The organism is Halomonas lysinitropha (assembly GCF_902500215.1).
Classification (GTDB): domain Bacteria; phylum Pseudomonadota; class Gammaproteobacteria; order Pseudomonadales; family Halomonadaceae; genus Halomonas; species Halomonas lysinitropha.
The window spans coordinates 57,672-106,151 of the sequence record NZ_CABVOU010000019.1 but is presented as its reverse complement, the minus strand read 5'-3'; the positions used below and the strand labels follow the sequence as shown (position 1 = coordinate 106,151).

Annotated in this window: 47 protein-coding genes and 1 riboswitch (1 of these 48 cut by a window edge); of the genes, 25 read left to right on the top strand and 22 right to left on the bottom strand. The window is 64.5% G+C overall.

The genetic code is table 11. The annotated features are described in order from the left end of the window. Window positions 1-81: 81 nt before the first annotated feature. Window positions 82-1,086, bottom strand: a complete 1,005-nt coding sequence (locus tag HALO32_RS03160) for a phosphoribosyltransferase-like protein (protein WP_151442335.1) — start codon at window positions 1,084-1,086, stop codon at window positions 82-84. A gap of 794 nt (window positions 1,087-1,880) precedes the next feature. Here HALO32_RS03160 and hsdR point away from each other — a divergent pair. The 5 genes from hsdR (at window position 1,881) to HALO32_RS03135 (ending at window position 9,595) form a co-directional block, all read left to right on the top strand. Continuing rightward, window positions 1,881-4,331 carry an EcoAI/FtnUII family type I restriction enzme subunit R gene (hsdR, locus tag HALO32_RS03155; RefSeq protein ID WP_151442334.1) on the top strand — a complete coding sequence of 817 codons (2,451 nt, stop codon included), beginning with the start codon at window positions 1,881-1,883 and terminating at the stop codon, window positions 4,329-4,331. 90 nt (window positions 4,332-4,421) lie between these two features. Further along, window positions 4,422-5,924: a type I restriction-modification system subunit M gene (locus tag HALO32_RS03150; RefSeq protein ID WP_151442333.1), complete on the top strand. Its 1,503-nt coding sequence runs from the start codon at window positions 4,422-4,424 to the stop codon at window positions 5,922-5,924. Continuing rightward, complete coding sequence (locus HALO32_RS03145) at window positions 5,921-7,549, top strand: restriction endonuclease subunit S (protein WP_151442332.1); 1,629 nt, start codon at window positions 5,921-5,923, stop codon at window positions 7,547-7,549. Before HALO32_RS03150 ends, HALO32_RS03145 begins: the two co-directional genes overlap by 4 nt. 33 nt (window positions 7,550-7,582) lie before the next feature. Further along, window positions 7,583-8,731 (top strand): PDDEXK family nuclease, encoded by a 1,149-nt coding sequence (locus HALO32_RS03140; RefSeq protein ID WP_151442331.1) that lies wholly within the window; start codon window positions 7,583-7,585, stop codon window positions 8,729-8,731. A 99-nt stretch (window positions 8,732-8,830) separates the two neighbouring features. Next, window positions 8,831-9,595, top strand: a complete 765-nt coding sequence (locus HALO32_RS03135) for a transporter substrate-binding domain-containing protein (protein WP_151442330.1) — start codon at window positions 8,831-8,833, stop codon at window positions 9,593-9,595. A gap of 98 nt (window positions 9,596-9,693) precedes the next feature. On the opposite strand, the gene mscL is transcribed toward HALO32_RS03135, so the two are convergent. The 4 genes from mscL to HALO32_RS03115 form a co-directional block, all read right to left on the bottom strand. Then, window positions 9,694-10,125, bottom strand: a complete 432-nt coding sequence (mscL, locus tag HALO32_RS03130; protein WP_151442329.1) for a large conductance mechanosensitive channel protein MscL — start codon at window positions 10,123-10,125, stop codon at window positions 9,694-9,696. A 255-nt stretch (window positions 10,126-10,380) separates the two neighbouring features. Beyond that, the gene (locus tag HALO32_RS03125) at window positions 10,381-11,127 is read right to left on the bottom strand and encodes an HIRAN domain-containing protein (protein ID WP_151442328.1); all 747 of its coding nucleotides are present in this window, start codon (window positions 11,125-11,127) and stop codon (window positions 10,381-10,383) included. A 1-nt stretch (window position 11,128) separates the two neighbouring features. Further along, window positions 11,129-12,121, bottom strand: coding sequence for a HipA domain-containing protein (locus HALO32_RS03120; RefSeq protein WP_151442327.1), 993 nt, complete (start codon window positions 12,119-12,121; stop codon window positions 11,129-11,131). A gap of 106 nt (window positions 12,122-12,227) precedes the next feature. Then, on the bottom strand, window positions 12,228-13,451 hold the full coding sequence (locus HALO32_RS03115; RefSeq protein WP_151442326.1) for a YbfB/YjiJ family MFS transporter: 1,224 nt from the start codon (window positions 13,449-13,451) through the stop codon (window positions 12,228-12,230). Window positions 13,452-13,592: 141 nt separating this feature from the next. Between HALO32_RS03115 and HALO32_RS03110 the strand changes: the two genes are divergently transcribed. Then, on the top strand, window positions 13,593-14,594 hold the full coding sequence (locus HALO32_RS03110) for an aldo/keto reductase (protein ID WP_267902486.1): 1,002 nt from the start codon (window positions 13,593-13,595) through the stop codon (window positions 14,592-14,594). Here the strand turns inward: HALO32_RS03110 and HALO32_RS03105 are convergent. Then, window positions 14,591-15,544 (bottom strand): DUF4349 domain-containing protein, encoded by a 954-nt coding sequence (locus HALO32_RS03105; RefSeq protein ID WP_192576420.1) that lies wholly within the window; start codon window positions 15,542-15,544, stop codon window positions 14,591-14,593. The genes HALO32_RS03110 and HALO32_RS03105 overlap by 4 nt on opposite strands. A 125-nt stretch (window positions 15,545-15,669) precedes the next feature. Between HALO32_RS03105 and HALO32_RS03100 the strand changes: the two genes are divergently transcribed. Next, window positions 15,670-16,269, top strand: coding sequence for an SAM-dependent methyltransferase (locus HALO32_RS03100; protein WP_151442324.1), 600 nt, complete (start codon window positions 15,670-15,672; stop codon window positions 16,267-16,269). 41 nt (window positions 16,270-16,310) lie between these two features. Here the strand turns inward: HALO32_RS03100 and HALO32_RS03095 are convergent, their stop codons facing one another. Next, window positions 16,311-16,784, bottom strand: coding sequence for a TspO/MBR family protein (locus HALO32_RS03095; RefSeq protein WP_151442323.1), 474 nt, complete (start codon window positions 16,782-16,784; stop codon window positions 16,311-16,313). Between the two features lie 80 nt (window positions 16,785-16,864). Here HALO32_RS03095 and HALO32_RS03090 point away from each other — a divergent pair, with 80 nt between their 5' ends. From HALO32_RS03090 to HALO32_RS03040, 12 genes are all read left to right on the top strand, one after another. Beyond that, a complete protein-coding gene (locus HALO32_RS03090; RefSeq protein WP_151442322.1) occupies window positions 16,865-18,043 on the top strand; it encodes a UbiH/UbiF/VisC/COQ6 family ubiquinone biosynthesis hydroxylase in 1,179 nt (392 codons plus the stop codon). A gap of 75 nt (window positions 18,044-18,118) precedes the next feature. Further along, window positions 18,119-18,268: a hypothetical protein gene (locus HALO32_RS17905; RefSeq protein ID WP_192576419.1), complete on the top strand. Its 150-nt coding sequence runs from the start codon at window positions 18,119-18,121 to the stop codon at window positions 18,266-18,268. Next, complete coding sequence (locus HALO32_RS03085) at window positions 18,268-19,002, top strand: metal ABC transporter ATP-binding protein (protein WP_151442321.1); 735 nt, start codon at window positions 18,268-18,270, stop codon at window positions 19,000-19,002. The genes HALO32_RS17905 and HALO32_RS03085 overlap by 1 nt, the downstream gene beginning before the upstream one ends. Continuing rightward, a complete protein-coding gene (locus HALO32_RS03080; RefSeq protein ID WP_151442320.1) occupies window positions 18,986-19,876 on the top strand; it encodes a metal ABC transporter permease in 891 nt (296 codons plus the stop codon). The genes HALO32_RS03085 and HALO32_RS03080 overlap by 17 nt, the downstream gene beginning before the upstream one ends. Before the next feature lie 37 nt (window positions 19,877-19,913). Then, on the top strand, window positions 19,914-20,948 hold the full coding sequence (locus tag HALO32_RS03075; protein ID WP_151442319.1) for a metal ABC transporter solute-binding protein, Zn/Mn family: 1,035 nt from the start codon (window positions 19,914-19,916) through the stop codon (window positions 20,946-20,948). Between the two features lie 141 nt (window positions 20,949-21,089). After that, a complete protein-coding gene (locus HALO32_RS03070) occupies window positions 21,090-21,398 on the top strand; it encodes a nucleotidyltransferase domain-containing protein (RefSeq protein WP_151442318.1) in 309 nt (102 codons plus the stop codon). Next, window positions 21,395-21,922, top strand: coding sequence for a hypothetical protein (locus tag HALO32_RS03065; RefSeq protein WP_151442317.1), 528 nt, complete (start codon window positions 21,395-21,397; stop codon window positions 21,920-21,922). The genes HALO32_RS03070 and HALO32_RS03065 overlap by 4 nt, the downstream gene beginning before the upstream one ends. A gap of 51 nt (window positions 21,923-21,973) precedes the next feature. Beyond that, the gene (locus HALO32_RS03060; RefSeq protein ID WP_151442316.1) at window positions 21,974-22,627 is read left to right on the top strand and encodes an ABC transporter ATP-binding protein; all 654 of its coding nucleotides are present in this window, start codon (window positions 21,974-21,976) and stop codon (window positions 22,625-22,627) included. 26 nt (window positions 22,628-22,653) lie between these two features. Beyond that, entirely contained in the window at window positions 22,654-23,358 is a 705-nt protein-coding gene (locus HALO32_RS03055) for a TVP38/TMEM64 family protein (RefSeq protein WP_225809703.1), read from the top strand. A gap of 150 nt (window positions 23,359-23,508) precedes the next feature. Continuing rightward, complete coding sequence (locus tag HALO32_RS03050) at window positions 23,509-26,058, top strand: ABC transporter permease (protein WP_225809701.1); 2,550 nt, start codon at window positions 23,509-23,511, stop codon at window positions 26,056-26,058. Then, window positions 26,055-27,218 carry a lipocalin-like domain-containing protein gene (locus HALO32_RS03045; protein ID WP_151442315.1) on the top strand — a complete coding sequence of 388 codons (1,164 nt, stop codon included), beginning with the start codon at window positions 26,055-26,057 and terminating at the stop codon, window positions 27,216-27,218. Before HALO32_RS03050 ends, HALO32_RS03045 begins: the two co-directional genes overlap by 4 nt. 81 nt (window positions 27,219-27,299) lie before the next feature. Next, window positions 27,300-28,037, top strand: a complete 738-nt coding sequence (locus tag HALO32_RS03040; protein WP_151442314.1) for a dioxygenase family protein — start codon at window positions 27,300-27,302, stop codon at window positions 28,035-28,037. Between the two features lie 89 nt (window positions 28,038-28,126). On the opposite strand, the gene HALO32_RS03035 is transcribed toward HALO32_RS03040, so the two are convergent. After that, window positions 28,127-29,095 (bottom strand): ABC transporter substrate-binding protein, encoded by a 969-nt coding sequence (locus tag HALO32_RS03035; protein WP_151442313.1) that lies wholly within the window; start codon window positions 29,093-29,095, stop codon window positions 28,127-28,129. A gap of 102 nt (window positions 29,096-29,197) precedes the next feature. Then, complete coding sequence (gloA, locus tag HALO32_RS03030) at window positions 29,198-29,731, bottom strand: lactoylglutathione lyase (protein WP_151442312.1); 534 nt, start codon at window positions 29,729-29,731, stop codon at window positions 29,198-29,200. 262 nt (window positions 29,732-29,993) lie between these two features. Between gloA and HALO32_RS03025 the strand changes: the two genes are divergently transcribed. Next, window positions 29,994-30,338 (top strand): hypothetical protein, encoded by a 345-nt coding sequence (locus tag HALO32_RS03025; RefSeq protein WP_151442311.1) that lies wholly within the window; start codon window positions 29,994-29,996, stop codon window positions 30,336-30,338. Window positions 30,339-30,678: 340 nt separating this feature from the next. On the opposite strand, the gene HALO32_RS03020 is transcribed toward HALO32_RS03025, so the two are convergent. After that, window positions 30,679-30,876, bottom strand: coding sequence for a CopG family transcriptional regulator (locus tag HALO32_RS03020; protein ID WP_151442310.1), 198 nt, complete (start codon window positions 30,874-30,876; stop codon window positions 30,679-30,681). Between the two features lie 188 nt (window positions 30,877-31,064). Between HALO32_RS03020 and dauA the strand changes: the two genes are divergently transcribed. The 4 genes from dauA to thiE all read left to right on the top strand — a co-directional run bounded on the left by dauA (window position 31,065) and on the right by thiE (window position 34,810). Then, the gene (gene dauA / locus HALO32_RS03015) at window positions 31,065-32,819 is read left to right on the top strand and encodes a C4-dicarboxylic acid transporter DauA (RefSeq protein WP_151442309.1); all 1,755 of its coding nucleotides are present in this window, start codon (window positions 31,065-31,067) and stop codon (window positions 32,817-32,819) included. A gap of 118 nt (window positions 32,820-32,937) precedes the next feature. Continuing rightward, complete coding sequence (locus HALO32_RS03010) at window positions 32,938-33,216, top strand: hypothetical protein (RefSeq protein WP_151442308.1); 279 nt, start codon at window positions 32,938-32,940, stop codon at window positions 33,214-33,216. A 40-nt stretch (window positions 33,217-33,256) separates the two neighbouring features. Next, window positions 33,257-33,357, top strand: a riboswitch (TPP riboswitch). 36 nt (window positions 33,358-33,393) lie between these two features. Continuing rightward, complete coding sequence (gene thiM, locus HALO32_RS03005) at window positions 33,394-34,200, top strand: hydroxyethylthiazole kinase (protein ID WP_151442307.1); 807 nt, start codon at window positions 33,394-33,396, stop codon at window positions 34,198-34,200. Beyond that, a complete protein-coding gene (gene thiE / locus HALO32_RS03000; protein ID WP_151442306.1) occupies window positions 34,190-34,810 on the top strand; it encodes a thiamine phosphate synthase in 621 nt (206 codons plus the stop codon). The genes thiM and thiE overlap by 11 nt, the downstream gene beginning before the upstream one ends. Window positions 34,811-34,814: 4 nt before the next feature. Here thiE and HALO32_RS02995 read toward each other — a convergent pair whose 3' ends face one another. From HALO32_RS02995 to HALO32_RS02985, 3 genes are all read right to left on the bottom strand, one after another. Beyond that, the gene (locus HALO32_RS02995; protein WP_225809699.1) at window positions 34,815-35,690 is read right to left on the bottom strand and encodes a DMT family transporter; all 876 of its coding nucleotides are present in this window, start codon (window positions 35,688-35,690) and stop codon (window positions 34,815-34,817) included. Window positions 35,691-35,801: 111 nt separating this feature from the next. Then, window positions 35,802-37,208 carry a D-alanyl-D-alanine carboxypeptidase gene (locus HALO32_RS02990; protein ID WP_151442305.1) on the bottom strand — a complete coding sequence of 469 codons (1,407 nt, stop codon included), beginning with the start codon at window positions 37,206-37,208 and terminating at the stop codon, window positions 35,802-35,804. Window positions 37,209-37,372: 164 nt separating this feature from the next. Then, on the bottom strand, window positions 37,373-38,140 hold the full coding sequence (locus HALO32_RS02985; RefSeq protein WP_151442304.1) for a sulfite exporter TauE/SafE family protein: 768 nt from the start codon (window positions 38,138-38,140) through the stop codon (window positions 37,373-37,375). Between the two features lie 113 nt (window positions 38,141-38,253). Here HALO32_RS02985 and HALO32_RS02980 point away from each other — a divergent pair, with 113 nt between their 5' ends. After that, complete coding sequence (locus HALO32_RS02980; RefSeq protein ID WP_151442303.1) at window positions 38,254-38,730, top strand: thioesterase family protein; 477 nt, start codon at window positions 38,254-38,256, stop codon at window positions 38,728-38,730. Window positions 38,731-38,734: 4 nt separating this feature from the next. On the opposite strand, the gene HALO32_RS02975 is transcribed toward HALO32_RS02980, so the two are convergent. From HALO32_RS02975 to HALO32_RS02940, 9 genes are all read right to left on the bottom strand, one after another. Continuing rightward, entirely contained in the window at window positions 38,735-39,478 is a 744-nt protein-coding gene (locus HALO32_RS02975; RefSeq protein WP_151442302.1) for a Crp/Fnr family transcriptional regulator, read from the bottom strand. A 177-nt stretch (window positions 39,479-39,655) separates the two neighbouring features. Beyond that, a complete protein-coding gene (locus HALO32_RS18210) occupies window positions 39,656-39,778 on the bottom strand; it encodes a hypothetical protein (protein WP_267902485.1) in 123 nt (40 codons plus the stop codon). Next, window positions 39,775-40,368: a molybdenum cofactor biosynthesis protein B gene (gene moaB, locus HALO32_RS02970; RefSeq protein WP_151442301.1), complete on the bottom strand. Its 594-nt coding sequence runs from the start codon at window positions 40,366-40,368 to the stop codon at window positions 39,775-39,777. The genes HALO32_RS18210 and moaB overlap by 4 nt, the downstream gene beginning before the upstream one ends. Window positions 40,369-40,458: 90 nt before the next feature. Continuing rightward, complete coding sequence (locus HALO32_RS02965) at window positions 40,459-41,280, bottom strand: peptidylprolyl isomerase (protein ID WP_151442300.1); 822 nt, start codon at window positions 41,278-41,280, stop codon at window positions 40,459-40,461. A gap of 4 nt (window positions 41,281-41,284) precedes the next feature. Further along, window positions 41,285-41,968 (bottom strand): respiratory nitrate reductase subunit gamma, encoded by a 684-nt coding sequence (gene narI, locus HALO32_RS02960; protein WP_151442299.1) that lies wholly within the window; start codon window positions 41,966-41,968, stop codon window positions 41,285-41,287. 12 nt (window positions 41,969-41,980) lie between these two features. Further along, entirely contained in the window at window positions 41,981-42,766 is a 786-nt protein-coding gene (gene narJ, locus HALO32_RS02955; RefSeq protein ID WP_151442298.1) for a nitrate reductase molybdenum cofactor assembly chaperone, read from the bottom strand. After that, window positions 42,759-44,333 (bottom strand): nitrate reductase subunit beta, encoded by a 1,575-nt coding sequence (gene narH / locus HALO32_RS02950; protein ID WP_151442297.1) that lies wholly within the window; start codon window positions 44,331-44,333, stop codon window positions 42,759-42,761. The genes narJ and narH overlap by 8 nt, the downstream gene beginning before the upstream one ends. Then, window positions 44,330-48,112 (bottom strand): nitrate reductase subunit alpha, encoded by a 3,783-nt coding sequence (locus HALO32_RS02945; protein ID WP_151442296.1) that lies wholly within the window; start codon window positions 48,110-48,112, stop codon window positions 44,330-44,332. Before HALO32_RS02945 ends, narH begins: the two co-directional genes overlap by 4 nt. Window positions 48,113-48,312: 200 nt before the next feature. Beyond that, a protein-coding gene (locus HALO32_RS02940) for an MFS transporter (protein WP_151442295.1) crosses the window boundary here: on the bottom strand, window positions 48,313-48,480 show its 3' portion. It continues 1,164 nt past the right edge of the window; only the last 168 of its 1,332 coding nucleotides appear in the window; its start codon lies beyond the right edge, outside the window; it ends in the stop codon at window positions 48,313-48,315.

The window sequence follows — 48,480 nt, the reverse complement described above, 5'->3', positions numbered from 1 at the left end:
GGGAGCCTATCTCTCGTTTGATCGGCTCTGCGCTGAGGTCCATCGCCTGCTCGGGGACTATGGCACGGGACGCACGATTAATTATGCATAATCACTTAGTAGCGGGTACCAGTGCAGGGCCCCCGAGTTCGCCTCTGGGTCTCCCCACCACATTGCAAGTGGACAATTGTTTGGGCAATTCCGGTAGGTGACGATCATCGAGCCGAAACCCACACCGAACGGACTAAAACCGAGAGGGCGCATAGACTGCTTTGGGTTGTCACTCTTCGCTCTGATCTTAGCACCAGCGATGAGAAACTCGCTCTCCAAGACTTGACGGCCCATTTCAGAGGAGAACGGCTGGATAGCTGCTTCACTCGGCTGTCGAGGCTCAAAGGGGAACTTTACCGGCTGAGCAATGTAACCCTGAACCTCCGCCACATCTGGAACCGCTGTGGGCCAAAGCACTCCTGAACTGTTCTTGAACCACTTCCGATTCTCAATTTCGAGGGCACGCCAATAGGTGACGGAGATGTTCTTGCCCGAATCTGCGATTACATTCTTGAGTCTCTTATTGACCAGATACCACCAGCCTCCCGAGTGAAGAGCAGCGACGATGACATTGACCGTGGCCGATTGAGGCGCGTCATTGATAATCCATGGCTCGAGGTCATTCCCCACGCGGTTACCACTAAACATCACGTCATCAAGATAGATGAAGTCGCCACCATCTTCTCCGCAGTCATATATATCGAGACCACATTCGTCCTCAAGGCACTTCGAGAAGAGCCTCAACATCTCCCTCTGGCTCTGTCCGTTCTGTTGGATGTTCAAGAAGTTCGCAGACGACCAGTACTCCGTGGGGTCAGCCCCAGCCAGCTTTGGATTGGTCACGAGGGCGCGGAGAAAGTCATTTACGTTCTTTCGTGTGAAGAAGGTCTGCTTGATAACGTGCTCAAATTCACGTAGGAATGGCAACTGCTGGGCGGGCGTGAACTGATGAAGCCAACGATCGACGTGCTCCGGTGTCGGCTCGGGGAGGTCCCCTTTTCTATAGGTCTTAATCTCGTTCGCGACGGAGGCGAGCAGGTCATCACGTTCGGTCATCTGGTATCCTCCTGCCAATTGACGAATCTTAAATCTTCTTTGTATTTATTCCCAAGATCCGCACGATCATAGGCGCACTTGGATGTAGTAGGCTTACGCCCTAACATGTATCAGACCGAGCGCTTCATATCCCACTTTAAAAACACGCACGCGCGTTCAATAATGTTATGCTGCGCGGTCGACCACCTTTTATCCTATTGAAAACACCGGGGATTAAGTATAGCTTGGCAATATAACACCGATCGTCGTGCATGCCACATATCCCCGATGAACGTGCCTGCTGCCTTTGCCGGCATGGCCGCTTTGGGTCGAAAGCTGACTGCCACTGCATCACATCCCCCTATAACCTTTTCCATACCACCATGTGGCAGCAGCTGCACACTTTCACGCTCAGCTACAACAATCCATTTCTGCTGTTCCTCCACGGTCTCGGAACAACAAAGGATTTCGAGCAAGGGCGCTTTCAGGTGGACCGGATGGCAAGCGTTGGGCTGACGTTCAGCAACATGATCGTAGAAAAGCCATCGGCTCGGCCACGTAGCCTGCATATCCGGCCGGCAGCTTCCCAATCGAGCCTGGGAGACCCAGCTCTCGCGGGGGGAGTATTGGCGAAGGCTGTCCAGCAGGCTGCTATCCATTGCACGCTCTTCCTGTTCGTATGTACCTACCGGCGGTCTTACTGCCTTTTCTCGATACTGGCTGAGCTCAGCCTAGCACAGGATGCTTAGCCTGCTTGGGTGGCGTAAGCTTGGGTAACCAACGCCCGCCCCGCCATCGAGAAGCAGGATGCTGCCATGGACAAGAAGGCCCTCAGCGAACGGGATATCTGCACCAAGTTCATCACCCCGGCACTGGAGCGTGCCGGCTGGGATATCCAGGTGCAGGTGCGTGAGGAGGTGTCGTTCACCGCCGGGCGTATCATTGTGCGCGGGCGGCTGCACACACGGGGCAAGCGGCGTCGCGCCGACTATCTGCTCAGCTACCAGAAGCACCAGCCCATCGCGGTGATCGAGGCCAAGGACAACAAGCACAGCCTGGGCGACGGCATGCAGCAGGCGCTGGCCTACAGCGATGCCCTGGACGTGCCCTTCGTCTTCTCAAGCAACGGCGATGGCTTCCTGTTTCACGACCGCACCGGCCTGGGCGACCAGACCGAGACCGTGCTCGGCCTTGACGACTTCCCCTCCCCCGATGCGCTCTGGGAGCGCTACTGCCGCTACAAGGGCATTGGCCCGGCCCAGCGCCCGGTGGTGGAGCAGCCCTATTTTGATGACGGCAGCGGCCGCAGCCCGCGCTACTACCAGCGCATCGCCATCAACCGCGCCGTGGAGGCCGTGGCCCGCGGGCAGGACCGCATCCTGCTGGTGATGGCCACCGGCACCGGCAAGACCTTCACTGCCTTCCAGATCATCTGGCGGCTATGGAAGGCCAAGCAGAAGAAACGCATCCTCTTCCTCGCCGACCGCAACATCCTGGTCGACCAGACCAAGAACAACGACTTCAAGCCGTTCGGCCAGGCGATGACCAAGGTCACCAACCGCACGGTGGACAAGTCCTTCGAGATCTACCTCTCACTCTACCAGGCGGTCACCGGCAGCGAGGAGGCGCAGAACATCTACAAGCAGTTCTCGCCGGACTTCTTCGACCTGATCGTCATCGACGAATGCCACCGTAGCAGCGCGGCGGTGGACTCCGCCTGGCGCTCTATCCTCGAATACTTCTCCTCGGCCACCCACATCGGCCTGACCGCCACGCCCAAGGAGACGAAAGAGGTCTCCAACATCGATTACTTCGGCGCGCCGGTCTACACCTACTCGCTCAAGCAGGGCATCGAGGACGGCTTCCTCGCCCCCTACAAGGTGGTGCGGGTGGATATCGACCGCGACCTCCAGGGCTGGCGGCCCAGCAAGGGCCAGGTGGACAAGCTCGGCCAGGAGATCGAGGACCGCATCTACAACCAGAAGGACTTCGACCGACAGCTGGTGATCGAGCCGCGCACCCAACTGGTGGCCCGCCGGATCACCGATTTCCTCGAGGGCAGCGACCCCTACCAGAAGACCATCGTCTTCTGCGAGGACATCGACCATGCCGAGCGCATGCGCCAGGCGCTGGTCAACTTGAATCCCAGGCGCGTGGCCGAAAACCGCAAGTACGTGATGCGCATCACCGGCGACGAAAAGGAAGGCAAGGCCGAGCTCGATAACTTCATCGATCCCGAGGCGCGCTACCCGGTCATCGCCACCACCAGCAAGCTGATGACCACCGGCGTCGACGCCCAGACCTGCAAGCTGATCGTGCTCGACCAGCGCATCCAGTCGATGACCGAGTTCAAGCAGATCATCGGCCGCGGCACACGCATCAACGACGACTACCACAAGCACTGGTTCACCATCCTCGATTTCAAGAAGGCCACCGAGCTGTTCGCGGATCCCGACTTCGACGGCGAACCGGTGAAGGTCTACCAGCCCAGTGGCGACGACCCCATGGTGCCGGATGACGAACTGGCCGAGGACGCGGTGGCCCCCGGCGACAGCGCCGAGGCGCTCACCGACACCCAGGCGGAAGGCATCGAAGACACCTGGGGCGACTACGAGGTCGAGCCCGGCGCCACCTGGCAGTCCGACGACGCCGGTGTCGATATCACCGGGGAGGACGGCCCCGGCAAGCGGGTCAAGTACGTGGTCGATGACGTGGCGGTCAGCGTGGTGGCCGAGCGGGTGCAGTACCTGGGCCCGGACGGCAAGCTGATCACCGAGAGCCTGCGGGACTACACCCGCAAGAAGGTCAAGGAGCAGTTCACCTCCCTGGACGACTTCCTGCGCCGCTGGCAGGACGCCGAGCGCAAGCAGGCGATCCTCGAGGAGCTGGAGGAGAACGGCATCTTCTGGGAAGACCTGATCAAGGACCTGGGCGACAAGCTCGGCGACGAACCCGACCCCTTCGACGTGATCTGTTACATCGCCTTCGACCGACCGCCGCTGACCCGCCGCGAGCGCGCCGAGCAGGTGAGGAAGCGCGACATCTTCAATCGCTACGAGGGCCAGGCGCGCCAGGTGCTGGAATCCCTGGTCGACAAGTACGCCGATGCCGGCATCACGCCCATCGAGGACATCAACGTGCTCAATGTCGCGCCCTTCAGCGAGATCGGCGCCCCCATGGAACTGGTCCAGGCCTTCGGCGGCAAGCCCGGCTACACCCGCGCGGTCCACGAACTGGAAGACGCCCTCTACCAGCCCGCCGGCTGATCGCGGTTAAACTATGCACATCCTGGTGCCGGCCATCCCTTGTGGATACGCCGGCATCATCGCACTAGATACCAAGGAAACTCGAGACTCATGGCCATCAGCACGACCATCAAATCCATCCAGGACATCATGCGCAAGGACGTCGGCGTGGACGGCGATGCCCAGCGTATCGGCCAGTTGGTCTGGATGCTGTTCCTCAAGATCTTCGACGACCGGGAGCAGGAGTGGGAGATGTTCAACGAGGACTACCGTTCGCCGATCCCCGAGCCGCTGCGCTGGCGGCATTGGGCCGCCGACCCCGAAGGCATGACCGGCGACGAGCTAAAGGAGTTCGTCGACACCATGCTCTTCCCCGGCCTGCAGCAGCTGGAGGCTCGCGGCGACGACTATCGCGGCGTGGTGATCCGCAATGTCTTCGAGGACGCCTACAACTACATGAAGTCCGGCCAGCTGATGCGCCAGGTCATCAACAAGCTGCAGGACGGCGTGAACTTCAACAAGGCCAGCGAGCGCCATGAGCTGGGCGACATGTACGAGCAGATCCTCAAGGACCTGCAGAGCGCCGGCAACGCCGGGGAGTTCTACACCCCGCGGGCGGTCACCCGCTTCATGGTCGACCGGGTGGACCCCAAGCTGGACGAGGCCGTGATGGACCCAGCCTGCGGCACCGGCGGCTTTCTTACCTGCACCATCGAGCACAAGCGCCAGCACTACGTGACCACGCCCCAGGACGAGCAGACCCTGCAGCGCACCATCCACGGCGTGGAGAAGAAGCCGCTGCCCCACCTGCTGGCCACCACCAACCTGATCCTTCACGGCATCGAGGTGCCCAGCCAGATCAAGCACGACAACACCCTGGCGCGCCCGCTGATCAGCTGGGGCCCCAAGGAGCGGGTGGATGTCATCGTCGCCAACCCGCCCTTCGGCGGCATGGAGGAGGACGGCATCGAGACCAACTTCCCCCAGGCCTTCCGCACCCGCGAAACTGCTGATCTCTTCCTGACGCTGTTTATCCACCTGCTCAAGGAGGGCGGCCGCGCCGCGGTGGTGCTGCCGGACGGTTTCCTGTTCGGCGAGGGCATGAAGACGCGCCTCAAGGAGAAGCTGCTGACCGAGTGCAACCTGCACACCATCGTCCGGCTGCCCAACGGCGTGTTCAATCCCTACACCGGCATCAAGACCAACCTGCTGTTCTTCACCAAGGGCCGGCCCACCGAAGCGGTGTGGTACTACGAGCATCCCTACCCCGAGGGCGTGAAGAACTACAGCAAGACCCGCCCCATGAAGGTCGAGGAGTTCCAGGCCGAGATCGACTGGTGGGGCGACGAAAGCGACGGCTTCGCCACCCGGGAGGAGACCGAACAGGCCTGGAAGGTCGGCATCGAAGAGATCAAGGCGCGCCACTACAACCTGGATATCAAGTACCCCTACCAAGGCGAACAGGTCAGCCACGACCCCGACGAACTGCTGGCGCAATATGCCCAGCAGCAGGCCGAGATCCAGGAACTGCGCGACCAGCTCAAGGGCATCCTTGGCGATGCCCTGGGCCATGCCACTCAGCGGCAGGAACAGAAGCATGAGGAGCAGGCATGAGCGCGCGGGAGCTGATCACCGAGCACCTCGACCTCTGGACCGGCGCGGTCACCCACAAGAGCAGCGCCGGACGCGGTCGCAACGGGAAGATTGAGCTTACCGGCATCAAGAAGCTGCGTGAGCTGATCCTGGAACTGGCCGTGCGCGGCAAGCTGGTGGAACAGGACCCAAATGACGAGCCCGCCAGTGTGCTGCTGGAACGTATCGCCGAGGAGAAGGCACGGCTGGTCAAGGAGGGGAGAATCAGGAAGCCTAGGATGCTGCCCGAGATTACGGAGGAAGAGATGCCGTTTGAGCTGCCAGAAGGATGGTCTTGGGCTCGCCTCGGCAATATCAGCCAAATCAATCCACGAAATGACGCTGATGATGAAATCATCGCATCGTTTATTCCAATGCCGATGATAACCACCTCATTTCACGGAGAGCATGAGCAGGAGGCTAGATCTTGGAGAGAAATCAAGAAGGGCTACACGCACTTCGCAGATGGCGATATCGCAATAGCTAAAATCACCCCCTGCTTCGAGAACAGCAAAGCAGCCGTCTTTCGCAACTTAGAAAGTGGAATAGGCGCTGGAACGACCGAGCTACACGTCGCTCGTCCCTACGAAGGAACTCTGAACCAACTGTTCATCCTACTTTGCTTGAAGTCCCCTCGCTTTCTGAGTAATGGCGAGAACAAGATGACTGGATCCGCTGGTCAGAAGCGTGTCCCAAAAGATTTCTTTGCGGGCGAGCCACTGCCATTTCCGCCATTGGCTGAGCAGAATCGCATCGTCGAAAAAGTCGATGAGCTGATGGCCCTCTGCGACCGATTGGAGCAGCAGGTCGGTGACCAGCTGGAAGCCCACGAGGTGCTGGTCGACACCCTACTTGACGCTCTGATCAGCTCCGCCGATGCCGCCGAAGTGGCCAAAAACTGGGCCCGCATCGCCGAGCATTTCGATACCCTCTTCACCACCGAAGCCAGCATCGACAAGCTAAAGGTGAGCACTCTTGATCTAGCTGCTAAAGGCCGACTTGTTCCTTTCTACAAAGATGAAAAGCCTCTTAAAAAAATTCTTTCCTTTGGACCAAGAAACGGTTTTTCCCCTAAAGAATGCAACCATGCCACCGGCTACAAAGCATTAAAGCTTGGCGCGACAACCAAAGGAAAACTAGATCTCAACGAAAGCAAAAATGTCGAAGTTGATGTGGATAATTCTTCACACCTTTGGCTAAGGCATGGAGATATTTTGATCCAACGAGGAAATGCTTCAAGCCATGTTGGTTGCAACGTCATGATCAGTGAGGATCATCCGGGCTTTATTTACCCCGATCTCATGATGAAAATCAGGGTTAAAGAGGAAGCTGACCCAAGATTCATATCCCTCTACCTGTCAGCACCGAAATCAAGACAGTTTATGTGGAAAAGGATGACCGGAACATCAGGGACCATGCCAAAAATCAGCAAGAAGGTTGTGGAAGCTATTCCTATTGCACTGCCAGATATGGCGACGCAGCAGGCTACCATCGAAAAAGTCGACGAGTTGATGGCCCTTTGCGACCAACTCAAGGCGCGCCTGAGCGAGGTCGGCGAGACCCGCACTTATTTGGCCGAGGCGGTTGTGGAGCAGGCCGTTCAGTGAGCTTATTACCGGGTGTAACCACAGGGAGATTCCATGGCCATTGAACAGGGAATCTGGAAGCTGGCGGGTAGCGCCGGCGAGCCACCTCGGAAGCTTCGCGCCGCCGGACTTGCCGACGAGGGGCTGCTGGAAGAGCAGATCATGCAGGATGTCGCGATCCTCAACCGGGACTGGTTGCTGGTCGGTCGCCAGGTGCGCACCGCCTTCGACAAGCTGGTCGACCTGCTGGCCATCGATGCCAACGGCAACGTCATCATCATCGAGCTCAAGCGTGACAAGACCCCACGCGACGTGGTGGCCCAGGCCATCGATTACGCCTCCTGGGTGGTCACCCTGGCCGACTACCAACTGATCGAAATCTATCGGGATTTTGCCGAGCGCTATAGCCGGCCACATGCCACGCTGGGCGAGGCCTTCGAGGCCAAGTTCGGCGTCCCGCTTGATGGCATCCAACTCAACCAGGAACACCAGCTGGTGGTGGTCGCCACCCGGCTCGATGCCAGCAGCGAACGGATCATCACCTATCTCAACGAGCACGCCCAGCTGTCGATCAATGCCATGTTCTTCGCCGCCTTCGAGGATGGCGGCAACCGCTACCTCAGCCGCGCCTGGATGATCGACCCGGACGAACCCACCCAGCCCATCGCCCGCAAGGCGAAGAAGGAGCCCTGGAACGGTGAGTTCTATGTCTCCTTCGGCTCTCACTATCCGTGGGAAGATGCCAGGCGCCTCGGCTTTATCTGCGGCGGCGGTGCTGCCTGGTACTCCAAGACGCTCGCCATGCTCTCGGAAGGCGACCGCGTCTGGGTCTATATCCCCAAGACCGGCTACGTGGGCGTGGGCGAAGTGATCGGCGAGCGCTGCCGGGCTGACGAATACCGCTTCGACACCCCGGAAGGACCCAGAACTCTCCCGGAAATGACGCTGACCGAGGGCTACCCGCAGATCGACCCAGCCAAGGACGACGATGAGGCCGAGTACCTGGTCCCGGTGCGTTGGATTTACACCGTCAGCCGCGACAAAGCCTTCAGTGAGGTTGGCCTCTTCGGCAACCAGAACACCGTCTGCAAACCCACCACCCCCAAGTGGTCCCATACCGTCAGCCGCCTCAAGCAAGTCTGGCGGATCGATGGCGAGAGGGCGACAGAGCTGGAAGCTATGGAGAACCCTTGGCGGCGATAGCTGGCATGACGCTTCTTGACACCTCCCTAGGGGTGCTCTAGCTTTGGATCGTTACATTAAAAAAATATTAATCACCTAAACTTCAGGATAGAAATCATAATGTTAAAACATATTATCGTTGCTGGCCTCCTGGTAATGACCAGCCTTGGGGCTTCCGCTCGGGATCTCGATGCCATCCTGGACAGCGGAAGCCTCCGTGTCGGTACGACCGGTGACTACAAGCCTTTCACCTTCCTCGATGACGGCACCTATGAAGGATTCGATATCGAGATGGCTGAACGCATCGCCGAGAAGATGGAACTGGAGCTGGAGTTCGTGAAAACCAGCTGGCCTACGCTGATGGAGGATCTGAAGGCAGACAAGTATGACATCGGCATGGGCGGCATCAGCCGAACCCTCAGCCGTCAGCTCGAGGCGCGCTATTCCCATCCCTACCTGACCTACGGAAAGACTCCCCTGGTTCATGCCGACAACGCGGGTCGCTTCGCTTCCCTGGAAGATATCGACCAGCCGGAGGTGCGTATCGGCGTTAATCCCGGCGGAACCAACGAAGCCTTCGTGAAGGAGAACATCGAACAGGCAGAAGTGGTTGTTATCGAAAGCAACCTGGACATTCCGCCGGCGGTGGCCGCCAAGGATGTCGACGTCATGATAACCGACAGCCCCGAAGCACTCTTCTATGCTCACAATGACGACGATCTGGCAGCACCGCTAGTCGACTCGCTGTTCACCAAGAGCCAGCTCGCCTACCTCATCCAGGCCGATGCCGAGCGGTTGCAGGGCACCGTCAACTTCATCTTGGAGAGCATGCAGCTAACCGGTGAACTCGATGAATTGCGCATAGACCACATGCTGGCAAAGTGAATTGGGGCAAAGTTGAATAAGTGCTCCACGAAACCCAAGCGTTCCGGCCTGCGTCAGGCCGGAACTTTTTCATTGCCCTACCAGAGCAGCCGTGACGCTCACGGCTCCTCGGATCGCCTGGTGAGACTGTCGCGAATCTCGCGTAGCAGCAGGATATCCTCGGGTGGGGCGGTGGGTGCCGTCGGCGCCGCGGCCTGCTGACGGCGCAGGCGGTTGATGACCTTCACCAGCATGAAAACGGCGAACGCCACGATCAGGAAGCTGATCACGTTATTGGCGAACACTCCCACGTTCATGGTCACCGCCCCTGCCGCCGTGGCATCGGCCAGGGTGGCGTAGGGCCCTTCGCCCTTGAGCACCAGGAAGATATCGGAAAAATCGACCCCGCCCATCAGCAGCCCGATGGGCGGCATCAGGATGTCATTGACCAGGCTCGAGACGATGGTGCCGAACGCCCCGCCGATGATGATGCCCACCGCCATATCCACCACGTTGCCGCGTACGGCAAATTCCTTGAATTCCCTGAACACCTTTTTCTCCTCGAAGCCATGACTCGGCCGTTGCCCTCAGATGCCGGCTGCCATGGTGCTGGCCAGGCAACTCGGACAAAGTGTACCCCGGATGCGAGGCAAAGGAATGTCGATGCCCGAGTCGCTCATCACCTTCACTCGTTTCAATCAGGTAGGCCAAATCGGCGACGATCGACAATAAGAACCCCCGCGTAGGCTCGTAAGAGCCAAGAGGCGGGGGCCGTGTTGAGGCGTGGGCGTACAGCGTGCCGGTACTTAGGCTTGCATCCTCAGCGTATGGGCCGGCATCGCCGCCCCGTCGTCTCGTGTAATACGGGTCAACACATGAACCAGTGGCCGTTCTTCGCTGCCGTTGATACGAAAGACTTCACCTTCCAGGTTAGCGCCCCGGTCCAGCATGCGGTGCAGCATATCGAGATATCCCCGGGGCACGTAGCCCAGTTTTCGCCCCCCACTCTCCATGCGAATGGCGGTTCGTTCATGAGCATTGCCCGGCTCTGTGACGAACTGAATCGCATCGCCCTCCTGCAGTTCTCCTACCTCAAGCTCAGCTTCGTGGCGGAACCCGGCCACTTCGATCAGTATCTCGAAGGCTTCGGGCGCGTCGTCGAAGGGGTGGACCAGTTCGAAGCCATCGTTGGGTAGCTTCGCACCGCTATAGCCTAGCAAAGCGAAGTCACTGATCTCTGCTTCGGCCTGGATAGCACGCAGTTTCAGATAGCGGCTGAAATCCCCTCGGCTTCTCGGCGGCAGACGCCGCTTGAAGGCCTCCATCACCTGGTGGCTGTGTTCGGGCTGCCTCAGAGGGAAAGCCGGATAGCCTTCAAAGCCCATTTTCTTGGCTTCTGCCACCTCGGGACCTTGGTCATACTGGAGCATTACCTGGCCGCCCTTCATCACCAGCTGGCCCACACGATAGCGAGAGCGATTCTTGCTATCTCGGGCCTGCCAGTAGAGCAGCAGCCGCTGTGGTTCCACCAGATGTTCGATAAAGCGTGTCATGTTATTTCTCCAGAGCCCGTAGCAGTTGCTCTCTCCTTGTCAGCGTCAGGAAGGCAATAAATTCAGCACGTTGCGAGGTAAGCGGATGAGGGAGGTCAAACTGAGTGAGGCGGTATAGCATATCCCTGAGAGCATCTTCGCACCAACCCTGCAGCCGTTCTATCAGTATCGGTCGGATATGGGGAAAATGCCGACAGTAATCGGTAACCCCTGCGATCAGCGGCAGGCGGCGCCTGTCGTCCCTGGACCAGCGCATCTGATGCTTCCCCCTTCGCAGATAACCCGCGAGCTCCTTCGGGTCGCGCATCATGCGCTGCATTTTCTGGGGCAACAACTCATGGCCAAGGCTGGTGCCATTGTCGAAGTAAGGTGTGAAGCGGGCCGTCGGACCCTCCTCGCTCCAGATCAGCCCCCAGTTTTCCTGGTGGCGGTCGGTATTGCCGATCAAGGCATCGAAGCAAAGACAAAGGCCCCAATATAGCTGCCAGTCATGCGACAGCCACCTTCCCCGCTCCAGAATGCGGCTCAGCTCGATGATGGTGGTCAGGTTGTGCTCCTTACCCTTTTCCCGATCATAGCCAGGGATGCGTCGCTGCATATAGTCGCCTCCGGGGAAGTGGCGTTCATCTCCACTGCCCGGATAGCCCATGAACCACTCATTGAGAGTGCCAGGCTCATCACGGGTCGAGTCGATCGCCACAAACACGGGCGGCAGCGTCAATCCCATCAAGCGCCCGATGCGAAAGGCGATCAGCTCGGCCCAGTACTGGTCTGGATGACGGGGCTTGCCAGGATCCTGGGCACTCTTGATGGCTTCCTTGAACAGGTAACGATGGTCAGGCAAGCAGAAGTCAAAGGGTGCAGGATCCGGACAGACACGCAGCGACTTGTCCCGTGCCCCCTCTGGAAATACTTCATAATCTCGATATATATACCAGTCCGCGATATCGATGACCTGATGCGGTCCCTGGTCAATTCCCTCGCGATCGATCATGGCATCATCCCTGCCAACTCCGGGAATCAAAAAAAACCCCTCAGCAGCTTCACCGCAAAGCGGATCCACCGATCGGGGCCGTGTTGCCAATCACTATAGCATCACCTCACCCCATCGGTGCCGCCTTCGCCTCGGCATCCAGCCGCTGGGCCGTCTGGTCCACGCGGCGCAACCAGGACAACAGCACGGCGCCCAGGGCCACGAAGCCACCGGCCAGCCACAGGCCCGTATCGTAGTGACCGGTGGCCTCGGCGAGCATGCCGGTCAGTGCCGGAGCGATGATCTGCGCCGCACCGTAGGCCAGCGTCATGCGCCCCATCAGCCGCGCCGGACTCTGCGGGTAGAGCCGTCCGGCCATGGTCAGCACCAGGCTCACGCAGCCCAGGAAGGTGCCGCCGTAGAGCACGGCGCTGAGCAGCACGCCGGCCAGGCTATCGGTCAGCGCCGGCAGCACGATGCCTACCACCTGCAGGATCATGGCAGTGATCAGCGCGCCGAGGTAGCCGATGCGCCGAGCCACCAGGTCCCACAGCATCACCGCGGGCGCCGCTGCCAGGCCCACCAGGGCAAAGGTCCAGTTGCCGGCACCGGCCAGCAGCGGCTCGCGCTCCACGATGGCGACGATGAAGGTGGCGCTGATGACATAGCCATAGCCGGCGCAGAAATAGGCCGCCAGCATCAGCCGCATAAAGGTGCGCGTCGGCGGGTTGGCCTCGTTCCGGCCGCCCGCGCTGCTGCCGGCTGGCGGCGTCGCCGGGCGCGGCAGCCAGCGCCAGGCGGGCACCAGCAGCGCCACGGCCAGCGCCGAGAAACCCCACCACTGGGCCTGCCAATCGAGGGAGAGGCGCAGCATCAGCTCCACCGCCAGTGCCGCCAACAGGATGCCCAGCCCCAGGCCGGCAAAGTGGATGCCCAGTTCGCCTCGCTGCCGGTGGCTGATCAGCCAGTGCAGGATCAACCCCGAGGCCAGCAGCATCGCGCCGCTGCTGGAGAATCCGGCCACGAAGCGCATCACTGCCCATAGCCAGAAGTTGTCGGCCAGCGCCATGCCGGCCGTGGAGAGCACCGCCAGCAGCAGGGTGAGCCGGTAGAGGGTGTCCTTGAGCCGGATGCTATGGAGGGAGGCAGCCACCAGCGCGCCGAGCATGTAGCCGGCGTAGTTGAGGGCGGCCAGCCAGCCGCCGTCGGCGTCGCTCAGCCAGGTCTGCTGCTGCATCACCGGCAGCAGCGGCGTGTACGCGAAGCGCGCCACCCCGATGCAGAGGATCTGGCTGAACACCCCGGCCAGCAGCACCCGGTAGCGTGGGGAGAGAAAAGCGGATTTGGCCATGCCTGGCGCTCCCTAGGTCCCTGTCGTGCTTGTGGTCGGCTATCATACCTCACGCCCACGGCCATGCCGGTCGCGTGCGACCAAAGGGGCGGCGCGCCCCTGCCGCCGTTCATTGCCCACGCCTGCCGAGAAGGAGTCCTCGTGTCACCCTTGACCTCTCGTCTTACCGCCATTGCCTCGCCATCCATCGGCCTGGGCTGCATGAACCTCTCCCATGGCTATGGCAGCCCACTGCCCGAGAGTGAGGCGCTTCACGCCCTGGAGGCCGCCTTCGAGATGGGCTATCGCCACTTCGATACCGCCACCCTCTACGGGGCCACGGCCAACGAACGGCTGGTGGGCAAGGCGCTCGCGAGCAGGCGCCATGAGATCCTGCTGGCCAGCAAGTGCGGCATGGCAATGGACCCGGAACTCGGCCGGAAGGTGATCGACGGACGCCCAGAGACCTTGCGCCGCCAGTGCGAGGCAAGCCTCGCGCGGCTGGGCACCGATCATCTGGACCTTTACTACCTGCATCGCTGGGACAAGGGCGTGCCCATTGAGGAGAGCGTCGGCGCATTGGCCCGGCTGGTGGAGGAAGGCAAGGTGCGCGCCATCGGTCTCTCCGAGGTCTCCGCGACCACCCTGCGCCGGGCCCGTGCAGAGCACCCCATCGCGGCGGTGCAGTCCGAGTACTCGCTATGGACCCGCAATCCCGAGATCGCTCTGATCGAGGCCTGCCGCGAGGCAAACACGGCATTGGTGGCCTTCAGCCCCCTGGGTCGCGGCTTCCTGGCCGGCGCCGTCAACGACCCCGCGAGACTCGAGGAGCACGACATGCGCCGTGGCATGCCGCGCTTCAGCGCCGACAACCATCCCCACAACCTGCGCCTGCTCGAAGCCTTCACGGCGTTGGCGGAGGAGTTGGGCGTGACCCGAGGCCAGCTGGCCCTGGCTTGGCTGCGGGCCAAGGGGGACGACATTTTCCCGATCCCCGGCTCACGCTCGGTCACGCACATGCGCGAGAACCTGAAGGCAGAAGGGTTGCGCCTGGAGGCCGCGACCGTCACCCGGCTGGACGCCATGATGACCCCCGATCAGGTGGCGGGGGCTCGCTATGGCGACGCTCAGCAGGCGGAAGTCGACACCGAGGCGTTCGACTAGCTCCCGCTCCTGCGCGCCCGCCGCTTCTCGCCCAGCCGGGAGAAGGCGCGGCGCACCGGGCGCCACAGCCGGCTGAGCAGCCACAGTACGGGCAGGCCGATCACCAGCCAGGGGGTGAGGAACACCACTACCAGGATCACCTGGCCCACCGATTCGAAGAACAGCGACATGCTGCGGTCCAGGGCGCGCCACAGCGGTGCCAGTACACCGTGCTGGCGGGGCTCTACCCAGCGCTGCTGCTGGAAACTGGCCGAGATCGCCACCGTATCGGTGACGCGGGCCAGGTGGCGCTGCTGGCCCTGCATGGACTCGATCTCGCCCTGCACCCTGGCGAGCTCACGCTCGACCTGCAGCAGGTCCTGGATGCGCCGCTCGCTGAAGCCGCGGCCCTCCACGGCGAGCTCCTGAAGGCGCTCGCGCAGCACGATCTGCTGTTCCAGGCGGGCCTCGGTATCGATCATCTGCTGGGTGCGATCGTTACGGCTGATCTCCACGCAGCTGAGCGCCGGCGATTCGGCCACCAGCCGCACCGGCTCGGCGGTCTCCACCTCGTCGCGAGCCACGCGCATGGCCAGGTGCCCGCTCGCCAGGCCATTTCGCGGGGTCTGCAGACGCCCCTGCTCCACCTGGCAGTGCGCACTTGCCACGCAGGCCTCGTGGGTCTCGCGATAGGCGGCGACCAGGGCATCGGCCTCATCGAACTGCAGGCTATAGCCGCGGCGCTCTTCGATGCGAGTCTCCGGTGCCTTGCTGGCCCCCTCGACCGAACGGGCGGAACCGGCGACATCCGCCTGACTCACCATCGCCTCGCCGGAGAAGCGGCTTTCCGGTGGCGCCGGCCTCGGCGGGGCGTTGTCGAGATCGGGCCCGTCGCAGCCGGCGAGACCCAGGGTGGTGGCCAGCAGGAAGAGTGGCAGCAGATGGCGATGACGGCGTGGCGGGACAGGCATGGGGGCAATCATCCGTGAGGGGGGCAGAACCTCAAGCGTAGCATCCTGCGCTACCCCGCAGACGCCGCCCCGATACCCTTGGTATTCTTGGCTGCTATATCGATATCCATATTCGAGAGGTCTCCATGTGGGATGAACGCTACGACACCGACGACTACGTCTACGGCACCGAGCCCAACGACTTCCTGCGCGAACAGGTGGGCCTGATCGGCGAGCCACCCAAGCAGGTGCTGTGCCTGGCCGATGGTGAGGGGCGCAACGGTGTCTACCTGGCCAAGCTCGGCCATCGGGTGCTCTCGGTGGATGCCTCGGCGGTGGGCCTGCGCAAGGCGGCCCGGCTGGCCGAACGCGAGGGCGTAGCCCTCGAGACCCTGATCGCCGACCTCACGGAGCACACCTTCGCCGCCGAGGCCTTCGATGCGGTAGTGTCGATCTTCTGCCATGTGCCCGAGGCCGGTCGCCCTCACCTGCATCATCAGGTAACGCGCGCCCTGAAGCCCGGCGGCATCCTGATCCTCGAGGCCTATACCCCGGCCCAGGTGCCGCGGGACACCGGCGGGCCCCCCACCGCGGACCGCACTCCCACGGCGGCAGAGCTGGAGGCGGCCTTCGCCGACTTCGAGATCCTCTCGAGCCGCGAGTTTGACCGCCAGGTGGTCGAGGGGCGTGGCCATACCGGGCTGGGCGCCGTGGTGCAGTTCATCGCTCGCAAGCCCTCGGCCTAGGCGGGCCCAGGCCCTGCCCCTGCCGGTATCGCCACCGTCGATCAGCCGCCATTGAGCCACCAGGTGGCGGCGTTGAGATAGGCGGCAAAGCTTACCCAGGCCAGGTAGGGCACCAGCAGCCAGGCGGCGACAGAGGAAACGCGCGCGAAGCGACGGATGGTCAGTACGATCAGCCCCCACAGCAGCAGCAGGTCGAGCAGCGCCAGCCCCATCCAGTGCAGGCCGAAGAACAGGATCGACCAGAGCGCATTGGCGGCGAGCTGGGCAACGAAGGGCCAGAGGGTATGCCAGCGCGCCATGGCGGGAGCGGCCAGGGTGGCCCGCCACGCGGCCAGTGCCATCAGCAGGTAGAGCGTGGTCCAGGCAATGGGAAAGGCCAGGTCGGGCGGAGTGAGAGGCGGCTTGGCCAGGCCGGCGTACCACTCACCGGGCGGGGTGGCAATGCCGGTCAGCGCGGTCAGCGTCACCAGCGCGAGCCAGCCGAACAGTACAAGAGCGGAACGCGTCGGGGTCATGGTCACTCCTTGGGTCGCTGGATCCCGTATCCTAGGCGGTAGTTTCCCCCCTTTGGAAGCACTGGTGCTTGGAGAGAAGCATGGAAGAGACCCTAGATGCGATCATCATCGGCGGCGGCATGGTCGGTGCGGCCGTGGCGGCGGCACTCGGCCAGGCCGGCATGGCCGTCACGCTGGTGGAAGGTGGCAAGGCCCCGGAGGCGATCGCCGACGACGCCCCCTTCGACCTTCGCGTGTCATCGCTGAACCTGGCCTCGCAGCGGCTGCTGGAGCAGACCGGGGCCTGGTCGTTCATTCCCGAGGCGAGGCGTTGCCCCTTTCGCCACATCGAGGCCACCGACGAGGCCGAGACGTACCAGGTCCACTTCAGCGCGTCCGATCTCGAGCTGCCCCATCTGGGCCACTTCGTCGAGAACCGGGTGATTCGCCACGCCCTCTGGCAGCGCCTGGCCGAGTTGCCCAACGTCACCCGCCTGTGCAGCGTCAGCCCGGTCGCGCTGGTCAGGGGCCGGCAGCATACGCTGGTCGAGCTGGACGACGGCCGACTGCTGGCCGCACGACTGGTGGTGGGTGCCGACGGTGCCAACTCGCGCCTCCGCGAGATGGCCGGCATCGCCACTCATGACGAGGACTACGGGCAGCGCGCGCTGATCGTCAACGTGCGCACCCGCCTGCCCCAGCAGGACGTCAGCTGGCAGCGCTTCATGCCCCACGGCCCACAGGCGATGCTGCCGTTGCCCGGTCATCATGCCTCGCTGGTGTGGTATGACGACGATGAGGCGACACTGTCTCGCGAGGCGCTGGATGACGAGACGCTTCGCCTGGCCATCGAGGCGGCATTTCCCGCACGCCTGGGCGGCATCGAGGCGGTACGGGGGCGTGCCAGCTTCCCCATTCGCCGTCGCCACGCCGAACGCTACGTGCAGCCGCGCCTGGCACTGGTGGGCGACGCCGCCCATGTGATTCACCCGCTGGCCGGCCAGGGGCTCAATCTGGGGCTGCAGGACGCTGAAGTGCTGAGCGAACAGGTGGTAGCGGCCTTTCAGGAGGGCCAGGACCCGGGCGGGCAACGAGCGCTTTCCCGCTACGCCCGCACCCGCCGCCCTCAAGCCCTGGCCATGATTACCGCCATGGAGACCTTCCATCGTGTGTTCACCGGCCCGGAGCCCCTGCGCCATGTCGGCGCCGCCGGACTGGCCGTGGCCGAACGCCTGGGAGGCGCCAAGCGCCAGGTGATGCGTCACGCCCTGGGGCTGTAACAGGTGTCGCATTGGCGCTAGGCGAACGACATATTGTTATGTTATAACTTCCGACAGTTTTCTGGAGGATCCCGCATGGCACACCATCGACACCGGCACCGCCCGGAAGGGCCCTGCCATTTCTCGCTGATGTCGCTCGCCGCGACCCGCCGCCTGCTGCTGGTTGCGGCGCCGCTCGCCGCCCTGTGGCTGGCGGTCTCCTGGGCCGCAGGGTGGTGGTCCTGATGTCACGTTTGCAACTGCATGATCTGCAGCTCGCCCGCGGCGGCCAGACGGTGCTCGAGCATCTGGACGGCCGCTTCACGGACGGCGCCATCACCGCCCTGATCGGCGCCAACGGAACCGGAAAGAGCACGCTGATCGCCGCCATCATGGGCATGCTGGCCCCGGTGGCCGGCAGCGTGGAGTGCCGGGTACCACTGGAGCGCTGCGCCTGGCTTCCCCAACAGCTGGCGCTGGACCTCACCTTCCCGATGAGCGTGGAAGAGTTGATCATGACCGGCACCTGGCCGAGCCATGGGGCCCTCAAGGGGTATTGTGCGGCCCACTACCGCCGCGGCCGCGAGATCATGGCGCGGCTGGGCATCTCGCACCTCGCCCACCGACCGCTTGGTGAGCTCTCCGGCGGCCAGCGCCAGCGCGCCCTGCTGGGCCGCACCCTGATGCAGGAGGCCGAGCTGCTGCTGCTCGACGAGCCCTTCGCCAACGTCGATATCGAGACGGTGGACGTACTGATGGAGGTGCTGCGCGACATGGCACGGCGCGGGACCACCATTATCGTGGTGATCCACGACATGGAGCAGCTCGCCCGCCTGGCCGACGATGTACTGCTGCTTTCCAGCGGCCATGGCCGCTGGGTCAGCCCCGATGCCCTGCTCGATCATCATGGCGGCGGGGTGCCCCGGGCACCACGCCTGCCCCTGACCTTTCCGGATGCCTCCCATGCTGGCACTGCTTGAGGCCTGGCTGCTGGCCCCTTTCGACTACGGCTTCATGCAACGCGCCCTGGTGGCCGGCCTGGCCCTGTCGCTGGCCGCCCCGCCGCTGGGCGTGTTCCTGATGCTGCGCGGCATGAGCCTGATAGGTGACGCCATGGCCCACGCCATCCTGCCGGGCGTAGCACTCGGCTTCCTGGCCGCCGGCTTCTCGCTGCCGATGATGAGCCTGGGCGGTATTCTCTCGGGACTGCTGATCGCGGTGCTCGCCGGCAGCGTGTCGCAGATGACCGGCCACCGCGAGGACTCGGCCATGGCCAGCTTCTTCCTGATCTCGCTGGCCGGCGGGGTGATGTTGGTGTCGCTGGGCGGCAGCAGCGTGGACCTCACCCATGTGCTGTTCGGCTCGATCCTCGCCGTGGACTCCACCGCCCTGGTGCTGATCGCCGGCATCAGCAGCCTGATCGTGGTGATCCTGGCGGTGATCTTCCGTGCCTTGGTGGTGGAGTGCCTCGACCCGCTGTTCCTGCGCGGTCAGGGGGTGCGAGGCGGCGTGGTCCACGGCATCTTCCTGGGGCTGGTGGTGCTCAACCTCACCGCCGGCTTCCAGACCCTGGGCACCCTGATGGCGGTGGGCCTGATGATGCTGCCGGCCACCACGGCCCGCTTCTGGAGCCAGCGCCTGGAAGGGCTGATCGCCATCGCCATCGCTATCGCTCTGGTGGCCAGCACCGGCGGCCTGCTGCTCTCCTATCACCTCAGCCTGCCCTCGGGGCCGGCCATCATCCTGCTGGCCGGCAGCGGCTATGTGCTCTCCGCGCTGTTCGGCCGCCATCACAGCCTGACCGCCCGCTGGCGCCGCCATGCCGCGCCGCTGGGCGCCCCCGAAAACGACTGACACAGCCAACCGAAACAGCAAACCAAGGACACCTGCCATGCGCCTATCCCGCACCTGCGCCCTGCTCGCCGGGGTCTCCACCCTGCTGGCCCTGCCCGCCGCCCTGGCCGCCGAACGCGTCCAGGTCGTCACCAGCTTCAGCATCCTCGCCGACATGATCGAGAACGTCGGCGGCGAGCACGTCGAGGTTACCGCCCTGGTGGGGCCGGACAGCGATGCCCATGTCTACTCGCCGCGCCCCGCTGATGCCCGGGCCCTGGCCGAAGCCGACCTGGTGGTGTTCAACGGCCTGCAGTTCGAGGGCTGGATCGAGCGGTTGATCGACGCCAGCGATTTCACTGGCCCCCTGGTGGTGGCCACCGACGGCATCGAGTCACGCCTCGCCGCTGCCGAGAACGCTGGCCACGACGACCACGACGACCACGACGACCACGACGACCACGACGACCACGACGACCACGACGACCACGACGACCACGACGATCATGATGACGGTCATGACCATGGCGATATCGATCCCCACACCTGGCAGGATCTGGGCATGGGCGAGCTGTACGTGGCCAACATCCTCGCGGGCCTCATCGAGGCCGATCCGGACAACAGCGCGGCCTATCAGGCCCGTGCCGAGCGTTATCGGGAAGAGGTCGCCGCCGTCGATAGCGAAGTGCGCGAACTGCTCGGCGAGATTCCCGCTGGCACCAGCGTGATCACCGGCCACGACTCCTTCGGCCACTTCGCCCGTGCCTATGGCCTGACATTCCTCTCGCCCCAAGGGCTCTCCACCGAGGCCGAGCCCAGCGCGGCCAACATGGCCCGGCTGATCGACGTGATCCGCGAGGAAAACGTTCAGGCGCTGTTCCACGAGAACATGACCAGCCCGGCGATGATCGACCAGCTGGCCGAGGAGGCCGGCCTGCCCATCGCGGGCACCCTCTACGCCGACGCCCTGGCCAGCGAGGGCGAGGCCAGCAGCTGGCTGGGCATGATGCGCCACAACGCCCGCACCCTGCATGATGCGCTGGCCGAACCGGGCCATGATGAAGGCGGCGACGCGCACGATCATGAACACTGAGTGAAAGCTCGAGAGTCAGCGATCAGGGTGCCTTTTGGCGCCCGTTTGCAAGGCCGATTGCCTCAACTGTCGGAACGGGAAGAAATGCTAGACTCTGACTATTCCGGCGTAGAAATCCTGCACTGCAAGGAGCCATGCAGCATGCGACTCACTCGCCCCCAACGAGAAACCATCGTCTCATGCGTGCGTGAGTACGCCGGAAAAGAGATCGACGTTCGTGTATTCGGTTCGCGTCTCGACGACTCCCGCCGCGGCGGAGATCTCGATTTGCTGCTGGTTTCCCCTACCCCCATCTCGCTACTGACCCGCGCCGAACTGAAGCAGGCCCTCGAGGCGCGCCTGCAATTGCCTGTGGATATCGTGACTTACGCACAGGAGGTCGAGCCGACCCCCTTCCAGGCCATGGCGCTCAAGCAATCACGGTCGATCGATACCGAGGATGCCGCATGAGCCAGGATATCCTCGACGAACAACGGGAACACCTGGCGCAGTTGCTGGAGGCCATTCAGCGCTGTGCCTGGTTTCTCCATCAGTCCGAGGCCAAGCTCGAGTGGGCAATTGACCCCAATTGGCTGACAGAGCACAAGAAGGATGTCGACCTCTTCGAGACACTGGCTGCCATCAATGAGCGGTTTGCCAAGTTGCAGGACGCCCTTGCATCCGCCATGCGCCACAGCGCCCTTCTCGCAGGGGAATCCTCCGACAGTTTTCTCAAGGTCCTGGCTTTCTTCGAGAAGCAGGGCGTCATCGACGCCACCAGTGACTGGCAGCGCTGCCGTGCGGTTCGCAATATGGCGGCCCATGACTATGCCACCAACTACGCGGAGATCGCCGCGCATTTCAACCTGCTGCATGAACTCTCCGACGTGCTCTTCCGCGCCTCTCGCCAGCTAATCGCCTGGAGTGCCGATCAGCTCGGCATATCGCCTGCCAGCCAGGACTTCTCGGCAGAGTTCGAACGCATCTTCGCCTGAACCATCGGCTGTGCGACCATCACCGGGCCATTGAACGCCAGGGAAGCCGTCATGCTCGAGTTCCGCCAGGTCCACAAGGCCTATGCCACGCCCCAGGGGCCGCTCAAGGTGCTGGATGGAGTCGATCTGAGCCTCAACGCTGGCGAAAGCCTGGCGCTGATGGGTGAGTCCGGCTGTGGCAAATCCACCCTGTTGCACCTGGCCGCGGGCCTCGACCTGCCCGATCGCGGCGAGGTCCGCCTCGCCGACCGGGTCATCTCGTCGCTCGGCGAGGCGGACCGGGCGCGGCTGCGTCGCGAGACCCTGGGCCTGGTGTTCCAGCAGTTTCACCTGGTACCTAGCCTGTGCGTGCTCGACAACCTGCGCCTGCAGGCGCGCCTGGCCGGACGCGAGCGACCCAACTGGACAGCCGAGCTCATCGAGCGGCTGGGCCTGGCCGGCCTGGAGAAGCGTTACCCGGAACAGCTCTCCGGGGGCCAGCAGCAGCGTCTGGCCATCGGCCGCGCCCTGGCGCCGCGCCCGGCCCTGCTGCTCGCCGACGAGCCCACCGGTAATCTGGACGAGAGCACCGCCGACCAAGTCCTGGAACTCCTGCTGGCCCTGGTGCGCGACACCGGTTGCGCCCTGTTGATGGTCACCCATAGCCCAAGAGTGGCCGCGCCGCTGGACCGCCGCCTGCAGCTTTCCCATGGCCGTATCGGCTAATTCAACGTCGCAAGGATACCGAGACCGTGACAGCCCCCTCCGTCTGGGTCTTCAGAGCCGGACTCATCGCCACCGTCACGGCCATCATGGCCAGCATCTGGTGGCTGCTCCAGGCGCTGGGTCTGCCCATGAGCTTCTCTCCTTCCGGCATCGCCGAATGGTTCAACAGCCAGGGCAGCCTGGGCCCCCTTCTGCTCCTGCTGTTGATGATGCTGGCGGTAGTGGTCGGCCCGATCCCCACCCTGCCGGTCACCGCGGCCGCCGGGATGGCCTTCGGTCTGATTCCCGGTGCCCTGCTGTCGATCATCGGTGCCATGGTCGGCGCCATGATCGCCTTCACCCTGGCCCGCCTGCTGGGGCGTGAGGCCTTGCGCGCCAGGCTGCCAAGCAATCCGCTGTTCGGTCACCAGGGCTCGCAGCGGCTGCTGCTGCTCACCGTGATGATCACGCGTCTGGTGCCCATCTTCTCGTTTGCCCTGGTCAGCTACGCCGCCGGGGTCACCGCCATCACCACAGTGCGCTTTGCGCTGGGCACGGTGGTCGGCATGCTGCCCATGACCCTGGTGTTCGCCAGCCTGGGGCGAGCCTACGAGCTGAACCCGTTGCTATCGATCATGGCGGCCGTCGCGGTGCTCACCGTCATGAGCCTGCTGCCCTGGTACCTGAGCCGACGACGCCACTCCCGGCTGGCCCGTTGGCTGCATCTGGACGACGAGCCGCCCGGAAAATAGCGGGCATCGGTCGACTCAGCGGGTATCACCGCGCTGCTCGCGCCGGTAGTGCTCGGGGTATACCCCCTGAACATGACCGAACTGAGTGCTGGACACCTGCCATTCCCCGCCTTGTCGCTTGTGTGAGACGATACCGGTACGAGGGGCCACTTGGCCCCGCTCGCCCGCCACCTTCGTGCTCCCATGCTCACCACCCTGGCCACCCTGTTCTCCCACTATCGCCGCCACCCCGGCCAGCTGGCCATGCTGCTGCTGGGCCTCTGGGTGGCGGGTGCGCTGTGGAGCGGTGTGCAGGCGATCAATGCCTCGGCCCGCGACAGCTATGACCGGGCCGAGGCGCTCTTCACCACCGGCCTGGACCGCCTGGAGCGTCGCGACGGCGAGCCTCTCGACCGTGAAGATTTCGTGTCTCTGCGCCGCGCCGGCCTGCCGGTCTCGCCATTGCTGGAAGGCAGGGTGGACACGGCAAAGGGCGAACGGCTGACGGTGATCGGCATCGACCCGCTGACCCTGCCCGGCGACAGCGCCTTCGCCACGGCAGGCAGTGGCGGTGAGCTGACGACCTTCTTCACGCCCCCCTGGCAGACCCGGCTGGCCCCGGATACCGTCCTGCGGCTGGGGCTCGAGCGGCAGACAGCGCCCGGTGCCGAGCCAGCGTTGGCCGATGGCCGGCGGCTGCCACCGCTGGTCCTCGCTCCCTCGCTACCACCGGATACCCTGGTGATGGATATCGCCGCTGCGGCCCGCCTGCTGGAGCGTGGCACCACGCTCAGCCGGCTGGTGACCGCACCCGGCGCGCTGGAGTCGGCGCCCGAGGGCTACCGGCTCAGCCGCGCCGAGACCCTGGTCGACCCGGGCGAGCTGACCGCGAGCTTTCACCTCAACCTCACCGCCATGGCGCTGCTGGCGCTGATCGTCGGGCTCTTCATCGTCCAGGCGGCGCTGGGCCTGGCCCTGGAACAGCGCCTGGGGCTGCTGCGAACCCTACGCGCCCTGGGCGTGCCGGGGCGCACGCTGGTGGGCCTGCTGGCGCTCGAGCTGGTCCTGCTGGGCGTCATCGGCGCCCTGGCGGGTATCGCCAGCGGCGTGTGGCTGGCCCGTGCCCTGCTGCCGGACGTGGCCGCCACGCTGCAGAACCTGTACGGCGCCGCGGTGGGCACGCAATTGCACCTGCCCTGGCACTACTGGATGGGCGGACTCGGGGTGACCCTGGGCGGACTCTTCATCGCCGGCAGCGGCACGCTGTGGCGAGCCTCACGGCTCGGCGTGCTGGGGATGGGCCAGGCTCAGGCGTGGCGCGCAAGCTTCCAGCGCCAGTTGTGGGTCCAGGTCATCGCCGGCACCCTGGCCGCCCTGCTGGCCCTGGCGGTCTGGGCCTGGCTGAGCGCACAGCCCGCCGGCGAAGGACTGGTCGCCGGTTTCGTGCTGGTGGGGGCGATGATGCTGGCCTGCGCGCTCTGGCTCTCGCCGCTGCTGGCGGTGGGGCTTGCCGGCCTGGGACGGCTCGCACGCAGCACTCCTCTGACCCAGTGGGCGCTGGCCGACCTGCAGCTCCAGCTGCCGCGCCTCTCGCTGGCCATGATGGCACTACTGATCGCGCTCTCCGCCAATCTGGGGGTCGGCAGCATGGTCGGCGGCTTTCGCCTGACCTTTCTCGACTGGCTCGACCAGCGGCTGACCGCCGACCTCTATCTGCGTCCGCCAGCCGAGCAGTTCGACGAGGTACAGGCCTGGCTGGGTGCGCGCGGCGAGGTCGCCGAGCTGCTGCCCACCGCCGACGCCGGCTCGACCCTGCTCGAGGTCCGGGCCGGCGCCGACGATCGGCGTCTCGAAGTGCCGGTATCGCTGTTCGGTATCACCCCGGGCGTCCGGCTCACCCCGACCTGGCCGCTCCTCGAGAGCCGGGATGGACGAGAGGCGGCCTGGACCGCTCTTGAGAACGGCGAGGCCTTTATCAACGAGCAGCTGGCGCTCGGCCACGGTATTGGCCCCGGGGACCGGCTGGTCCTGCGCGCGCCGAACGGCCAGCAGGCGATGACGGTGGCCGCCATCTACCCCGACTATGGAAACCCGCGTGGCGAAGTACTGATGACCGCGACAGCGCTGCGGGAACGCTTCGCGGCCGCGCCGGGGTCGATCGGCGTGGTGCTCGCCGAGACGGCCGACCCGGACGGCAGCAAGGCCGACACGCTCTCCCGTGACCTGACCGAGCGTTTCGGGCTGGACCAGGAGGCGCTGATCGACCAGCGCCAGGTCAAGGCACTCTCCACCGATATCTTCGAGCGCACCTTTTCCATCACCCGCGCGCTCAATGCCCTGACCCTGGCCGTGGCAGCCCTGGCCCTGCTGGCCAGCCTGCTGGCCCAGGCGCGGGAGCGCCGCCGTCGGCTGGCGCCGCTCTGGGCCCTGGGCGTAACCCGCGGGCGCCTAGCCGGTATCCAGCTGGCCCAGTTGGGCGGCGCAGCGCTGGTCACGGGGCTCGCCGCCGTGCCGCTGGGCATTGCCATCACCGCCTGCCTGGTGGCAATCATCAATGTGGCCGCCTTCGGCTGGCGCCTGCCGCTGCATGTCTTCCCCGTCGAGATCGGCATCACCCTGGGCACCGCGCTGCTGGTGGCCCTGCTGGCAACCGGTCTGCCGGCCCTGACGCTCTGGCGCACCTCCCCCCGCACCCTGCTGGCAGAGGGGGAAGCAACATGAGGCGCTGGATGACGTGCCTGCCGATAGCGCTACTCACGGCAGCGCTGGCGGGTTGCGAAGCAGAGTCACCCCCCGCGTCGTCTCAGGGTTTCGCGGGGCTGGGTAGCGAGACCGAGGGCTTCCGCCAGGCCGCCCCGGGCAGTCCCCTGCGATTTCCCGAGGATCACGGACCGCATCCCGACTTTCGCATCGAGTGGTGGTACCTCACCGCCAATCTTGAAGACGAGACGGGGGAGTCGCTGGGCGTGCAGTGGACCCTGTTCCGCCAGGCCCAGTTGCCCCCGGCAGACCGCGCCGAGACACCCGGCCCCTGGGCGGCCGAGCAGCTCTGGATGGCGCATATCGCCGTGTCCCGCAGGGAGACGCATCGGGTGGCCGAACGCTTCGCCAGAAGCCCCATGGCAAGCAATGAACCCTCCCGCCAGCAGGCTGGCGTCAACCTCGATCCTTTCCATGCCTGGCTTGACGACTGGCGGCTCGAGAGTCGCGTCAGTAACCCACAACGCGACCCTCTCTCACGGCTTGAGCTCGAGGCCATGGCTGAAATGGATGGCGAGCCCTTCGGCTACCGGCTCGACCTCATTGCCGAAGGACCACTGGTGTTCCATGGCGAAGATGGCTTCAATCAGAAGACCGTGGATGGCGAGGGCTCGATGTACTATAGCCAGCCCTTCTTTCGCGTCAGTGGCGAGGTAACCCTTGATGGCACCTCCCGACAGGTGACGGGTCGTGCCTGGCTCGACCGAGAATGGTGGAGCAGCCGGATGCTGGAGCCCTGGCAGACCGGTTGGGACTGGATCTCCCTGCACCTGGCCGATGGCCGCAAGCTGATGGCCTACCGACTCAGGGGAGGAAGTGACCGGGGAGAAGGGGATTACCTCTTCGGCAACCTGATATCGCCACAAGGCAGTTCCACCTCGCTGGGGTCGACAGAAATTTCCCTCACCCCGCTGGCCACCTCGACCGTCGCTGGCCGCGACCTGCCCACCCGCTGGCGCCTCGAGGTGCCCTCGCAACATCTCGACCTCGAGGTCGAGGCACCCCATGCCAACCGCTGGATGGATACCTCGGTGCCCTACTGGGAGGGCCAGGTGATCGCTCGCGACCGGGAAAGTGGGGAAACCCTCGGAGAAGGCTATCTGGAGATGACGGGCTATTGACAGGCAACAGTTAATAAGCCTGCTATCGATAGTTTCAGCACGAGACGCTATTCTGAAGAAAATCCCTCGCTGGAACGCCCTATGCTACCGAGCCTCTTCATCTCCCACGGTTCCCCCATGCTGGCCCTGACCCCCGGGCCGGCCCACGACTTCCTGCGCCAGTTGGGCAACGCGTGGCAGCCGACGGCCATCGTGGTGGTCTCGGCCCACTGGGAAAGCCGGCAGCTGCTGGTGAGCACCAGTGCAAGCCCCGAGACCATCCATGACTTCGGGGGCTTCCCCCAGGCGCTCTTCGACTGCCAGTATCCCGCCCCGGGCGAACCCGAGCTGGCGATGCGCCTGGCCCGTGAGCTCAACGCCGTGCCCACCGAGCGCGGCCTGGACCACGGCGCCTGGGTGCCACTGATGCTGATGTATCCCGAGGCCGATATCCCGGTGGTCTCGCTGTCGCTGCCGGTGGAGTGGCCGAATGCCGAGCTGGTGGCCCTGGGCGAGAATATCGCCGCCTTGCGGGAGGAGGGCATACTGGTGATCGGTTCGGGCAGCCTGACCCACAACCTGGCGGCACTGCAGGCCCTGGAGGCGCCGATGCCGGCCTGGGTCGGCGAGTTCGCCGACTGGATTCATGACCGCCTGGAAGCCGACGATCGTGACGCCCTGCTCGACTGGGAAGCGGCCCCGAAGGCACGCAAGAACCACCCCTCACCGGAGCACTTCCAGCCGCTGCTGGTGGCCATGGGCGCCGGCGGCAAGGCCGAACGCCTGCATCACAGCGTGGAGCACGGGGTACTGGCCATGGACCTTTATGCCTTCGCTTGAGGGCCGCGGCAACCCGAGAAGGGCCAGGCCAGATCGAAAGAGGCCGCCCCATGGGACGGCCTCGTTGTAGTGCGCGTCGCGCGGTAGCTTCAGGCGTCGGGGATCTCCAGCGCCTGCTGCACGGCGGGCCAGCCCGGCTCACCGTCGCGCGTGGTCACACCTTCCAGAAAGGCCTGAATCTTGCCGGGATTGTCGCGAATCCAGTCCAGCGCCACCGCCTCCGGCTCACGCTCCTCGTGGCTGAAGCCGCGAATCATCGCGCTCTGATCATCGGCCGTGAAGCTGAGCTGATCGAGCAGCCGGGTGGCATTGGGACCGGCCTCGGCGAAATCACTGGTCACCAGGGTGCGCACGTCGCTGCGCCCGCCGTCCGGCCCCCACATGTCCTGGGTATCGGTCAGGTACTCGAGGTCGTACTCGATGTTCATCCAGTGAGGGGTCCAGCCGGCAAAGACGATCCACTCTTCCCGGTTGATGGCCGAGTCCACGGCGCTGAGCATGCCGGGCGTGGAGGTCTCGGACAGCTTCCAGTCGCCCAGGCCGTAGGTATCCTCTTCCACCGCCTCGTTGAGGGTATCGCTCATGCCGGAGCCCACCTCGATGGAGTAGATGGTGCGATCGAGCTTCTCGGCGATCTCCTCGTCGGCCAGATCCTCGGCGGAGGTCACACCGGCCTCATGGACGTAGGTCGGAACGGCGAAGCCGAGGCGTGCGCCTTCGACGTTGTTGCCGAGGTCGACGATGGCGCCTTTTTCCATCGTGGCATCGAACATCGCCTGCTGGGCAGGCAGCCAGGCGGCGAGGAAGGCATCCAGTTCACCCTGGGTTAGGGCTTCGTAGGTGATGGTCGAGCCCAACTCCTGCTGGCGGGTCTCATAGCCCAGGGCATCCAGCAGTTGGCCGGCCAGGGCACTCTTTACGGTCACGCCGGGCCAGGCGGGGACCGAGAAGCGCACTTCGGCAGGCTCTTCGGCCAGGGCAGCGGAACTCCAGGCCAGCGCGGCAGCCAGCAGGGTACCGGCAAGGGCGAGGTTCAGTGGACGGATAAGCACTTTCATCGAATCTCCTTGGCAGATCATGCCATGAACAAACAGGATGAGGACCTTATCCCTATGAGCCGTACAAGGCAAAGACCGCCCCGCCGGGACGACGCAGCAAGCTCAGGCGCCCTTGCCCGCCATGCGCGCGGCCTCGACCACCTCGATCCAGTAGCCGTCCGGGTCCTTGACGAAGACCACGTCCTTTAACTTGCCCTGGTCCGAGCGCTTGACGAACTCGACCTGGTTGGCATCAAGCCAGGCCTCGGTGGAGGGAAGATCCGGTACCGAGAAGCAGATGTGGCCGAAGCCCTGGGGTTCGGCGTTGCCGTCATGGTAGGCGAAGCCTTCCTGGTCCTCGGTGCCCCAGTTGTGAGTCAGTTCGAGCAGACCGCGCTGGCTGAAGGTCCAGACGGTGCGCTCGCTGTCGTCCTCGGGCAAGGCGGTGTCTTCCTCCAGGTTGGCCAGGAAGTAGAGGGAGAACTGCATCTCCTCGAAGTCGAGCCGACGTAGTACCCGCATGCCGAAGACCCGGGTATAGAAGGCCAGCGCCTTCTCGGGGTCCTTGATCCGCAACATGGTGTGATTGAGGCGAAAGCCCTCGCTATCGGCGGTGGGCGCCTGGACACCGAGGTGCTGTTCTCCCTGAAAGCTCATGGAAACTCCTTCTTGCTGATTGCAGAGGTGAATGATTGACGAATCAAAGATGAGGGCATCTAGGGCGCTTTTCCACCCCCTTTTCCACCCCAGCGGATGGACCATGCCACAGCGTCCAGACCGCCATTTCCTTTATAAGGTATATACACATTCTGCGCGCGCTGTCACAGACCCGGCAACGGATACCAGTGAGGTCTCTTGATATGGCCAGGCATCCTTCTACACTAGTTATACATATACCAATACTGAAAGAGGCAACCCCATGTCCATCCCGGCCTATCAGCTGGGTGACCATGTCACTCTCAAGGAAATCGCCAATGCCATCGCCCACGGCCTTACGCCGATCGTCGAGGTCGAATCGATGGATGGCATCTACACGGTGCGGTTCCACCACGCCAATGACGTTTCGGAACTCTCCGACAGCCAGGGAAAGACTCGCACTTTCCTCGGCACCGGCGAGATCCGCGATCTGCTCGGCGGCATCGGCCTGACCCACGGCGTGCTGACCTGGGGCGACCAGTGCGGTGACGAGATGATCGGCGTACCGGGTCATGCCCTCTCACCGGACGAAATGCTGGCCAGCGGCACGCGTATCGCCTTTCGCTGATGGGTGGTAACGCGAGGCCGATGATTCTGCCGTTCCCTTAAGCAGACGTTAAGTTGCCAGGACCAGAGTATCGGGAAACGTCATGGAGACGCCCCGATGCATGGTCCCGATATCCTCCTCTCTCCCCTGCCGAGCCAGCTACTGACGGGCTCTATAGCCTCTGTTTCTTGGGCGACCATCTGCACGAGCAGGGTCGCAACGACGAGGTGCGTCTGGCCATGAGCAGCCTGCCGTCGTCAGTCGATACCGTGCATGCCCTGTACCCGAGACCAAGTCAGGAACGAAGCTCCCAGGCAATCGCTGCTGGCTGACACTCTCACGCTCTTGCCGGGAGCGTCCCTCACTCCTGCTCCGGCGTGTCGCCTGTGGCCTGGTCGGCGCGGGTCTCGTATTCCACGCCATGATCGCGCAGATAGTCGCGAATCAACTGTCGCACTACCTGGGAGGGGGTCAGGTCCTGGGCCGCACAGAGCTGTTCGAAGGCCCGCTTCTTGTGCGGGTCGATCAGCAGGGTCAGGCGCGCAGTTTTACTTTCCATCATGATTCTCCAGAAACATTATCATGAAATGTTAATGTCTACTGCCGGCCACGGCAATGCCAGGGAAGATTTGGTCAAGAATGCTAACGACATGTTAATGTTATTCACATAAAAGACCGAATCGATCCCCCAGGGTATGCCACCACCGATCCTTGCACGGGGGACGACTGCCAAGAAGGAGCCCAGGCATGGCACGCCACCGACCGTTCCCTAGACTTCCCGGCATCGCCACCGGCCTGCGTGCGGCCTGGCAAGACGGCTATGGCCTGGACGACCTGCGCCGCGATGTCCTGGCGGGGCTGACCATCGGCACCGTGGCGGTGCCGCTCTCCATGGCCCTGGCTATCGCCACCGGCGTTCCTCCTCAGCACGGCCTTTACACGGCCATCGTCGCCGGCGCCATCATCGCGTTGACCGGCGGGTCACGTTTCAATGTCTCGGGCCCGACGGCGGCGTTCGTTGTCATCCTCTTTCCCATTGTCCAGCAGTACGGCCTGGGTGGCCTGTTGATCGCCTCGATGATGGCGGGCCTGATCCTGGTGGGATTAGGGATCGCTGGCATGGGACGCCTCATCCAGTACGTACCCTATCCCGTGGTATTAGGCTTCACCGCGGGGATCGCGGTGGTGATCGCGGCACTCCAGGTGCCCGACTTCCTGGGCCTTGAGGCCGGGCAACTGGGCGAGCACTTCGTCGAGAATCTGGGACGGATCCTCACCTCGCTGCCGAGCCTGGATCCGCTGGAGCTGGGAATCGGCGCCTTCACCCTGGGTGTCATGCTGCTCTGGCCGCGCCTGAATATGCCGGTGCCGGCGCCTCTGATCGGGCTGGTGGTCGGGGCACTGGTGGCCTATGCGGTCAACCGCTGGATCGGCGACCCGAGCACGGGGAACCTGGTGGAGACCATCGCCTCGCGCTTCACCTGGGAGGCCCAGGGAGAAACGGGCAGTGGCATTCCCCCGATCGCGCCGAGCTTCGTGGCCCCCTGGCGGCTTCCCGGTGCGGATGGCGAACCCCTGGAACTGAGCTTCGAACTGATTAGGGCCCTGCTGGGGCCCGCCTTCGCCATCGCCATGCTGGGCGCGATCGAGTCGCTGCTGTGCGCGGTGGTCTCCGATGGCCTGACCCGGACCCGGCACGATCCCAACGCCGAGCTGATCGGCCAGGGGCTGGGCAACATCGTTGCGCCACTGTTCGGCGGCATCACCGCCACGGCCGCCATCGCTCGTACCGCCACCAATATTCGCAGCGGCGCCCGTTCGCCGATCGCGGCAGTGGTGCATGCGCTGGTGGTGCTGCTGGCGGTGGTTGCCCTGGCGGGGCTGCTGGGGCTGGTACCGATGGCCGCGCTGGCGGCACTGCTGTTCATCGTCGCCTGGAACATGGGCGAAGCCCGCCACTTCGTGCATACCCTGCGCTCGGCTCCGCCAGGCGATGTGGCCATCCTGGTGACTTGCTTCACCCTGACCGTGGTCTTCGACATGGTGCTGGCCGTGGCCGTGGGCATGGGGCTCGCCGCCGCCCTCTTCGTCCGGCGCATGTCGCTGCTGACCCAGACCGAGCGTGTCGACGCGACGACCCATGCCAGCATCGGTCCGCTGCCCGACGAGGTCACTCTCTACGATATCAACGGCCCGCTGTTCTTCGGCGCCGCCGAGAAAGCACTCACCTCGCTGCGCATGGTGGACCCGAACGTGCGGATCGTCATCCTCGACATGCATGACGTGCCGAGCATGGATGGCACCGCCATCGTGGCCCTCAAGGCGCTGATCGACGAGATGCATCGCGAGGGGGTCGCCCTGGTGCTGGTCGGGCTGCCGGCACGGATTCTCGTCACGCTGCGCCGCGCCGGCATCCGCCGGACTCACGGACGGCTGACCTGGTGCCGGGAACTGCCCCACGCCCGAAAGGTGGCCCTGCGCTGGCTCGACCGGAGCGCCTGAACAACGGCCACACCACTGACATCCAACGGTCATCACGCCTTAAGCGATCCTTAATAGAACCTCGTTAGCGTCACGGGCAGGAGACGTATTCAGTCGACCCGAACGAGGAGACACCACCATGAGCACGGCCACGATCGATACCACCGATTCGCCGAACTCACCGGTAGGCACGGGGGGCCTGATGCTGATCGCCACTGGCGTGCTGCTGCTGGCCGTGGGTGCGCTGGCCGCCGGCTGGCCACCCATCGAGCTGCCGCTGGGGCTGGCCACGCTCGGCACCATGGCACTCGCCCTGTTCAACCCGAGCCGCTGGCTGGAGGAGGAAGGCGTGGATACCGTCAACAGCCTGGTACTGGCCAGCCTGATCACCCTGTCCGGCTTCCATCTGCTGGCCTGAGCCCACCCTTTACAGCCGGAATGCGGGCAGGGATAGTGACAGCAGACGACAGGGGCGCCGTGGCAACATCGCCACGGCTGAGAGGCACCCTCGGAACCTGACCCGGATAATGCCGGCGTAGGGAGTCGTGCAGCCCGGGCCCCTGCCGACCTGCACTTCCCGCGCCGGGGAGGCTCTATGCATTCCATCGATCCCGCCGCGCACCTGGCGCGGGTGCGTGAGACCAGCCCGCTCATCCACAACATCACCAACCACGTGGCCATGAACAGCATGGCCAATGTGCTGCTGGCCATCGGCGCTTCGCCGGCCATGGTCCATGCCCGTGAGGAGGCCGCCGAGTTCACCGCGCTGGCCGGCGCCCTGACCATCAACATCGGCACTCTATCGCCTCACTGGGTCGACGCCATGGAGGCCTCTGCCGTGGCCGCCAGTGAGACGGGACGCCCCTGGGTGCTGGATCCCGTGGCGGTGGGCGCCACGCGCTATCGCCGCGAGACCGGCGCGCGACTGCTGGCGCTTTCACCGGACGTGATCCGCGGCAACGCCTCGGAGATTATCGCCCTGGCGGGACAGGCCGGTGGCGGACGCGGCGTGGACAGCACCGACCCGGCCGAAGCCGCTCTCGAGGCCGCTCGCCGGTTGGCTCATCAGACGGCCGGGGTGGTCGCCGTTACCGGCGAGGTGGACCTGGTGACCGACGGTCGGCGCGTCGTCCGCCTCCGGGGCGGTCACCCGCTGATGCCCCGGGTCACTACCCTGGGCTGCGCCCTGACCGGCGTGGTGGCGGCTTTCGTGGCCGGCGCCGATGACCCCTTCGAGGCGACGGTAGCGGCACTGGCCTGCTACGCCGCGGCGGGCGAGCTGGCCGGTGAGGTCGCCCATGGCCCGGGCAGCTTCGCCGTGGCCTTCCTCGACGCCCTCTTTCACCTCGATGGCGAAACCCTGGCCGCACGGGCCCGCCTGGAGGTGGACGATGCGCCTTGATCTGTCGCTTTATCTGATCACGGACCGGGGGCGCTGCGCAGGCCTCGGGCTGGTGGAAACCGTGATGGCGGCAGTGCGCGGCGGTGTGACGATGGTGCAGCTGCGTGACAAGCAGGCCCGCGATGCCGAACTGATCGACCAGGCGCGCCAGCTCAAGACCGCGCTGGCCGGTAGCGGCGTGCCGCTGATCATCAACGATCGACTGGAGGTGGCTCTGGCTTGCGGTGCCGACGGCCTGCACATCGGCCAGGACGACGGCGACGTAGCCAGAGCCCGGGGAGCGCTGGGCTCGGAGGCGATACTCGGGCTCTCGGTACAGACCCATGAGCAGATGGTCCGCGTCGATGCCGAGCACCTCGACTACCTGGGTCTGGGCCCGGTATTCGCGACTCCCAGCAAGCATGATCACGCCGAACCACTGGGCTTCGAGGGGCTGGCAAGCCTGGTGGCGGCCAGCCCCTTACCCACCGTGGCCATCGGCGGCCTCAAGGCCGAGCACGTGGCCGCGACGCACCAGGCTGGCGCCCAAGGCCTGGCGGTGGTCTCCGCGATCTGCGGCGCTCCCGACCCCGAAGCCGCGGCACGCGCATTCTGCTCGCCACGACGCTGAGTGGTCAGGAGGTCGGTCGACGCTTCAGGGTGGTGCGGCGTTCGTGGTAGGCGATGGCCAGGCCGCTGCCGATGATCAGGGCGCTGCCGATAAACACCCAGATATCCGGCATCTCGCCCCAGAACCACCAGCCCAGCAGTACCGCCCAGAGCATGGCGGTGTAGTCGAAAGGGGCGGCAATGGCGGCCGGAGCATGACGGAAGGCCATGGTAATGGAGGCCGTGGCGCCCACCCCGAAGATGCCCGAACCCAAGAATGCTGGCCAGTGCCAGGGATGGGGCGTCTGCCACACCCAGGGCAGCGCCAGGGCGGTCAGAACAAAGGGCACCAGTGTCATGTAGAAGACCATGGCCCATAGGTGCTCGGTGCCGCCCCAGCGTCGCGCGGTGATCATCATCAGCGCGTAGAAGAGTGCGGCCCCGATCATGACCAGCGAGCCCATCTGAAAGGCTGCGCCACCCGGGCGAACGATGATCATCACGCCGAGAAACCCCAGCAGCGACGCAGCGAGGACCTGCCGCTCGATCCGCTCCCCAAGCAGCGGCACCGAAAGCAGCGTGACGAACATCGGAGCGACGAAGGCAATGGCGGTCGCCTCGGCAAGCGGCAAGAGTGTCAGGCCCAGGACGAAAAAGCCCATGGTGCCGGTGTAGATCAGCCCCCTGAGCAGATGGAGACCCGGGCGGCGAGTTCGCAGTTTGAGCAGGCCACCGCCGAAATACGCCAGCAGCGCAATCAGGGGCAGCGACACCAGGGTACGAAAGAAGATGATCTGCAGCGGTGAGTGCACCTCCCCCAGCCACTTGGCGATAGCATCGCCGATGGCCAGACAGAGCACACCCAGGCACATGAAGCCGATGCCCTTGAATGAGGATGACACGCCGCTGCCCTCCATTGGCCGATCCCGAAACGATGCCACCCCGCCGGCCTGGGGCCGGCGGGGTGGGTGAAGATCACTACGCTAGTCGGTGACGTGCCGTAGGGCAAGCCCTCAGAGGCTGGCCTGGACCACCATGCACTCCATGCCCTGGGCCACTAGGCGACGGCAGGCGGTATGAGCCTGCCCCTCGTTCATGTCCACCAGGCGTGCGCGGTAGATCCCGGCCTTCTCGGCGTCGGCCACGGCGACCCGAGCGTCGGTCAGCTCGCTGGCCAGCTGATGGGCGGCACGGGACGCCAGGGTACGGGCATGGCCGGCATCGCTGAAGGCCCCGACCTGCACACCCCAGCTCCCTCGCCGGACGGAGACGTCCGGGGCGGGATCCGCCGATGCCGTGGTGCTGGCCATCAGTTCGCGGATCGGGTCGTCGGCCGAGCCCTGCTCCAGGCCCTCCATGGCGGTGGAGACAGGCGATTCGACGCGGGCGACCCGCGACGCCACCTGTCTCTGCACAGCCACGTCCGCCGTCGACGCCGCCGCAACCGGAGATGGGGCCGGTGAGGTAGTGGTCGATGTGCCAAGGTTGGCCAGACGAACCCGGTCGCCGACTGGCTGCCCTGGGGCCTGAGGGTCGCCCGGCATCAACCGCCCTCCGGTGATATCCGCACTCGCCAGCCAGCCCCTGCCATCGGCCAGCGAAGCACGCAGGAAACTGCGATCCAGCAGGTCGGCGGTGTGGGCATCCCGCGAGGCGGCGCTGAAGCCACCCATCACCACGGTCAGCAGGCGACGTTCGCCACGCACCGCCGAGGTGGCCACGTTGAAGCCCGAGGCGCGGATGAAACCCGTCTTCATGCCGTCGGCACCGGGGTAGTTGTCCAGCAGGCGATTGTGGCCGGTAATGGTCTTGCCCCGCCAGGTGAAACTCGTCCGCGAGAAATAGAGATAGTACTGAGGGAAGTCACGCATCAGGTGCCGGGCGAGCACTGCCATGTCGCGTGCCGTGGTGACCTGCTCGGAATCGGGCAGCCCGTTAGGATTCCGAAAGGTGGTGCGTGTCATGCCCAACTCGCGCGCCTTGTCGGTCATCATGCGACCGAAATTCCCTTCACTGCCGCCCAGGGCTTCGGCCACCACCACGGCCACATCGTTGGCCGACTTGATGACCAGCGCCTCGATGGCCTTCTCCACGGGAATGGTGGAGCCGGACTTCACGTAGAGCTTGGAAGCAGGCTTGGACGCCGCATAGGACGAGACGGGCAGCGGCTGATTCAGGCTCAATCGGCGCTCTTTCAGTGCCTCGAACATCAGGTAGAGCGTCATCATCTTGGTCAGCGACGCGGGATAGCGCGGCTTGTCGGCATTCTCGGCGTAGAGGATCTCCTGGCTGTCGGCATCGATGACGATACCGGCATAGCGGGGATTGGCCTGGACGGCCGAGGCAGCCAGCAGCAGGCAGGCCAGCAGCGCGAAGATGCCCGCTCTCGGGCGCCGGTTGATTGTTGTGATAGGCACCATGTCGCGTTCCCTCGAGATTTTTTTACCGTTGCACCATGCCATTATGGCTGTCTATTGGGCACTGTACAGGTAAGAAAGCGGACTTTTCCCGACTTTTCGCCTTTTTACCCCTTCCTTTTGTTAATGCCCACTGGGCCGGCGCCCTATTCGATTGAGAAAAACTATCACCCTGCCCCTGCCAGCCGCTGCCCGCCTAGCCACACCAGGCGCAGTGCCAGCAGCGTCAGCGCCCACTTGAACAAGATGTCGAAGCGGTGCTCCGGGAGCCAATGCAGGAGGCGCAGGCCCAGCCAGGTGCCGACAAAGCCCGCTGCCACCATCATCAGCATCAGCGGCAGCCAATCGCGGAAGACGAAGCCCGCCACCCCGAAGACGAAGGCCTTGGTCAGGTGCTGCAGCAGCATGCAGGCGGAGAAGGTCGCCACCTTGGCCAGGCGCCCTTCCTGGCTCTGCTTGATGAAGGCGGCCACTACGGGACCGCTGGCGCCTACCAGGCTGGAGAGCAGTGTGGTGACGGCGCCGACGACCAACACGCCCCACCGCCCCAAGGCCCGTTTCGGCAGCCCTGGCCCCCAGCAGGTGAAGAGCACGAAGGCGGCGATGCTCAACTCCAGCACTCCCGCCGGCAGACGCACCAGCAACCAGGCAGCGGCCAGCGCACCCAGCAACACCCCCGGTATGAAGGCAACGAGCATGGCACGATCGACATGACGCCAGGTCATCGCCGTGCGGCCGACATTGGAGCCAAACTGCACCATACCGTGGACCGGGATCAGCGCCGCCGCCGGCATCACCTGAGCCAGTGCCATGATCATCAGCACCCCGCCCCCGACACCCACCGCGGCGGTAAAGGCCGAGGTGAAGACCGAGATCACGATCAGTAGAAGGTTGATCCCCGCCGAGAGCGGCGAGAGAACGTCCAGCAGCGCCATCATGCACTCCCTGCCAAGGCGTAAGACAGCGGCCCATACTAACGAGGATTTCCGCCAACGGTGAGCTATCTCGACCTGGTGCAGAAAGCCGAAGGCCTGGAGGGGCGAATCTGATGACACTACTCGAAATCCGAGTCCGCCCGGAGTGGGTCGACTACAACGGCCACATGAACGATGCCGAATACGCCAGAGTCTTCTCCCTGGCAGTGGAGGCACTGATGGACCGTATCGGCCTGGATGATGCCGGCCGCGCGCAGCATGGCGTCACGATCTACACCCTGGAGAGCCATCTCTGCTACCGCCGCGAGGCCCACGAAGGGCAACCGCTCGAGGCTACCCTGACCCTGCTGGATCGCGACGCCAAGCGGCTGCATGTCTTCTTCGAGCTGCTCGACATGGAAGGCAACCTGCTGGCCACCAGCGAGCAGATGCTGATGGGCATGGGCCGGGAGAGTGGTCGTCCAGCGCCCTTACCCAAGCTCGTCGAGGACGCCATCGGCGCAGTGCCCCATGCCGCGCGAGACGCCTGGCCGGAACTCGCCGGGCGCACCATCGGCATCCGTCGTGGTGACCCAGGATGGGTGGTGTAGTCTTTCAATCGTGGCTCAGCATGAGATCGCGCAGCTTCTGCTCGTCCAGAACCACCAGGCGCTGACGATCGATATTGATGAAACCCTCTTCACGCAACTTGGCCAGCAGGCGCGACAGCGTCTCCGGCGTCATGGCCAGCTGAGCGGCCAGCCAGCGCTTGGGGATCGTCAGCCGGACCACGCGCGGCCCCCTGGCGCGGCCCGTCGGAAGCTGGCGCAGGATATAGCTGACCAGGCGCGCCATGGCATCGGCCTGGGTCAACAGGGCCATGTCCTCGAGACGCTCGGTGAGCTCCAGGGCCAGGCGGCTCATGAATTCCGCCCGGCAGGCGGGCTGACGGTCCATGATTTGGCGGCAGCGCGCCGCCGGGATCGACAGCACATGGGTGCGACGCAAGGCCTCGGCGGAGTAGAGATAGACGCCGGCGCTGGATACCATGCTCAGCTCACCCAGGGTGCCGCCACGCTCCACGCAGCGGATGGTCGCCAATCGGCCATCGCCGGCGCTGCGCACCAGGCGCACCACACCGCTAATCACCACGTAGAGCCATTCGGCCGGTGCATCCTGGCGGAACAGCCACTCGCGGGCCTTGAGGGTACACACCTGGCTGTCTTCCAGCAGGTCCTCTAGCTGGTCATCGTCGAGGTCGCCCAACCAGGGCACCCCACGTACCAGATCGCGAAGCTGACGGGGGCGGAACAACAGCTCAGACGAGGAACTGAGCACCGGGGCAGTATCCGTAGACATGGCCTTCCTCCACATTATTATTGGAGTCAACGATCAGGTCGCCACCGGCCAGGCGTGCCACGGGAGCGCCGCTGGTCCCGTCCAGCACCGGGCGCACATGATCCTCTTCCCCTACCGAGGCTCCACTCGTACACACTACCAGATCGACTTCTTCGCTCGCCCGCGCAAAACATTGACTCAGATCAGCTGCGGTGTCGGTACTGACCAGGGCCACGCGGACCCGCCGACGCCGGCCGGCACACGCAGCGTCACCGCCAGGCCGGAGGGCGTCGTGACGACCTCCGCCCAACCGCAGTTCATGCGTCGATCCCCTCGCCGGCTTCCGCCTCGCTCGGCGAGGTTGCAGCCTGGCGGCTGGCGCAGGGCGTGCTCTCCGGCAGCACCATGGCGACGAAGTTGCAGGGCCTTGTGCGCGCATCAAGCTGGGCTGCCAGGATGCCGTCCCAGGCGGTGGCGCACGCCTTGGGCGATCCGGGCATGGCGAACACCAGGGTGTGGTCGATCAGCCCGGCCACCGCCCGGGACTGGATGGTGGAGGTGCCAATGCTTTCCAGCGAGAGCTGACGGAAGAGCTCGCCATAGCCGTCAACCGCCTTGTCGAACAGCGGCGTGAGCGCCTCGGGGGTGGTATCGCGTGAGGTAAAGCCGGTGCCACCGTTGACCAGGATTACCTGAATATCCTCGCGCACCACCCAGGTAGAGACCACCGCGCGGATGCGGTAGACGTCGTCGGGAACGATACGTCGCTCCACCAGGGTGTGGTCGGCTTCGGTAAGTCGTTCACCGAGCAGGTCGCCGCTGCCGTCCTCGTCGAAGCCGCGAGTGTCGGAAACGGTCAGCACGGCGATGCCGAGCGGGACGAAGGGGGTATTGGCGTGAACATGGGCCATGGGGTCCTCCTCGCCGCCCGCGGCGCGAGCGGCGTCATGGAAAGGAGAGTCGGAAACGTCGAGGGGGCCAGGCCGGCCCCCTTCATGTGGCTACTGCATCAGGGCACTGGCGCTGTCGTCATCGAGGCTGATGCCGTCGACACCGATCTCGGCCTCCAGCGCCAGCAGGTAGTGGCGCAGGGCCCGGCGGGTGGCCTGCTCGCGCAGGCTGTGGCGGACGTGCTCGGCCACCTGCTCGTAGGGCAACTCACGCCCCTCGACGCGCTGGTCGATGCTGACGATATGCCAACCATAGCGCGAGGCCAGCGGACGGTCATGGAGTCCCTCGGGCAGATGCTGCAGGGCGCGGTCCAGCTCGGCCACGGTCTGGCCGGGGGCCAGCCAGCCCAGGTCGCCGCCCTCCTCCCTGGAGGGGCAGGCGGAGTGGCGCTGAGCGAACTCGGTAAAGCGCTCGGGCACCTCCTGCAACTCGCGGACCAGCTTTTCGCCCAGGCGATAGCCGGCGTCGCGGGCCGGGGCGTCGTCCGGGGCCGCGGCCAGCAGCACGTGGCGTACCCGCAGGCGGGTGGGTTCGCTGAAGCGCTCGGGATGGGCAGCGTGGAAGCGGCGGCAGTCTTCCTCGGCGGGCTCGGGCACCTCCAGGTCCCGCTCCAGGAGTTCGGCGATGGCGACATCCGCCTCGTCGACCGCCTCTCCGGCGGCCTCGGCCACACCCAGGGCCACCGCCCGCTGGCGCAGCAGCTCACGCACCACCAGGGCGCGGGCCGCCTTGAGCTGGGCCGTGCCGGCGCTGTCCGCCGGATGGTACTGCATCTCTTCGGCTATGTCGGCCTCCGCGATGGTGGCCTCGCCGACCCGGATGGGTGGGGGACTGGTGTCCCCCGGAATCTGCTCGATATCGATCTTCAACATGATGTCAGCCCCGCTTGCGAACCAGCTGGTAACGGCGAGTGATATACCCGAAAGGCACGCTCCACACATGCACCAGGCGCGAGAACGGGAACAGCAGGATGATGGTCAGGCCGAGGAAGACATGGACCTTGTAGATCCAGGAGACCTCGGCCATGAAGTCCGCCGCGCCGCCGCTGAAGAAGACGATGGATTGTGCCCAGGCGGCCAGGGTAAGCATCATCGCGCCGTCCAGATGGCCCAGCGAGAAGAACACGCTGATCACGCCCAGCGCCGCCTGGAAGACGATCAGCCCGAGGATGACATTGTCCATCGGCGCGGAGGAGGCCTTGACCCGCGGGTTGGTCATGCGGCGGTAGAGCAGCATGGCGCCACCCACCAGGCACATCACCCCGGCGATGCCACCGATGACGATAGCCAGTACCTGCTTGGCACCCGCCGACAGGAAGGGCGCGTAGGCCCAATGCGGGGTCAGCATGCCGAACAGGTGGCCGAAGAAGATCACGATGATGCCGATATGGAAGAGGTTGCTGGCCAGGCGCATGTTCTTGGACGAGAGCATCTGGCTGGAACCGGTCTTCCAGGTGTACTGGCCATGATCGAAACGCAGCAGGCTGCCGACCAGGAATACCGTACCGGCCAGGTACGGGTAGTAGCCGTAGAGCAGGTGTTGCAGGTATTCGCTAAACATGACGTTTCTCCTTTAGCGATCGGTAAGGGCGCGGTCGGTCGAGCCGCTGCCGGGCATGATCTTGACGGGGTCGCTGGGCACGGATTGCTTGCGCTCGGCGAGCCGTCGCCCCTCGGCGGACTGCAGGGCGCAGTCCTGGTCGGAGTCGGCGCTGAAGCGCACTGCCTCCTCCTCCCAGACCTCGTCCAACGCTTCCGGGGTGTCGTCGGGGGCCTCCTCCTTCACCGTCTCACGGTGAGCCTCGACATCCCCCTCGGCCCCGATCAGCGCCAGCAGCGACAATGGCACCAGGGTATGATCGGCGTCGCGCTCTTCCAGTCGGGCGGCGATCAGCGCCAGGATATGGCGAATCTCGCCCAGCCAGCGCCCGATATCGGCTTCCGGTCGAGTGGAGAGATACTCGAGGAACAACGGCAGGTAGTCGGGCAGCTCACGGGCATCGAGCTCGAAACCGGCAGCGCTGTACTCGGCCATCAGATCGACCATGGCCTGACCGCGATCGCGGGACTCGCCGTGAACGTGTTCGAAGAGCAGCAGCGAGGTGCTGCGCCCCTTGTCGAACAGCGCCACGTACTCGGCCTGCAGCTCCATCAGATCGGCCTCCATCAGGCGCTGGCACCAGTCCATCAGGCGGGTACGTAGTGCCGGGGTCCAGCGGCGTTCGCCGTCGAGGATCTCGATCAACTCCGGCGCGGCAGCCTGGAGCTCCGCGGAGGGATAGTCGAGCAGCCGGGCCAGCACGCGCAGGCTCAGCATGTCCGGCTCCGCCACGGGGTGTTGCATCGCTGCCTCAGCCATGACGCACCTCCTCGCTCGGGGTCTTGTCCTGTGCGCCGGGATCGAAGGTCTCGACCGGCTGCACCAGGGTGGTGGTCTGTGAACGGCCGTTGAACAGGCTCGGCTTGCTCTCGCCGTGACAGCCGTCGCCGAAGGTGAAGCCGCAGCCGCCCCTCTCAGGGAAGGCCTCGGTGGCCATTTCACGGTGGCTGGTGGGGATCACGAAGCGGTCCTCGTAGTTGGCGATGGCCAGGTACCGGTACATGTCCTCCACCTGGGCCTCGGTAAGGCCCACGCTCTCCAGCACCTCGGTCTCGACCTTGCCTTCAACGTGCTTGCCGCGCATGTAGAGACGCATCGCCATGAGACGCTTGAGGGCCAGGACCACGGGCTCTTCCTCGCCGGCAGTGAGCATGTTGGCCAGGTACTTGACCGGAATGCGCAGCGACTCGATCTTGGGCATGACGCCGTCGAACTCGACGTTGCCGGCCTCGGCGGCCGACTGGATCGGCGACAGCGGCGGCACGTACCAGACCATCGGCAGGGTGCGATACTCCGGATGCAGCGGCAGCGCCAGGCCCCAGTCCATGGCCAGCTTGTAGACGGGCGAGGCCTGGGCGGCGGCGATCACGTTGTCGGTGATGCCATCCCTCTTCGCCTGGGCGATCACCTCCGGGTCGTTGGGATCCAGGAAGATCTCGCACTGGCGATGATAGAGGTCACGCTCGTCCGGCGAGCTGGCCACTTCCTCGATACGGTCGGCATCATAGAGCAGCACGCCGAGATAGCGGATCCGGCCCACACAGGTCTCGGAGCAGACGGTGGGCTGGCCGGCCTCGATGCGCGGGTAGCAGAAGATGCACTTTTCGGACTTCCCGGTCTTCCAGTTGTAGTAGATTTTCTTGTAGGGGCAGCCCGAGATGCACATCCGCCAGCCGCGGCACTTGTCCTGGTCGATCAGGACGATGCCGTCCTCCTCGCGCTTGTAGATCGCGCCACTCGGGCACGAGGCCACGCACGTCGGGTTGAGGCAGTGCTCGCACAGCCGCGGCAGGTACATCATGAAGGTGTTCTCGAACTGGCCGTAGATGTCGGCCTGGATCTTCTCGAAGTTCGAGTCCTTGCGCCGCTTGGCGAACTCGGTACCGAGGATCTCCTCCCAGTTCGGGCCCCACTCGATCTTGTTCATGCGTTCGCCGGAGATCAGTGAGCGTGGACGCGCGGTAGGCTGATGCTCGCCCTGCTTGGCGGTGTGCAGGTGCTGGTAATCGAAGGTGAACGGCTCGTAGTAGTCGTCGATCTCCGGCAGGTCGGGGTTGGCGAAGATGTTCGCCAATACCCGCCACTTGCCGCCGATGCGCGGTTCGATCTTGCCGTCCTTGCGACGCAGCCAGCCACCCTTCCACTTGTGCTGGTTCTCCCACTCCTTGGGATAGCCGATGCCGGGCTTGGTCTCGACGTTGTTGAACCAGGCGTACTCGACGCCTTCACGACTGGTCCAGACGTTCTTGCAGGTCACCGAGCAGGTGTGACAGCCGATGCACTTGTCGAGGTTGAGGACCATGCCTACCTGGGAACGAATCTTCATTTCACGGCCTCCTGCACGGTGTCATTGCCTTCGCCATCCAACCAGTCGATATGTTTCATCTTGCGAATCAGAACGAACTCGTCGCGGTTGGAGCCGACGGTGCCGTAGTAGTTGAAGCTGTAGGAGAGCTGCGCATAGCCGCCGATCATGTGGGTCGGCTTGGGGCAGATGCGGGTGACCGAGTTATGGAATCCGCCACGCGTGCCACTGACCTCGGAGCCGGGGATATTGGTGATGCGCTCCTGTGCGTGGTACATCATGACCATGCCGTTCTTGACCCGCTGGCTGACCACGGCACGGGCAGTGATGGCACCATTGGAGTTGTAGAGCTCGATCCAGTCGTTATCCTCGATGCCGATCGATGCCGCATCGTCTTCCGACAGCCAGGCGATAGGCCCGCCGCGTGACAAGGTCAGCATCAGCAGATTTTCGCTGTAGGTGGAGTGGATTCCCCATTTCTGGTGCGGCGTGATGAAGTTCAGGGCCTTGGTCTTGTAGCCGTTGTCGTCCGGCAAGGTGAAGCCCTGCGCCGCCTTGGTATTGATGGGGGGCCGATAGGCCAGCAGGCTCTCGCCGAAGGCACGCATCCAGGGGTGATCCTGGTAGAACTGCTGGCGACCGCTGACGGTGCGCCAGGGAATCAGCTCGTGGACGTTGGTGTAGCCGGCGTTGTAGGAGACGTGCTCGTCCTCGAGGCCGGACCAGGTCGGGCTGGAGATGATCTTGCGCGGCTGGGCGACGATATCGCGGAAGCGAATCTTCTCGTCCTCCTTGGGATGCGCCAGGTGGGTATGATCCCGCCCGGTGATCTTGGAGAGGGCATCCCAGGCCTTGACTGACACCTGGCCGTTGGTCTCCGGCGCCAGCGTCAGCACCATCTCGGCCGCGTCAACGGCACTCTCGATCTGGGGGCGGCCCTTGGAGGATCCGTCCAGCTTGCGGTGGTTGAGCTTGCCGAGCAGGTCAACCTCGGACTCGGTGTTCCAGCTGATGCCCTTGCCACCGTTGCCGATGCTCTCGAGCAGCGGGCCCACTGAGGTGAAGCGCTCGTAGGTCTCGGGGTAGTTGCGCTTGACCTCGATCAGCGCCGGCATGGTCTTGCCCGGGATGGGCTCGCACTCGCCCTTCTTCCAGTCCTTCACGTCGACCTGGGCCAGTTCGGCGGGGGAGTCGTGCTGGTGTGGCAGGGTGACCAGGTCGGTCTCCTCGCCCAGGTGCCCCACGCAGACCTTGGAGAAGGCCTTGGCGATACCCTTGTAGATCTCCCAGTCGCTGCGCGACTCCCACGCCGGGTCGGTGGCCGCGGTCAGCGGGTGGATGAAGGGGTGCATATCGGAGGTGTTGAGGTCGTCCTTCTCGTACCAGGTCGCCGTGGGCAGCACGATGTCCGAGTAGAGGCAGGTGGTGGACATGCGGAAGTCCAGGGTCACCAGCAGGTCGAGCTTGCCCTCGGGCGCCTCGTCATGCCACTTGACCTCCTCGGGCTTGGTGCCGCCCTCCTCACCCAGGTCCTTACCCTGGATACCGTGCCGGGTGCCCAGCAGGTACTTGAGCATGTACTCGTGGCCCTTGCCGGAGCTGCCCAGCAGGTTGGAGCGCCAGATGAACAGGTTGCGGGGGAAGTTTTCCGGGGCATCCGGGTCCTCCGCGGCAAAGGAGAGCTCGCCGCTCTTGAGTTGCTGAACGGCATAGTCCTTGGTGGACATCCCGGCGTCCTCGGCCTGCTTCGCCAGGCGCAGCGGGTTGGTGCCCAACTGCGGAGCGGAGGGCAACCAGCCCATGCGCTCGGAGCGCACGTTGAAATCGATCAGGCTGCCGGGATAGTCCTCGGCCTTGGCCAGCGGCGAGAGGATCTCCTTGATCTCCAGCTTCTCGTAGCGCCACTGGGAAGAGTGGTTATAGAAGAAGGAGGTGGAATTCATGTGGCGCGGCGGCCGCTGCCAGTCGAGACCGAAGGCCAGCGGCAGCCAGCCGGTCTGCGGGCGCAGCTTCTCCTGGCCCACATAGTGGGCCCAGCCGCCGCCGCTCTGACCGATGCAGCCACACATGACCAGCATGTTGATCAGGCCACGGTAGTTCATGTCCATGTGGTACCAGTGGTTCATGCCGGCACCCACAATGATCATGCTGCGCCCCTGGGTCTTGTGGGCGTTGTCGGCGAACTCACGGGCGATGCGGGTGGCCTGCTCAGCGGATACGCCAGTAATCTTCTCCTGCCAGGCCGGAGTATAGGGGCGTACCTGGTCGTAGGAGGTCGCACCGTCGTCTTCGCCTTCACCCTTGAAGCCACGGTCGATGCCGTAGTTGGCGCACATCAGGTCGAACACGGTGACCGCCAGCATCTCGCTGCCGTCGGCCTTCTTCAGTTTCTTGACGGGCAGGTTATGGAAGAGCAGGTCATCCGCGGCGCCCGCGCCTTCTCCCTTCACATGCTCGAAGTGCTCATGCTCGATGCCGCCGAAATAGGGAAACGCCACGCTGGCCACACTATCGTGGTGGTCGGCCAGGGTCAGCAGCGGCTTGATCTCGGTGCCCTCGGCGTCCAGCGGCTCGAGGTTCCACTTGCCCACTTCGTCGCCGGTCTCGCCCCAGCGGAAGCCGATGGAGCCGCGCGGCACCACCAGCTGGTCGCGGGTCTCGTCCCAGGCGACGGTCTTCCACTCGGGGTTGTTCTCCTGGCCCAGGCTGGCATCGAAGTCGCTGGCACGCAGCTGACGCCCCGGGGCGTAGCTGCCGTCCTCGCGGACCTCGAGCTCGACCAGGAAGGGCATGTCGGTGTACTGGCGCACGTAGTCGGTGAAATAGGCGCTGGGCTTGTCGAGGTGGAACTCCTTGAGGATCACGTGCCCCATGGCCATGGCCAGGGCGGCATCGGTGCCCTGCTTGGCGGAGAGCCACTCGTCGGTGAGCTTGGATACCTCGGCATAGTCCGGGGTGATCGAGACGGTTTTGGTGCCCTTGTAGCGCACCTCGGTAAAGAAGTGGGCATCCGGGGTGCGGGTCTGGGGGACGTTGGAGCCCCAGGCGATGATATAGCCGGAGTTGTACCAATCAGCTGACTCGGGCACGTCCGTCTGCTCGCCCCAGGTCATCGGCGAGGCCGGCGGCAGGTCGCAATAGAAGTCGTAGAAGCTCATGCAGACGCCGCCGATCAGCGACAGGTAGCGGCTACCTGCGGCATAGCTGACCATGGACATGGCGGGGATCGGCGAGAAGCCCATGATGCGGTCCGGACCGAACTGCTTGGCGGTGTAGACATTGGACGCGGCGATCAGCTCGTTGAGTTCATCCCAGTCGGCACGCACGAAGCCGCCCATGCCGCGGGCTCGCTTGTACTCCTTGGTCTTTGACGGATCCTCGACGATATAGGCCCAGGCCTCGACGGGGTCCGTCTTGAGCTCCAGCGCCTCACGCCACAGCTTGAGCAGCGGCTTGCGAACCAGCGGGTACTTGAGGCGGTTGGCGCTGTACATGTACCAGGAGTAGCTGGCGCCCCGCGGACAGCCCCGCGGCTCGTGGTTGGGCAGATCGGGCCGAGTGCGGGGGTAGTCGGTCTGCTGGGTTTCCCAGGTGACCAGGCCGTTCTTGACGTAGATCTTCCAGCTGCACGACCCGGTGCAGTTCACCCCGTGGGTGGACCGCACCACCTTGTCGTGCTGCCAGCGCTGCCGGTAGCTGTTCTCCCACTCGCGGGACTCCTGGCGAAGTTCACCATGCTCGTTGGCGAAGGGTTCGCGGGCCTTGCGGAAGAAGTTCAGCCGATCGATGAAGTGACTCATGGTCGCTCTCCAGGCTCCTGATAAAGATGCGTGACCACTCCGGGCCACTCGGACTGCCGTTCCCTCGCAGGGCTCAGGCAGCTTCCATGGAAGAGATTCTGGGGGATCGGAAAGGGGAATACTGCCCGGTTACCTCCATATACATGGGTCCTACCTCCAAGGGGATAGGCGCCGGTAGAGGAAGGGTTAGGCCGGCGATCTCAACGTGCCGATCGCGTCCCGCGGGCGTGGTCGGCGAGCATCACCAGCATGCACACCACCAGGGCGGCATAGAGGAACATGAAGCCCGCGGTGCGTATTCCTAGCCACTCGCCACCCAGCACGAAGACCGGCGGCAGCAGGGCGGCAAAGAGCCCACCCAGGGTCAG

Bases quoted from the DNA above. Each gene is read 5' to 3' on its own strand.
- HALO32_RS03160 (WP_151442335.1), bottom strand. From the start codon at position 1,086: ATGACCGAACGTGATGACCTGCTCGCCTCCGTCGCGAACGAGATTAAG.
- hsdR (WP_151442334.1), top strand. From the start codon at position 1,881: ATGGACAAGAAGGCCCTCAGCGAACGGGATATCTGCACCAAGTTCATC.
- HALO32_RS03150 (WP_151442333.1), top strand. From the start codon at position 4,422: ATGGCCATCAGCACGACCATCAAATCCATCCAGGACATCATGCGCAAG.
- HALO32_RS03145 (WP_151442332.1), top strand. From the start codon at position 5,921: ATGAGCGCGCGGGAGCTGATCACCGAGCACCTCGACCTCTGGACCGGC.
- HALO32_RS03140 (WP_151442331.1), top strand. From the start codon at position 7,583: ATGGCCATTGAACAGGGAATCTGGAAGCTGGCGGGTAGCGCCGGCGAG.
- HALO32_RS03135 (WP_151442330.1), top strand. From the start codon at position 8,831: ATGTTAAAACATATTATCGTTGCTGGCCTCCTGGTAATGACCAGCCTT.
- HALO32_RS03125 (WP_151442328.1), bottom strand. From the start codon at position 11,127: ATGACACGCTTTATCGAACATCTGGTGGAACCACAGCGGCTGCTGCTC.
- HALO32_RS03120 (WP_151442327.1), bottom strand. From the start codon at position 12,121: ATGATCGATCGCGAGGGAATTGACCAGGGACCGCATCAGGTCATCGAT.
- HALO32_RS03115 (WP_151442326.1), bottom strand. From the start codon at position 13,451: ATGGCCAAATCCGCTTTTCTCTCCCCACGCTACCGGGTGCTGCTGGCC.
- HALO32_RS03105 (WP_192576420.1), bottom strand. From the start codon at position 15,544: ATGCCTGTCCCGCCACGCCGTCATCGCCATCTGCTGCCACTCTTCCTG.
- HALO32_RS03100 (WP_151442324.1), top strand. From the start codon at position 15,670: ATGTGGGATGAACGCTACGACACCGACGACTACGTCTACGGCACCGAG.
- HALO32_RS03095 (WP_151442323.1), bottom strand. From the start codon at position 16,784: ATGACCCCGACGCGTTCCGCTCTTGTACTGTTCGGCTGGCTCGCGCTG.
- HALO32_RS03090 (WP_151442322.1), top strand. From the start codon at position 16,865: ATGGAAGAGACCCTAGATGCGATCATCATCGGCGGCGGCATGGTCGGT.
- HALO32_RS17905 (WP_192576419.1), top strand. From the start codon at position 18,119: ATGGCACACCATCGACACCGGCACCGCCCGGAAGGGCCCTGCCATTTC.
- HALO32_RS03085 (WP_151442321.1), top strand. From the start codon at position 18,268: ATGTCACGTTTGCAACTGCATGATCTGCAGCTCGCCCGCGGCGGCCAG.
- HALO32_RS03080 (WP_151442320.1), top strand. From the start codon at position 18,986: ATGCTGGCACTGCTTGAGGCCTGGCTGCTGGCCCCTTTCGACTACGGC.
- HALO32_RS03075 (WP_151442319.1), top strand. From the start codon at position 19,914: ATGCGCCTATCCCGCACCTGCGCCCTGCTCGCCGGGGTCTCCACCCTG.
- HALO32_RS03070 (WP_151442318.1), top strand. From the start codon at position 21,090: ATGCGACTCACTCGCCCCCAACGAGAAACCATCGTCTCATGCGTGCGT.
- HALO32_RS03065 (WP_151442317.1), top strand. From the start codon at position 21,395: ATGAGCCAGGATATCCTCGACGAACAACGGGAACACCTGGCGCAGTTG.
- HALO32_RS03060 (WP_151442316.1), top strand. From the start codon at position 21,974: ATGCTCGAGTTCCGCCAGGTCCACAAGGCCTATGCCACGCCCCAGGGG.
- HALO32_RS03045 (WP_151442315.1), top strand. From the start codon at position 26,055: ATGAGGCGCTGGATGACGTGCCTGCCGATAGCGCTACTCACGGCAGCG.
- HALO32_RS03040 (WP_151442314.1), top strand. From the start codon at position 27,300: ATGCTACCGAGCCTCTTCATCTCCCACGGTTCCCCCATGCTGGCCCTG.
- HALO32_RS03035 (WP_151442313.1), bottom strand. From the start codon at position 29,095: ATGAAAGTGCTTATCCGTCCACTGAACCTCGCCCTTGCCGGTACCCTG.
- gloA (WP_151442312.1), bottom strand. From the start codon at position 29,731: ATGAGCTTTCAGGGAGAACAGCACCTCGGTGTCCAGGCGCCCACCGCC.
- HALO32_RS03025 (WP_151442311.1), top strand. From the start codon at position 29,994: ATGTCCATCCCGGCCTATCAGCTGGGTGACCATGTCACTCTCAAGGAA.
- HALO32_RS03020 (WP_151442310.1), bottom strand. From the start codon at position 30,876: ATGGAAAGTAAAACTGCGCGCCTGACCCTGCTGATCGACCCGCACAAG.
- dauA (WP_151442309.1), top strand. From the start codon at position 31,065: ATGGCACGCCACCGACCGTTCCCTAGACTTCCCGGCATCGCCACCGGC.
- HALO32_RS03010 (WP_151442308.1), top strand. From the start codon at position 32,938: ATGAGCACGGCCACGATCGATACCACCGATTCGCCGAACTCACCGGTA.
- thiM (WP_151442307.1), top strand. From the start codon at position 33,394: ATGCATTCCATCGATCCCGCCGCGCACCTGGCGCGGGTGCGTGAGACC.
- thiE (WP_151442306.1), top strand. From the start codon at position 34,190: ATGCGCCTTGATCTGTCGCTTTATCTGATCACGGACCGGGGGCGCTGC.
- HALO32_RS02990 (WP_151442305.1), bottom strand. From the start codon at position 37,208: ATGGTGCCTATCACAACAATCAACCGGCGCCCGAGAGCGGGCATCTTC.
- HALO32_RS02985 (WP_151442304.1), bottom strand. From the start codon at position 38,140: ATGGCGCTGCTGGACGTTCTCTCGCCGCTCTCGGCGGGGATCAACCTT.
- HALO32_RS02980 (WP_151442303.1), top strand. From the start codon at position 38,254: ATGACACTACTCGAAATCCGAGTCCGCCCGGAGTGGGTCGACTACAAC.
- HALO32_RS02975 (WP_151442302.1), bottom strand. From the start codon at position 39,478: ATGTCTACGGATACTGCCCCGGTGCTCAGTTCCTCGTCTGAGCTGTTG.
- HALO32_RS18210 (WP_267902485.1), bottom strand. From the start codon at position 39,778: ATGAACTGCGGTTGGGCGGAGGTCGTCACGACGCCCTCCGGCCTGGCG.
- moaB (WP_151442301.1), bottom strand. From the start codon at position 40,368: ATGGCCCATGTTCACGCCAATACCCCCTTCGTCCCGCTCGGCATCGCC.
- HALO32_RS02965 (WP_151442300.1), bottom strand. From the start codon at position 41,280: ATGTTGAAGATCGATATCGAGCAGATTCCGGGGGACACCAGTCCCCCA.
- narI (WP_151442299.1), bottom strand. From the start codon at position 41,968: ATGTTTAGCGAATACCTGCAACACCTGCTCTACGGCTACTACCCGTAC.
- narJ (WP_151442298.1), bottom strand. From the start codon at position 42,766: ATGGCTGAGGCAGCGATGCAACACCCCGTGGCGGAGCCGGACATGCTG.
- narH (WP_151442297.1), bottom strand. From the start codon at position 44,333: ATGAAGATTCGTTCCCAGGTAGGCATGGTCCTCAACCTCGACAAGTGC.
- HALO32_RS02945 (WP_151442296.1), bottom strand. From the start codon at position 48,112: ATGAGTCACTTCATCGATCGGCTGAACTTCTTCCGCAAGGCCCGCGAA.